Here is a 56,946-nt window from a genome sequence, read left to right on the forward strand (position 1 = left end):
AGAATGCGCGCCTCGCCCGCGCGGCGGCGCAGACCGGCAAGCGTGGTCTGGATCGCGGTCGGGTGATGGGCGAAGTCGTCGTAGACGGTTACGCCAGCGGCCACGCCGCGTACTTCCATCCGGCGCTTTACGTTCTCGAACTTAGCGAGCGACGCGGCACCTTGTTCGGGCGGCACGCCGACGTGACGCGCCGCTGCAATGGCCGCCAGTGCATTCATCCGGTTGTGTTCGCCTTGCAGTGCCCACTTCACTTCACCCGCCGCGGGTTGCCCGTGATGCACCCAGAACGCTTCCTGTCCGGGCGCGAGCGTCTCGGTCGCCTGCGCGACGTGCCAGCCGTCGGCCACGCCAAAGCGCTCGACTTCGCTCCAGCAGCCCCGTGCCAGCACACGTTCGAGCGCAGGCTCGCGACCGTTGACGATCAAGCGGCCCTGCCCCGGTACCGTGCGCACCAGATGATGGAATTGCGTCTCGATGGCGGTCAGATCCGGGAAGATGTCGGCGTGATCGAATTCGAGGTTGTTCAGAATGGCCGTGCGCGGGCGGTAGTGGACGAACTTCGAGCGCTTGTCGAAGAACGCCGTGTCGTACTCGTCGGCCTCGATCACGAAGAAGTCGCTTTCCGTCAGCCGCGCCGAAATGCCGAAATTCATCGGCACGCCGCCAACGAGGAAGCCCGGGTGATAGCCGGCATCTTCCAGAATCCACGCAAGCATCGACGTGGTGGTGGTCTTACCGTGCGTACCGGCCACCGCCAGCACCCACTTATTAGCAAGCACATGCTCGCCCAGCCATTGCGGCCCCGAGGTATAGGGAAGATTCCTGTTCAGGATCTCTTCCATCAGCGGGTTGCCACGCGAGACCACGTTGCCGATCACGAACAGGTCGGGCTTGAGCGACACCTGGTCCGCGTCGAATCCCTCGATCAGCTTGATACCTTGCGCTTCGAGCTGAGTGCTCATCGGCGGATAGACGTTGGCGTCGCAACCGGTGACGGTGTGTCCGGCCTGACGTGCCAGAACCGCCAGACCGCCCATGAACGTGCCGCAGATGCCAAGAATATGAATATGCATGGATGGGGAGCAGAGGAGCAGATGAGGACGGGCCAAGCCCGTGCGGGAAATGGGAGTGCGGATAACCGAGGGCTACATTGTACCTGCCGCGTGATGCGGGTGGCCCGCCCGTGGTTGTCCGGGCCTTGTGCGGCCCCCGCCCCGTCGGCGCGTCACACCACGCAGGCGGCCGGTCACGCCTTTCGGGTATCATCGGCCGCATGACACGTAAATCCTGGACCGATGCCCAACGCCTGCGCGAAGAAATCACGCTCGCGGCCGCTCGCCTCATCGCCGAGGAGGGGGCCGACTACGCCACCGCCAAGCGCAAGGCGGCCAAGCAGGTGACGGGCGAGACGCGCATTGCGGGCGAATTGCTGCCGGATAACGACCAAATCGAAGCGGAAGTGCGCGAGTACGTGCAGACGTTCATGTCCGACACGCAGCCCGCCGAACTGGCGCACCTACGCGGCGTCGCCCTGAACGTCATGGACGAGCTGGCGCGCTACCGCCCTTACATCACGGGCGCGGTCTATAACGGCACCGCCACGGCGCTATCCGACATCTATTTGCAGGCATTTTGCGATAACCCCAAGGAAGTCGCTATCGACCTCCTGAACCGGGGCATCGACTACGAGGTCTCCGAGTCGCGCCATTTCAATGGCCGCGGCATGGTCGAGACCCTAAGTTTCCTGTGGCGCGAGCGGGGTCAGCGAGGTGAACCCGCCGGCGTGCACCTCTCGCTCTATTCACTCGACGACATGCGCGGCGCGCTCAAGGCCAGCGACGGCAACGGCCGCCCGGCCCGCACGGACGCGAACGGTTTGCGCGCCGTAATGGCTGCAACGGCCGCATCGGCCGCATTGGCCGCAACGCAAGCGCCGTCTCAAGCTTGATTTCCCTTTTCCCGTCATGACAAAACGCATCGTCATTCTGGTGATCCTGGCGCTCGTGGGGCTGTCCGCCGGTTTCTGGCTCGGCCACCGCAACCAGCAAGCCGCCGATACCTCCGACGCCGCCGTCGCCCAACTGCTCGCGACTCGGCTGCCCGACCTCAAGGGCACGGAACAAGCCGTGTCTCAGTGGAAAGGCAAGACGCTCGTGATCAACTTCTGGGCGCCGTGGTGCGGCCCCTGCGTAGAAGAAATGCCCGAGTTGGCCGCCCTTTCCCATGAATATGCGGCGAAGAACGTGCAATTTGTCGGGATCGGCATCGATACCGCCCAGAACATGATTGCGTTCGAGCAGAAGGTGAAAGTCGATTACCCGCTGCTGGTGGCAGGCTACGCAGGCACCGATCTGGCCCGGGCGCTGGGCGACAAGGCAGGCGCCTTACCGTTTACCGTGGTGGTCGACGCCCAAGGACGCATGCACTATCAGAAGCTCGGCCGCATTACCACCGACGAAGTGCACGCGGCGCTCAAACCGCTTATCTGACCCCACTTGTACGGGGTGTTTCGGTGGGCGGCCCCCGCCTAATGTAGCCAGACACCCCGGAAACCCGCGTATTACGGTGCCGATTTTCGCCCTACTGGACAAAATCGACCAACTGGCGTTTAATTGCGCCCAATTTCGTGAAATTTGATTCGCCGATGCCTCACCGCATTCTCGTGCTACACGGCCCTAACCTGAACCTGCTCGGTACTCGCGAGCCGGAGGTGTACGGTCGCACGACCTTGGCCGACATCGACAATGCCCTGCTGGCTCAGGCCCAGGCAGCCGGTGCCGAACTGGCGACGTTTCAAAGCAATCACGAAGGCGCACTGGTTGACCGGATTCAGGCCGCGCGCGGTGAATCGATCGATTTCATCGTGATCAACCCTGCGGCCTATACCCATACGAGCGTGGCAATTCGCGACGCGCTGGCGGGTGTTGGCATCCCGTTCGTCGAAGTTCACCTCTCGAACGTGCATGCCCGCGAAGCCTTCCGGCATCACTCGTATTTTTCCGATATTGCGCAAGGTGTGATCTGCGGCCTGGGCTGGCGCGGGTATACCTACGCACTCGATTTTGCCCTGCACCGGCTCACCGGCGGGTAGTCCTCTCATCCCCAATTTCCCATCGCGGGACGCTGTTCCCGCGTCGATACCGAATCAAGGAGCTTCCTTCATGGATTTGCGCAAACTCAAGACGTTGATCGACCTCGTGGCCGAATCGGGTATTTCCGAGCTCGAAGTCACCGAAGGCGAAGGCAAGGTCCGCATCGTCAAGGCACCGCCGCAAGTGATCGCCGCCCCGATGCAAATGGCCATGCCGGCAGTCCCGCAAATGAGTGCGCAACCCGCTGCCGCTGCCCCCGCAGCCCCGACCCCCGTGGCACCGGCTGTGCCGCAAGGTCACATCGTGACCTCGCCGATGGTCGGCACGTTCTACCGTGCGCCGTCGCCGGGCGCCGACGCGTTCGCGCAAGTGGGCGACTCGGTCAAGGAAGGCCAGACGCTGTGCATCATCGAAGCGATGAAGCTGCTCAATGAGATCGAGTCGGACAAGGCCGGCGTGATCAAGGAAATCCTCGTCGAGAACGGTCAGGCCGTGGAATACGGTCAGCCGCTGTTCGTGATCGGCTAAAGCCAGTTGCCGGACATGCGCGCGTTGCTGCGGCTCTCGGCTTTGCCGTGCCGCACCGCCGGGTGCCCGGCCCCGCTCCTTACCCCTACGGGCAGGACTGCACATAATGTTTGAAAAAATCCTCATCGCCAATCGCGGCGAAATTGCCCTGCGCATCCAGCGTGCGTGCAAGGAAATGGGCATCAAGACGGTTGTCGTCTACTCCGAAGCCGACAAGGAAGCGAAGTACGTCAAGCTCGCCGACGAAGCCGTGTGTATCGGCCCGGCACCGTCGCAGCTCAGCTACTTGAATATGCCGGCGCTCATCAGCGCGGCAGAAGTCACCGATGCTCAGGCGATTCACCCGGGTTACGGCTTTCTCTCCGAGAACGCCGACTTCGCCGAGCGCGTCGAGCAATCGGGCTTCACGTTCATCGGTCCGCGCCCCGACACCATTCGTCTGATGGGCGATAAGGTCTCGGCCAAGCAGACCATGATCAAGACCGGCGTGCCCTGCGTGCCGGGTTCGGAAGGCGCGTTGCCCGACGATCCGAAGGAAATCGTGCGCATTGCACGCCAGATCGGGTATCCGGTGATCATCAAGGCCGCAGGTGGCGGCGGTGGTCGCGGCATGCGCGTGGTGCACACGGAAGCGGCGCTCGTGAACGCGGTCAACATGACGCGCGAAGAAGCCGGCCGGGCGTTCAACAACCCGGAAGTCTATATGGAGAAGTTCCTCGAGAACCCGCGCCATATCGAAATCCAGGTGCTCGCCGACAAGCACAAGAACGCCATCTGGCTGGGCGAGCGCGACTGCTCCATGCAGCGCCGTCACCAGAAGGTGATCGAAGAAGCGACCGCGCCGCTGATTCCGCGCCGTCTGATCGAGCGTATCGGCGATCGTTGCGCCGACGCTTGCAAGAAGATGGGCTACGTGGGTGCCGGTACGTTCGAATTCCTGTTCGAAAACGGTGAGTTCTACTTCATCGAAATGAACACGCGCGTGCAGGTCGAACACCCGGTGACCGAGATGATCACGGGCATCGACATCGTGCAGGAACAGATTCGCATTGCCGCCGGCGAGAAGCTCGCCCTGCGTCAGCGCGACATCCAGTTCCAAGGTCACGCGATCGAATGCCGTATCAACGCCGAAGATCCGTACAAGTTCACGCCGTCGCCTGGCCGTATCACCGCCTGGCATATGCCCGGCGGCCCGGGCATCCGTGTCGACTCGCACGCTTACAACGGTTACTTCGTGCCGTCGAACTACGACTCGATGATCGGCAAGCTGATCGCCTACGGCGCCACGCGCGACCAAGCGATCCGCCGCATGCGTGTGGCACTGTCGGAAATCGTGATCGAAGGTATCCAGACCAACATTCCGCTTCACCGCGAAATGATGCTCGACGCCAAGTTTGTCGAAGGCGGCACGAGCATTCACTATCTGGAACACAAGCTGGCGCAGAAGACTGCCGTCGGCGGCAATTAAGTCGTTTTATCTGTAAGGAAGTCGTCGCCATGTATCGCGAACTCGTCGTGGAAGTTGCCCGCGCCCAAGCTGAGGCCCTGTCGGACACCCTGATCGATCTGGGCGTCCTGTCGGTCTCCGTGGAAGACGCGGATGCCGACACCCCCGACGAGCAACCGATGTTTGGCGAGCCGGGTCTCACCCCGCCGGACACCGCGTGGCAGCGCTCGCGCGTGGTGGCCCTGGTGGGGGAGGATCAGGATGCCTCCGTGCTGCTCGCGGCGGCCGTCAACGAACTGAACTTGCCCGAGACGCCGGCCTTCACGCTGCGCGACGTCGAAGAGCAAGATTGGGTGCGTCTGACGCAATCGCAGTTCGAGCCGATGCAGATCGGTCAACGCATCTGGGTCGTGCCGTCGTGGCACGACGCCCCCGATGCCGACGCGCTCATCCTCGAACTCGATCCGGGCCTCGCGTTCGGCACCGGCAGTCACCCGACCACCCGCTTGTGCATGGAATGGCTCGAACAGCACGTGCAATCTGGGCAGTCGCTGCTCGATTACGGTTGCGGCTCGGGCATTCTGGCCATCCTCGCGCGCAAGTGCGGCGCCGATCCGGTCTTCGGTATCGACATCGATCCGCAAGCTGTCGAATCGGCACGCTATAACAGCGAGCGCAATCACGCGCCGGTCGAATACGGCCTGCCCGACGATCTGCGCGATGGTCAGTTCAATATCGTGGTCGCCAACATCTTGTCGAATCCGCTCAAGCTGCTCGCGTCGATGCTCACGTCGCGCGTGGCGCCCGGTGGCCGACTCGCGCTCTCGGGCGTGCTGGAACGTCAGGCCGATGAGGTGATCGCGGCTTACGCGCCCTATATGAAGATGTCGGTCTGGCGCGCACACGATGGCTGGGTCTGCCTGCACGGGCAGGCCGCCGGTTAAATCCACATAACGCGCCGAGTCCTATGACCCCATCCCCGCGCGTTCTGGCTACCCGCTGTCCCCACTGTCATACCGTCTTTCGCGTCGTCGCGGATCAGCTCAAGCTGCGCGACGGCCTGGTGCGCTGCGGCCACTGCCGCGAAGTGTTCGACGGACGCACCTATCTTTGCGAACCGCCGAAAGACGACGGCGAGCCGCACGTTGCTGCCGATACCGGTCTGGCGACGGACGGCATCACGGCAACTGATCGTTCGGCAACCGCCGACGCGGCACCTGCCCCGGCGCAGGCTCACGAAACGCATGCGGCAGATATTGCCTCGTCGTCCGCCGTGCCTTCGGTCCCGGCGCTCTTTAGCGACGCCCCGGCGCACCCCTCGCATACCGCGCATTCATCGCCCCCCTCGCATCTCTCAGATGCCGACGCGACGACATCACGCGCGCCGGTGCCTGAAATGCTCACGCCGACGGCCATCGCGGCACTGCTCGGCACGGCTGACGAGAGCCGCGCGCAGATGCAGCACGGCCCGGGCCGGTACATCGACGATGACGACGCCACGGTGTTGCCTGCACCGACGGCTACGCCGGTAAGCACCACGCGCACAGGCACCCCTGCCACTGCTTCGAACGGGAAACAACCGGGCGCTGCCCGCATTGTCTGGCGTGTGTTGATGATCTTCGCGATCGTCGGCCTGCTCGCGCAGTGGGCGTGGCTCGAACGTGCGGCGCTCGTCGATCGATTCCCTGTCCTGCGGCCTGCCTTGGCTGTGATCGGTCGCCCGCTGCACATTGCCGTAGCGCCGCCGCGTCAACCCGAGATGCTGCAACTCTCCAGCGTGACGTTGGTGACAGACGACGGCGCCTCGGCGAGTGCCGACACCGCAGCGCAAGCCGCACCGGCGAGCGATGCTTCGGCAGCTTCTGCCGCATCCGCCGACAGTGTGCCGATGACGCTGACCGTCTTCATGCGCAACGATGCCGGGCATGCGGTGGCATGGCCCTCGCTCGAACTCACGCTCTCGGATATCGACGGCAAGCCGGTGGTGCGTCGCGTTTTCGCCGCCGCCGATTACGTCGCCGAGGGGCCGTTGCGCGATGCTGGCCTTGCACCGCACAACGAACGCACGATTCGGTTACGATTGTCGGCGCAAGCAGCGCTTGCCAGTAACTATCGGGTGCTCGCGTTTTATCCCTGATAGCGCTGCCGCACTCAACACTAGGAGATATCGATGTCCCAAGTCACCCTCGGGGGCAACCCCATCGAAGTCGACGGCCAGTTCCCGCAGAAGGGGCAGACCGCACCGGCGCTCAAGCTGGTCAATGCCAAATTGCAGGACGTCACGCTCGATGACTTCGCTGGCAAACGCAAGGTTCTGAACATCGTGCCGAGCCTCGACACGCCGACCTGCGCCACCTCGACCCGCAAGTTCAACGAAGCCGCCGGTAAGCTCGAGAACACCGTTGTGCTCGTGATCTCGGCCGACCTGCCGTTCGCCATGAGCCGCTTCTGCGCAACCGAAGGCCTGAACAACGTCGTCACGCTCTCGACCATGCGTGGCCGTGAGTTCCTGAAGGACTACGGCGTGGCCATCACCACCGGCCCGCTCGCCGGCGTGAGCGCCCGCGCTGTGGTTGTGCTCGACGCGGACAACCGTGTCGTGCACGCCGAGCTCGTGCCTGAAATCAAGAACGAACCGAACTACGACGCCGCGCTGGCTGCACTGTCGTAATTCGCAAGTTCATCGGCCACGAAACGTTGTGGCCGATTGCATGACCTGTGCCGGCGCCCGCGCCGGCACATTGCCGTCCGGCAACTCGCCGCCGTGTACTGGCGAGAGCGCACGCTGCGCCGCTTTGTGCGGTCATCGACGCTGTCGCCAACGCATGACTGTTTTGCACGCCTCGCGTCGCCAACGCGCGCCGGGCGCATCCTCTGACTCTTCGCAAGGAATCATCTCGTGACTACCGTGATCTGCGGCTCGCTCGCCTACGACAACATCATGACGTTCGAAGGCCGCTTCGGCGAGCACATCCTGCCCGACCAGGTGCACATCCTGAACGTGAGCTTCCTCGTGCCGACCATGCGCCGCAACTTCGGCGGCTGCGCTGGCAACATCGGCTATAGCCTGCATCTGCTCGGCGGTTCGCCCACGGTGATGGCAACGGTGGGTGAAGACGGCGGCGCGTACCTCGAGCGCTTTGCGTCGCTCGGTATGTCCACCGAGTTCGTGCGCACGGTCCCCGACTCGATGACGGCCAACGCGATGATCACCACCGATCTGGATAACAACCAGATCACCGCCTTCCACCCGGGCGCGATGATGTTCTCGGCACAAAACCGCGTGAGCGATGTGAAGGGCGCGACGCTCGGCATCGTGGCCCCCGACGGCCCCGATGCGATGCTCGCGCACGCCGAAGGATTTGCCGCCGCCGGGGTGCCGTTCGTGTTCGATCCGGGTCAGGGCCTGCCGATTCTCTCGGCTGAGACACTGCGTCGCATCGTGGAACTCGCCACTTATCTCGCGGTCAACGACTACGAAGCCAAGCTCCTCGCCACCAAGACCGGCTGGTCGCTGGAAGATCTCCAGTCGCGTGTCGAGGCACTGATCGTCACGCGCGGAGAACACGGGGCCCTGATCTTCGCCGACGGGAAGCAGCACGACATTCCTGCCGTAAAAGCCAAGCGTGTCGTCGATCCGACCGGATGCGGCGACGCCTTCCGTGGCGGGTTGCTCTATGGCATCGAAAAGGGTCTGGACTGGCCGACCACTGGCCGACTGGCCAGCCTCATGGGTTCGCTCAAGATTGCCGAGCAGGGCCCGCAGACCTATGCACCGACGCGCGCCGACATCGACGCGCAATATGAAGAAGCGTTCGGCCACCGCTTCGAATGATTCCAGGATATTAACGATGGCACGACTGACCACACCGCTCATTCTTACCACTGTCACGGCATCGCTCATGCTGTCCGCCTGCACGGCGTTCGGCCCGAGCAATTCCGCCAGCGTCTACGACAGCCGTCAGGCACAACGCGAACAGGTTGTCCGTATGGGCACTGTCGAATCGGTGCGTCCGGTGACGATCGATAGCAGCAACGGCGACCCGGGCGTGCTCGGCGTCGTCGGCGGCGGCGCACTCGGCGCGATCGGCGGCAGCGCCATCGGTGGCGGTCGTGGCTCGATCGCGACGGGCATCATCGGCGGCCTGCTCGGCGCCGTGGCCGGGCAAGCGGTCGAGAATCGAATGAGCAAGAAGGCCGGTCTGGAAATTACCGTGCGACTCGACAACGGCGAACTGCGTGCGATCACGCAAGATGCCGACGACGCATTCCAGCCGGGCCAGCGCGTGCGCCTGCTCTCGAGCGGCGGCGTGACGCGTGTGACGCACTAAGTCTGACGCTTCGGGTGCCGCTGAGGCACTCGGCGAAGTACGCAAACGGGCGGCCATCGGTCGCCCGTTTTTACGTTTGCGTTCGGTACTTTCAAAGGCAGATGACGATCATCGTTCGCTCATGAAAAAACCCGCTGTGACGACTCGCATCACAGCGGGTTTCTGATCGGGTAGGACTACTCGATCAAAAGACACCTAAGTGTCTAGGTTCCTGCGTCAGCACTCGAATTACGGACGGCTGCCGGTCGGGAACGGCCATGCCGCCGCCGGATTCAGAGCCGTCTTCGGTGCTGCTGCCGGCGCAGCTGCGGGAGCCGCAGCAGGCTTGGCAACCTTCTTCACTGCGGCCTTCTTAACAGCAGGCTTCTTCGCAGCGGCAGGCTTTTTGGCAGCGGGCTTCTTCGCCGCAGCCTTCTTCGCAGCAGGCTTGGCAGCCGGCTTCTTAGCAGCAACCTTCTTCACTGCTGCTTTCTTGGCGGCCGGCTTCTTGGCTGCAACTTTCTTGACGGCGGCCTTCTTGGCAACCGGCTTCTTCGCTGCAACCTTCTTCACTGCGGCTTTCTTAGCCACCGGCTTCTTGGCTGCAACCTTCTTCACCGCTGCCTTCTTGGCAACCGGCTTCTTAGCAGCAACCTTCTTCACTGCGACTTTCTTGGCGACCGGCTTCTTAGCGGCAACCTTCTTTGCTGCCGGCTTCTTGGCGGCAACAGCCTTCTTCGCGACCGGCTTCTTAGCAACAGCCTTCTTCGCGACCGGCTTCTTGGCAGCAACTGCCTTCTTCGCAACCGGTTTCTTGGCAGCAGCTTTCTTCGCTGCCGGCTTCTTGGCAACAGCCTTCTTAATCGTAGCCATCACATTGCTCCTTAACGTAAGAGATCACTCAAACGAAACTACCTGAGAAGGAAACCCGACCACCGCACGGCGAACCGCCGGCGAGCGGGCTATTCATCGGCGTACGCATCGGACATCGACGGCTTACGCTAATGAATTCGGCGCTGCGCGCATGACGCTGACCATGAGTGGTCACGCGCGCAAAAAAATTGCCGACGACATCGCCGTCAGCAATTCGATTGTCTTGAGAGGGGAGATTCGCCAGATTCTTCGGGGGGTAGCTTGCCTGTCCCGTCATCGGGATGGAGGAGATTGCGATAGCGGATAAGCGATACTGCTTGCTATGCACCAAGGTTTTTACGCTCCGTAACTACCAGCTCTCTGTCGCGGGAGGAAAGCAATGTGCTTTCGTGTGTTCATCGAGACTGCAATTTATTTGAGCGAATAATAATTCTTTTGTGATGCGATGTTAATACTTTGTGCATAAAAAAGCGCACATCAATCGCAGCGAAGAAGTCAATCTGTTGTATTTGATGCACATCGCACTCGCGCTTCGATGTCTTCGACGCACTCACGAGACTGCGATGATGAGGATGATGTGCGTGACGAGCGCCTTCTCTTCTGCTTCTCTTCACACTCGTCACGCGTGCTTCGCACGCACACACCACCCTCTCGAAAACCGCATGGATGCTTGCTTTGCAGCCAGCACCCATTTTTACTTCAAGCTTAGTCCCAGCTCAACGCGCCACCGGTTTGGTACTCGATCACTCGCGTCTCGAAGAAGTTGCGCTCCTTCTTCAAGTCGATCATCTCGCTCATCCACGGGAACGGATTCTCTTCGTTCGGATAGAGCGCTTCGAGACCGATTTGTGCGCAGCGACGGTTCGCGATGAAGCGCAAATAGCTCTTGAACATGGCAGCGTTCAGACCCAACACACCGCGCGGCATCGTGTCTTCGGCGTAGCGATACTCCAACTCGACCGCCTTCTTGAACAGCTCGCGAATCTCTTCGCGGAATTCCGGCGTCCACAGGTTAGGGTTTTCCAGCTTCACCTGATTGATCAGGTCGATGCCGAAGTTGCAGTGCATCGACTCGTCGCGAAGGATGTACTGATACTGCTCGGCAGCGCCGGTCATCTTGTTCTGACGGCCCAGTGCGAGGATCTGCGTGAAGCCGACGTAGAAGAACAGACCTTCCATGATGCAGGCGAACACGATCAGCGAGCGCAGCAGCTTCTGGTCGTTCTCTTGCGTGCCGGTCTGGAACGACGGGTCGGCAACGACTTCGATGAACGGCAGCAGGAACTCGTCCTTGTCGCGAATCGACGGCACTTCGTGATACGCGTTGAAGATCTCGCCTTCGTCCAGACCCAAGCTCTCGACGATGTACTGATAAGCGTGCGTGTGGATCGCTTCTTCAAACGCCTGACGCAGCAGGAACTGACGGCACTCCGGCGCGGTGATGTGGCGATACGTGCCCAGCACGATGTTGTTCGCCGCGAGCGAGTCGGCCGTCACGAAGAAGCCGAGGTTGCGCTTGATGATGCGGCGCTCGTCTTCGGTCAGACCGTTCGGGTCTTTCCACAGGGCGATGTCGCGCGACATGTTGATTTCCTGCGGCATCCAGTGGTTCGCGCAACCGGCCAGATACTTTTCCCACGCCCACTTGTACTTGAACGGCACCAGTTGGTTCACGTCCGTCGTGCCGTTGATCACGCGCTTGTCGGAGGCGCTCACGCGGCGCGTCGACTGCGAGGCGATCACGCTCGGTGCGTCCGATTGCGTGCCGAGAATGTTCGGCTCAGGCGAGAACGTGGCGGCCGGTGCGGCGGGTTTGGCGGTGGAGGTCTCTTCTTCCCAGTTCAGCATAGGGTCTCAGTCCGTTCAGGTTGATGCGGTGCACACAAACGCGTGCATCGCCGAAGTGGCAGATCTAGCGGATCAGTCGATCACTCGCATACCGCAACAGCGGTCAGCGGCGAAAAATCCGCAAGGATGAATACGGTGTTTCGGGGGCTTATCAGAAGCGCTTTCGCACTGTCTTGAAATACTTCGCGAGCGGGGGAGATGGCTTGCTTCACTTGCAACATCACGACCTCCCGACGTCGAATTGAATGACTCCAATTTAGCACAATTACGTCACGCATTCCAGCACTCTCACACTATATATAGTGCTGAAGTCTGCGCCGACCACTATACCTAGTGTTCAGCCACATCCCACGCGAGACGCCCGCCAAGCCCCGCGGGACCGGCATGTTGCCACGATTCGGGTGCCAAAGGTAGGGCCAGTTCGCCCGAAGCGCGGCGTCTGTCGGCGCGACGGCATCGGGCGTATGCTATGCGTCACGCGTCACCCGCGCAGCGAACCCAAACACCAGATTTGGGCGCGCGCCAGCCACGACGCGCAGGAGAAGAAGGAGATACCGACAATGACTTCCCAAGGTGCCGACAACGCAACTTCAGCACGCCCCCTGCCGACACATCCCCACGGCGCCACGCCCCTCACGCTCACCCCGGGCAAGCCGGTCCGGCTCTCGGCCGGCTCGCTCATCGCTGAAGTACAACCGGGCTGCGGCGGGCGGCTCGCGCGACTGGCGCGGCGCGACACGCGCGGCGATCTGTTCGACTATCTGGTGCCGCTCGGCAACGAGCCGTTTGCCTCGGATGAATGGCCGAAGGCGGGTGCGTTTCCGATGCTGCCGTATACCAATCAGTTACGCGACGACACGCTGCACTGGCAAGGACGCGACATCGTGGCACGCGAAGCGCCTGCCGCATCGAGTTCGTTGCACGGTTGGGGGCTGCGCCGCACGTGGGAGGTGGTAGACGAGAGCGCCCACTGCTGCGTGCTGCAACTCGACAGCCCGGCGCAACCCGAATGGCCCTGGCACTATCAAGCGTATCTGTCGATATCGCTCGACGCGCAAGGTGTCGACATGCAGCTCTCGCTCACTAACCTCTCGGCAGGCGAGATGCCCGCCGGGCTCGGTCTGCATCCGTACTTCCGCTGGCCTGCCGGTGCGCGTCTGACGTTCGAGGCGGAGTCCATCTGGCGATCGCCCTCGGAAGACGTGCGCTGGCCCAGCGAGCAACGCATCCATGTCGGCGCCATCGAAGTGGTGTCGGTCGGCGGCGGGCTCGACAGCGAAGGCCGCTCGACGTGGTTTGCCGAAGTGCCCGAAGCCGGCCGGTTCGACGCACGCATCGACTACGCAGGCGGTCTGCGCTCGGCCACGGTGCGCAGCGACGACGCCTCGTGGCTCGTCGTGCACTCGCCCGCCGGACGCCCCTATCTGTGCCTGGAGCCGTCGACGCATCGTGTGGGCGACTTCGATCACGATCATGTCGCGGTGCCGCACGGCGAGACGCTCAACCTGTCGATGCGCATCGACCTGGCCTGAGCCCGGCTGCATAGAAAGACACCCAAGAAAAAACCCCGTCGTCCTCGCGGACCGACGGGGTTTTTTCTGAGCTACCGGCACCATCGCTGGCACCGGCATTCACTCAACTTACTGGCAAGCTTCGCACTCGTCGAAGCCAGGGTCGCCCGGACGCATCGTGCAGACCGCGCCTTCGGCTTCCGGCATCGGCTGCGCCAGCGGCGAGGTCGGTTCGGCCGAGAAGCTGCTGCTCGGCGTCACACCGCCCGAGCTCACGGCATTCAACGCGCCATGGCTCACGGTCGACTTCTCGACGTGCGTTGCCGCCATCGTACGGAGGTAGTACGTGGTCTTCAGACCGCGCGTCCACGCCAGCTTGTACGTCTCGTCGAGCTTCTTGCCCGAGGCGCCAGCCATGTAGATGTTCAGCGACTGCGCCTGATCGATCCACTTCTGACGACGCGACGCGGCTTCGACCAGCCACTTCGGCTCGACTTCGAACGCCGTGGCATAGATCTCGCGCAGGTCGGCCGGCACGCGGTCGATACGCGAGAGCGAGCCGTCGAAGTACTTCAGGTCGGCGACCATCACTTCGTCCCACAGGCCACGCGCCTTCAGGTCACGCACCAGATACTCGTTGACCACCGTGAATTCGCCCGACAGGTTCGACTTCACATACAAGTTCTGGAACGTCGGCTCGATACAGGCCGACACGCCGATGATGTTCGAGATGGTGGCCGTCGGTGCGATCGCCACGCAGTTCGAATTGCGCATACCGTGCGAAGCGATGTGCTTGCGCAGGCTGTCCCAATCCATCGTGGCCGACTGGTCGACTTCGAGGTAACCGCCGCGCTCTTCCGCCAGCAGCTTGAGCGAGTCTTGCGGCAGGATGCCACGATCCCACAGCGAGCCTTTGTACGACGAATATTGACCGCGTTCCTTGGCCAGCTCGGTCGACGCCCAGTAAGCGTAGTAGCACACGGCTTCCATCGAACGGTCGGCGAACTCGACGGCGTCGTTCGAGGCATACGGCGTGCGCAGCAGGTGCAGGCAGTCTTGGAAGCCCATGATGCCCATGCCCACCGGACGGTGATGCAAGTTCGAATTACGCGCCTTGGTCACGGCGTAGTAATTGATGTCGATCACGTTGTCGAGCATGCGCATCGCCACGCGAATGGTGCGCTGCAACTTCTCGTGGTCGAGCTCGTAGCCGTTGGCCGTCTGCTTCAGGTGCGCCACCAGGTTCACCGAGCCGAGGTTACACACGGCAATTTCGGTGTCGCTCGTGTTGAGCGTGATTTCCGTGCACAGGTTCGACGAGTGCACCACGCCCACGTGTTGCTGCGGCGAACGGATGTTGCACGGGTCCTTGAACGTGATCCACGGGTGACCGGTTTCGAACAGCATGCCCAGCATCTTGCGCCACAGGGCTTGTGCCGGCACCTTCTTGAACAGCTTGATCTCGCCGCGCGCGGCCTTGTCTTCGTAAGCCGTGTAAGCCTGTTCGAAGGCCTTGCCCACCTTGTCGTGCAGGTCCGGGCAGGTCGACGGCGAGAACAGCGTCCACTCCGCGCCTTCCATCACGCGCTTCATGAACAGGTCGGGAATCCAGTTCGCCGTGTTCATGTCGTGCGTACGGCGGCGGTCGTCGCCGGTGTTCTTACGCAGTTCGAGGAATTCTTCGATGTCCAGGTGCCACGTTTCCAGGTACGCACAGACAGCGCCCTTGCGCTTGCCGCCCTGGTTCACGGCCACGGCCGTGTCGTTGACCACCTTCAGGAACGGCACCACACCTTGGCTCTTACCGTTCGTGCCCTTGATGTGCGAGCCGAGCGCGCGAACCTGCGTCCAGTCGTTGCCCAGACCGCCGGCAAACTTCGAGAGCAGTGCGTTTTCCTTGAGCGCTTCGTAAATGCCTTCCAGATCGTCGGAGACGGTCGTCAGGTAGCACGACGAAAGCTGCGAGCGGCGCGTGCCCGAGTTGAACAGCGTCGGGGTCGAGCTCATGAAGTCGAAGCTCGACAGAATTTGGTAGAACTCGATCGCGCGCGCTTCGCGCTCGACTTCGTTCAGGGCCAGACCCATGGCCACACGCATGTAGAACGCCTGCGGCATTTCGATGCGATGGCTGTCGATGTGCAGGAAGTAGCGGTCGTACAGCGTTTGCAGACCCAGGTAGTTGAACTGGAGGTCGCGCGAGGCGTCCAGCGCAGCACCCAGCTTGGCCAGGTCGTACGTCAGCAGTTGCTCGTCGAGCAGTTCGGCTTCCACGCCTTGCTTGATGAAACGCGGGAAGTATTCGACGTAACGGGCTGCCATCTCGCCCTGCGGCACTTCTTCGCCGAGAATTTCGCGGCGGATCGTGTGCATCAGAATGCGAGCGGTCACCAGGCTGTACGCCGGTTCCTTTTCGATGAGAGTACGCGAGGCGAGAATCGCCGAGTCGTACACCTGCGACAGCGGCACGCCGTCGTACAGGTTCTTGATGGTCTCGGTCAGGATCGGCTCGGCGCTCACTTCGTTACCGAGGTTTTCGCACGCGGCCTGCACCACGCCACGCAGCACGCCCATGTCCAGGGCACGCGTCACGCCGTTATCGGTGACATGCAACACCGGGGCGTCGGGCGTGGCGGCTTCTTGCGTGGTCTCCACCGCGTGAGCGCGCTCTTGCGAACGCTTCTCGCGATACAGCACGTAGGCGCGGGCCACGTTGTGCTCGCCCTCACGCATGAGCGCGAGTTCGACCTGATCTTGAATGTCTTCGATGTGGAACGTACCGCCGTTCGGGCGGCTGCGCACCAGCGCGCGCACGACGGCTTGCGTCAGTTGCTCCACGAGTTCGCGAACACGCGCCGAAGCCGCACCTTGACCGCCGTTCACGGCGAGGAACGCCTTGGTCACAGCGATGGCGATCTTCGACGGCTCGAAACCCACCACCGCGCCGTTACGTCGAATCACTTTGAAGTCGGCGTTGGTCGCCGGTTCGAATGCGCCCGTCGTTTGGGGCGCCGACGCACCCGTGCCATTGCCGGCATTCGCGGCGGGCGTCGGGTTCGGGCGGGTGAGGTTTTCGTTAGTCTGCATGTAAAAACTCCCGTTCCAATGAGATGGTGCTGTTAGCGCGTCTCTACCAGTTTTACGGCCGGCAAAAATGCGCCCTGGGGGCGCCGATGGAGCGAAGTGCTGAACACCGCACGACCGACGGACGGCCAAGGGTTCGAGGTGTCCGCTGCACGGCTTTGCTGCTGTGCCGCCCCACAAAACGCCGCAGGACAAGCACGGTATTGATGGATATTGCTTCCTGTGCCGACCACGTCATCAACCACTACATATAGTGGTCAGCACCCGAATTGGCACTAAGTATAGTGGAGATGACGCACTCCGCAAACTCAAAAATTTCTCTCTCCGGGAAGGCCCGTGGCATCGCCCTGTCAAGCAAAACCTACCCCGTCATGGGGGTTAATCGGCCGCCTGAAACGGCAACATCGCGGGGGTCAGCTCCGCCATTCGGCGCAACCGCGGCCATTCGAAATACGGCCCCGGATCCGTCTTGCGACCCGGTGCTATATCGGCATGTCCGGCCACAGCTTGAATGGGGTAACGCCCACGCAACGTCTTCGTGAGCGCCGCCAGCGTCGCGTACTGCGCCGCAGTGAACGGCGTGTCGTCGGTGCCTTCTAGCTCCACCCCGATCGAGTAGTCGTTGCAGCGTGCCCGCCCTTCGAACGACGACGCCCCGGCATGCCACGCACGGGCATCGCACGACACGAACTGCTGCAACGCACCATCACGGCGCACGAGAAAGTGCGACGACACGTGCACGCCGCGAATCTCGTCGAAGAACGGATGCGCGTCGTGATCGAGCCGGTTCTGAAAGAACGCTGGAATCTCGTCGCCACCGAACTGCCCGGGCGGCAACGAAATGTTGTGTACCACGAGCAAGTCGGTCGGCATGCCTGCCGGGCGCGCATCGAAATTCGGCGACGGCAACCGCTGCGCTTCGAGCACCCAGCCTTCGGTATCGAGCGTGAAAGCGGGCAGTCGGCCCGGCGCGTCGGGGGCGTTCATGCGGCACCTCGCGACGGCGTGCGCGTGAGCTCAACGCAAGCGGCAGCGCAAGCACTAGCGCGGCATTCCGGCCGGTGGACAACGATAGGGGACACCCATGACTGGAGCATGACGGGCACAGCGATCTCCCGTAGAGCGAGGGGCGCCATTGTAGCCCACTTGGCGTGACGCCGTCGGCGGGGGTCCCAACGGCGGCAGTGGCGCCCGCTACGGTCAATGTGCCCGAGGGGCCGCGCAAAACAAATCGGCAGATTCCCCAAAGAAGAAGCCTCCCGCCGTACCAGGCCGAGAGGCTTCCATGGGCGTTGCCACGCCCGGGGGTGGTAATGCATTCGTGTCGTGCAACACGCGTACCACCCCGCACCGCTCACAGGGGCGGCGCCGTTGGCCGATGCTACCGGCCGGATGAACCCATCGATCACGGAAATGCCGGAATCGCCGCCTCCACCCCTTCCATATGCGCTTCGGGGTGGTGCGCCTTCAACATCTCGCGAACTTCGTCGACGCGGCTTTCGCGCACATCGACCATCAGCAGAATCTGACCTTGCTCGAGCGGCGCTCGGAACATCTTGAGCCGCGAGTTCGGCACCGACACGCCGATCATGCTCGACACCCACGCACCGAACAGCGAACCGAGCGGCGCGGTGATGATCATCAATTCCCACTGGGGACGCGTGCCCACGATGGGGAAAAACGCCGCGACTGCACCGACTGCCAGCCCACAGAAGCCGCCGATCACGAGCCCGGCTTCGGCGCCGTGCACGATATCGGAAGTCTGTAGGAGGTTAGCCTCGTGCAGTCCCTCCAGGTCCATTTCGTCACGTGCCATAAAGTGGATGTGACGTTCCTCGATCCGCGCGAGCAACAGATCGCTCATGGTGCGCTGGGCACTGGCCAGATCGGGAAGCAGGAAATACATCCGTCTGCGCATTAACATGTTGCGCCCTCCTGTCGACGTTTCCGACAAATCCCCTTCGTTGGTCTTGGTTTGTGCGGGGTTGGTTACTGTGTTTTAGTGCATGCGACAGGCATGCGCAAGCCGCCCAACGGGGCAGGCTTGCTAATAGAGAGGGAAATGCGCGCGGAAGATGCGCGGATGTGCCGCGCTGGCAGACTCAGGCGCGGTGTTCGCGCGCGAGATAGGCGTCGCGATGCGCGCCGCTGCAAAAGTGCGTACCCCCGGCGCCATGCACCGCATCGCTCTCCGGCAGATAGGTATCGCACTCTTGGCAGCGCACCATGCGCTCGGCAGGCGGCAGCGATTGTTGCACGGTGGTCTTCGCGCCATTCGACGGCGGCGGACGCATGCGATCGGCGTCGCGCTTGCGTTCGTTATGACGCATCCACCAGGTGCCCAGCACCAACAACACCAGTAACAGCAAGATATTGCGCATCGCGCTTCAAGTCTCCGTCATGCGATGCAGCACCACCTCTAGCACGAAGCGAGAACCGACATACGCCAGCAGTAGCGCCACGAACGACGCCAGAACCCAACGCAGCGCGACCTTACCGCGCCACCCATAAAAGTGTCGGCCCAGCAGCACCGCGCCGAACATCAGCCACGACACCACCGCGAACACGGTCTTGTGATCGATGCGCACCGCACGCCCGAAGAGCGCCTCGGAGAACATCACACCGGAAATCAGCGTCAGCGTGAGCAGCACGAAGCCCGCACCAATCAGCCGGAACAGCAGCTTCTCCATCGTGAGCAACGGCGGCAGTGTCTCTAACCAGCGTGCCAGCCAGCCGGTCGGCTCGTTGCCGCGCGACGGATGCAATTGTCGTTCCGCATAAATCATCAACAGCGCGTGCAAGGCCGCGAGTGCGAACAGACCGTACGCCATGTTCGCGATGATGAAGTGGGCCTTGAAGATCGGATCGGCGGCAAAGCCGAGAATGCGCACGTCCGGGAAAATTAGCGGCAACAGACAAGCCACGGCGGCAATCGGTGTGACCATTAGCCGCAGGCTGTCGAGCGGGAAGAAGAAACTCTCGATCCAATAGATACCGACCGAGAGCCAGAGCATGGCCGAGAGCATGTACGCGAAACCGAAGTGCATGCTGTCGGCACGGAAGATCGTCTGATGCAGCAACACCCCATGCAGCGCGAGCACGACGAACAGCGAAAGCTGCATCGGCCAACGCGACGGCGTGCCCGTGACGGGCACAGGCGCGAGCTGTCCACCCGCCATCGCGAGCGCGGCATCGCGCCGGTAACCTTGCCACGAACAAACCGCCAACCCGGCGTAAAGGATGGCGGTCAGCGCATACAGTAAAATAGTCATGTTTGAAGTTTACACCAGCCCATGACGGGCGCGCTGCCAGGCTGTTCACCCGCCCGGCCGTGCCCGCCCACCGGGCCACTGCGGGTCTTACAGGATACGTTTCATGCTCGACAATCTCACTACGCGCCTTGCCAAGGTCGTCAAGACACTGCGCGGCGAAGCCCGTCTGACCGAGGCCAACACGCAGGAAATGCTGCGCGAAGTGCGCCTTGCCCTGCTCGAGGCCGACGTGGCCCTGCCGGTGGTTCGCGATTTCATCGCCAAGGTGCGCGAAAAGGCGCTCGGCGAAGAAGTCGTCGGCAGCCTCTCGCCGGGTCAGGCGCTCGTGGGTGTCGTTCAGCGCGAACTGACCGCGCTCATGGGCGGCGACTACGAAGGCCGTGCCGCCGAACTCAATCTCGCCACCACCCCGCCCGCCATTATCTTGATGGCCGGTCTGCAAGGGGCGGGTAAAACCACCACCGTCGGTAAGCTCGCCAAGCTGCTGCGCTCGCAGAAGAAGAAAGTCCTCACGGTTTCCGTCGACGTCTACCGCCCCGCCGCTATCGCGCAGTTGCAGACGGTGACCGAACAGGTCGACGCCGATTTCTTCCCCTCGCAACCCGATCAGAAGCCGGTCGACATCGCCCGCGCGGCAGTCGACTGGGCGCGCCGCCATCACCACGATGTGCTGCTCGTCGACACGGCCGGCCGTCTGGGTATCGACGAAGCGATGATGCAGGAAATCAGCGCCCTGCACGCTGAGTTGAAACCGATCGAAACGCTGTTCGTCGTCGATGCCATGCTCGGTCAAGACGCCGTGAACACCGCCCGCGCGTTCAACGACGCGCTGCCGCTCACCGGCGTGGTGCTCACCAAGCTCGACGGCGACTCGCGCGGCGGTGCGGCGCTGTCGGTGCGTCATATCACCGGCAAGCCGATCAAGTTCGTCGGTGTGGCCGAAAAGCTCGATGGCCTCGAAGTCTTCCACCCGGACCGCATGGCGAACCGGATTCTCGGCATGGGCGACATTCTCGCGCTCGTCGAAGAAGCCCAGCGCGGCGTGGACGTGCAAGCGGCGCAGAAGCTCGCCGAGAAGGTAAAGAAAGGCGGCGACTTCGATCTGAACGACTTCAAAGCGCAGATCGGTCAGATGAAGAACATGGGCGGTCTCTCTTCGCTGATGGACAAGCTGCCGGCACAGTTTCAAGCCGCGGCTAGCCAAACCAATATGGATCAGGCCGAGAAGCAAGTGCGCCGCATGGAAGGCATCATCAACTCGATGACGCCCGCCGAGCGCGCCAAGCCCGAACTGATCAAAGCCAGCCGCAAGCGCCGTATTGCCGCCGGTGCGGGCGTGCAGGTGCAGGAAGTCAACCGCATGCTCAATCAGTACGATCAGATGCGCACGATGATGAAGAAGTTGAAGGGCGGCGGCATGATGAAGATGATGCGCAGCATGAAGGGCATGATGCCGGGTATGCGCTAAGCGCTTGCGTTGTGCATGACATCCCGGTCGCAGGGTTGCGGTTCGGCTGATATCGGACATTTCCGGCTAACCCCGGGCTTTCCGTATATACTCCGGGCCGCAAATAGCGACATCCCCCCGCAACAAGTGATACAGGGTCGCCCCATATGAACCGCGAAGAAGCCCTCGAAGTATTCCGTAATTCCGAAGAAATCGTCTCGGCCGACCAGGTCAACGCCTCGGTCGACCAGATGGCCGGTGCCATCAAGGCCGCCATCGGCGACGAATTCCCGATGGTGCTGTCGGTCATGGGCGGCGCCGCCGTCTTCACCGGCATGCTGCTGCCGCGCCTCGACTTCCCGCTCGAGTTCGACTACATCCACCTCTCGCGTTACAACAACACCACCACGGGCGGTGCGATGCAGTGGCGCGTGGCGCCGCGCGATTCGGTGCGCGACCGCGTGGTGCTGGTGCTCGACGACATTCTCGACGAAGGCGCCACGATGGCCGCGATTCGCGATCGCATTCTCGAGATGGGCGCGTCGAAGTTCTACAGCGCCGTGCTGTGCGAAAAGATTCTCGCCAAGGAAAAGCCGTCGCATCCCGACTTCTGCGGCTTCACGGTGCCCGATCGCTATGTGTTCGGCTGCGGTATGGATGCCAAGGGTTACTGGCGCAATCTGCCGACGATCCGCGCGCTGACTACGCCGCGCTGATCCGCGCCAGCATCACCATGAAGAAAGGGCCCCACGGGGCCCTTTTCTTTTTGTGTCTCGACGGTGCATCAGAACTGATGCACGAAGACCTTCACGCCTTTGAGGATCATCTCGACTGAGATCGCCACGAGAATCAGGCCCATCAGCCGCTCGAACGCCGCCACCACACGCGAGCCCAGCAAGCGCTCGATGCGATCGGCCAGCAGCAGCACGACGGCGCACACGGCCATCGTCACGCTGAGCGCCATGATCCATTCGAGCATCCGCCCCGGCTGTTGCGACACCAGCAGCATGACCGTCGCCAAGGCCGACGGCCCGGCCAGCGCCGGAATCGCCAGCGGCACGATCAGCGGCTCGCCCGCCGTCGGCAGCGACCCTTGATCGGGGTGCGGGAAGATCATGCGCAGCGCGATCAGAAACAGCACGATGCCGCCTGCCAACTGCAACGACAGATCCGTCAGGCTCATCATCCGCAGGAACCGATCTCCCACGAGCATGAACAGCAGCAGAATCGCGAACGCGATCAGCACTTCCCGCACGATGACCCGTGGCCGTCGCGACGCGGGCACATTGCGCAGGGCATTCACAAAGATGGGGATGTTGCCGAACGGGTCGGTGATGAGCAGCAGGAGAATCGTGGCCGAAGCGAACGTGTATTCCATACGGAGAGTGCTCTAGATATGACAACGGCAGCCGCCGAAGCGACTGCCGTCAGGTACTGCTGGAACGGATAACTAGCTAGCTCAGACGGCCTTCGCAGCACGCACCTTGCCGGTGACAACGTCGGCCACGGCGGCGGCATCGAGCAACTGGGCTTCGGTGTCGCGTCGGCCCTGATACTCGATCTTGCCTTCCTTCAGGCCACGATCGCCGATCACCACGCGGTGCGGCACGCCGATCAGTTCCCAGTCGGCGAACATCACGCCCGGGCGCTCGCCACGGTCGTCGAGAATCACGTCGACACCGGCGGCCAGCAGGTCCTCGTAGAGCTTGTCGGCGGCGGCGCGCACGGCGTCGCTGCGGTCGTAGCCCATCGGGCACAGCACCACTTCGAACGGGGCGATCGATTCCGGCCAGATGATGCCGCGATCGTCGAAATTCTGCTCGATCGCAGCGCCCAGCACGCGCGTGATACCGATGCCGTAGCAACCCATTTCCATCGGCGCCGGCTTGCCGTTCTCATCGAGGAACTTGGCATCCATCGCGTCGGAGTACTTGGTCCCCAGTTGGAAGACGTGCCCCACTTCGATGCCGCGGCACAGCGCGATTTCGCCCTTGCCGTCCGGCGAGGCGTCGCCCGGCACGACATTGCGCAAGTCGGCCACCACTTCCGGCTCGGGCAGATCGCGGCCCCAGTTCACGCCGGTGGTGTGGAAGTCCACCTCGTTGGCGCCGACCACGAAGTCGCTCATCTTGGCGACGGTGCGATCGACCACCAGCTTGACCGGCTTCTTGGTCCCGATCGGGCCCAGATACCCCGGCGGCGTGCCGAACCACTCGACGATTTCGGCTTCGGAGGCGAAGCGGAAGTCCGTCAGCCCCGGCACCTTGCTCGCCTTGATTTCGTTGAGTTCGTGATCGCCGCGCAGCAGCAACAGCCAGACGGTCGTACCGGCGTCTTCGCTATCGGTGGCCAGCACAATCGACTTGACGGTGCGCTGGAGCGGAATCGACAGCAATTCGGCGACGGCTTCGCACTTGGCCTTACCCGGCGTGGCGGTCTTGGTCAGCGCCTCGGCGGCAGCGGCGCGCTCGCCTTGCGGAGCGACGGCTTCGGCCATTTCGACGTTGGCCGCGTAATCCGACGTCGGGCAGTAGGCGATGGCGTCTTCACCGGTGTCGGCAATCACGTGGAATTCGTGCGAGCCCGAGCCGCCGATCGAGCCGTTGTCGGCCACCACCGCGCGGAAGTCCAGCCCCAGACGCGTGAAGATGCGCACATAGGCGTCGAACATCTTCTGATACGAGACCTGCATGCCGGCGCGGTCCTTATCGAAGGAGTAGGCGTCCTTCATCATGAATTCGCGCCCGCGCATCACGCCGAAGCGCGGACGGATCTCGTCGCGGAACTTGTTCTGCACCTGATAGAAGTTGACCGGCAACTGGCGGTAGCTCTTGATCTCGCGGCGCGCGATGTCCGTCACCACTTCTTCGTGGGTCGGGCCGACGACGAAATCGCGGTCGTTGCGATCCTTCAGACGAAGCAGCTCCGGGCCGTACTTTTGCCAGCGGCCCGATTCCTGCCAGAGTTCGGCCGGTTGCACGGCTGGCATGAGCAGTTCCAGCGCGCCGGCGCGGTTCATTTCTTCACGCACGATGGCTTCGACCTTGCGAATCGAGCGCAGGCCGATCGGCAGGTAATCGTAGATACCGCCGGCAACGCGGCGGATCATGCCGGCACGCACCATCAGCTTGTGGCTGACGATCTCGGCGTCCGCGGGAGCTTCCTTGAGGGTGCCGATGAAGAAACGAGAGGCTTTCATGCAGATTTCCGGAAAAATTAAGGGTCAACGGCCGGGTTGCTTCGGTCGGGTGCCCGAGCCCCGCCAGCCGCCGCGCCGGTGATTATCTGTTTATAATCGAAGCAATTTTAAAGGATTCAAGGGTGGTTGTATGCTTGACCGTGAAGGCTTTCGCCCGAACGTCGGCATCATCCTCTTAAACGCACGCAATGAAGTGTTCTGGGGCAAGCGGCTGGGCGAACACTCCTGGCAGTTCCCGCAAGGCGGCATCAAGTACGGCGAAACGCCCGAACAGGCCATGTTCCGAGAATTGCACGAGGAAACCGGGCTAAAGCCAGAACACGTCAAAATCATCGGTCGCACGCGCGACTGGCTGCGTTATGAGGTGCCGGACAAGTTCATCAAGCGCGAAGTGCGCGGACATTACCGGGGCCAGAAACAAATCTGGTTCCTGCTGCGCATGGTCGGTCGCGACTGCGATATCTGCCTGCGCGCAACCGATCATCCGGAGTTCGACGCCTGGCGCTGGAACGAGTACTGGGTGCCGCTGGATGCCGTAATCGAGTTCAAACGCGAAGTGTACCAACTCGCGCTCAACGAGCTCTCGCGCTATCTGCGCCGTACGGCTGCGCGTGCCCAGCACGAACGGCGGCGGTTTCCGCGCGCGGGTGCCCATATCGGCGAGTTGCCGCCGGGTGCCACGGACGGCGCGTACGGTGACGACTTGGGCCACGAGCCGCACCACGGCTCGCACGGTCCGGACGATCATTCGGACCATTCGGACGATTCGGCACATTCGGGCCCCTGCACCGAGGACTGTGCCGGTGCCGCTGTCGGCGCCCCCGCCAGTATCGGCGAGGCCAACGGCACCGAGAGTGCTGGCGCCTCGGGCGGCACGGCGACCTCCGGTAGCCACCGTAAGGATTCGTCGGGCGGAGGGCATTGAACGGGGCCGCTGCTGGCCTGTCCATCATCGGGCGCGGGCGTCATGCCCGCGCCGCACCGATCTCACCGTGTTGACCGGCCTCGCCGTCATCACCACCGATCACCCGGAACCACCCGAAACATTTCGCGCGGATTTCCCCGCTTTCGCTCATCAGCCGTCTTACTGACCGTCATCTCATGCGACTTTCTTTCCCCCGCCGCGCACCGCGCCTCGCTGTCTTGGCCCCGCTGACCGCGCTGGCATTCCTGGCCGCTTGCAGCAGCACGTCGCAGCCCGTCCAGGACTTCGACGAATATCTCGCTCAGCAAGAAGCTGCAAAGGGCAAATGGAAGGAAGCCGAATTCACGATGCCGACGACGGCACCGCAAGACGCCGACCTCGTTGCGTTCCCCACGCTGCCGAACTCCTCGCTCACTTACTCGATCGACACCAAGTCCGTGCAAGTGACCGACGACGGCGTGGTGCGCTACGTGGCCGTCATTACGAGCAAGGAAGGCGCGCGTAACGTCTCGTTCGAAGGCATGCACTGCTCGTCGTTCGAAACCCGCCTGTACGCCACCGGCCGCCCCGACGGCACCTGGGCCGCGGCCCGTAACAGCGAATGGCGGCCGATTCGCCCGTATGGCACGACGGCCTATCAGGGCATTCTGTACCGCGACTTCCTCTGCCGCGACAAGACGCCGCTGGGCAAGCCGAAGGAAATTGTGCAGAACCTGCGCTACCCGGCGACAAACCCCGAGTACAAGTAAGCACAGCGCGGGCAGTTCTCGCCCGCATGGCAGCGTCGATGCCATAAAAAAACGCCGGTCACGATTATCGTGCCGGCGTTTTTGTTTCGACTGCGTGGTTCGGCGGCCGATATCGGCGATCAGCGCAGAATCAGGTTGTCGCGATGAATCAGCTCGGGCTCGTTGGCAAAGCCCAGCACTTGCTCGATATCGCTGCTCGGGTGACGGCGAATGAGCCTCGCTTCCGACGCGCTGTAGTTCGACAGGCCGCGCGCAATCTCGTGACCGGCCTCGTCCACGCAGGCGATGACTTCCCCTCGCGCGAACGTGCCCTCGACGTCGATCACACCGATCGGCAGCAGGCTCTTGCCCTCTTCGATCAGCTTCTTGCACGCGCCCGCGTCGATCACGACACGCCCGCGCACCTGCAAATGATCGGCCATCCACTGCTTGCGTGCCGTTAGCACCGCCGTGCGCGCCACCAGTTGCGTACCAATGGCTTCCCCACCCGCCAGCCGCACGAGGACATCCGCCTCACGGCCCGAGGCAATCACGGTATGCGCACCGCTCGTCGCCGCACGCTTGGCCGCGAGAATCTTGGTCAGCATGCCGCCGCGGCCGATACTCGAGCCCGCGCCGCCAGCCATCGCCTCGAGGCGGTCGTCGCCCGCTTCGGCTTCGTGCACGAATTCGGCGTTCGGGTCCTTGCGCGGGTCGGCCGTATAGAGCCCCGACTGATCCGTGAGAATGACGAGCGCATCACCGTCGATCAGATTGGTGACGAGCGCACCCAACGTGTCGTTGTCACCGAACTTGATTTCGTCGGTGACGACCGTGTCGTTCTCGTTGATGATCGGCACCACGCCAAGACGCAGCAAAGTCAGCAGCGTCGTACGCGCATTCAGATAGCGTTCGCGATCGGCCAAGTCGGCGTGCGTGAGCAGAATCTGCGCCGTGCGCACGCCATGTTCGGCGAAGCGCGTCTCGTAGACCTGCGCGAGCCCCATCTGCCCCACGGCGGCGGCGGCCTGAAGTTCGTCGATGGCTTTCGGTCGACGTGTCCAGCCCAAACGCTGCATGCCTTCGGCAATGGCGCCGGAACTCACCAGCACCACCTGCTTTGGCGCACGCCCGTCACCACCGTGCCGCAGCGCGGCAATCTGCTGCGCCCAACGCGCAATTGCAACGTCGTCCAACCCGCGACCGTCGTTGGTCACAAGGCTGGAACCCACTTTCACCACGAGCCGCCTGGCATCGGCAATGACCGAACGCATGGGACTGGTTTCTCCTGCGGATGTATTGGGAAGGCTGGTTCGCTGGCACCGTCGGGCGACTGTGGCAGGTGCGTCGCATACAGCGACGGATCTGCCTTCACACCGATCACGGCCAGCGCGGCCGGATCATCGGCGGCGACGTCATGACGACGACACCGCCCATGTCTTGAGTGATGTGGAGTTTACGCCTTTGGCGTATCGTCCGGGGGCGTTTGTGGCGCTGGGTCGGCCGCGGGAGCGGCTTCCGGCGATGCACTGCCCGTCGTGCGGAAACGCGGATCGAGCGCGGCATCTTCAAGCGCTTCTTCCACGGCACCACGCTGCTGATACAGATACTCCTGCACCGACAGGCACAGATGTTCGCAGCCTTCGCCGGTCAACGCCGAGATTTGGAACGTCGGACCATCCCACTCGTAACGCTTGAGGAAGTCGGCGACGCGCTCGGCGCGCTCGTCTTCCGGGATCATGTCGACTTTGTTGAGCACCAGCCAGCGGGGCTTTTCGAACAGTTGCTGATCGTACTTCTGCAATTCGAGCACGATGGCTTTCGCGTCGACGACCGGATCGACGCCTTCGTCGAACGGTGCGATGTCCACGATATGCAGCAGCAAGCCCGTGCGCTGCAAGTGGCGCAGGAACTGGTGACCCAAGCCGGCGCCTTCTGCCGCACCCTCGATCAAACCCGGAATATCGGCGATCACGAAGCTCTTGCCGGGCGCGGTGCGCACGACCCCGAGGTTCGGGTGGAGCGTGGTGAACGGATAATCGGCGATCTTCGGACGGGCGTTCGACACCGACGCGATGAAGGTCGATTTGCCCGCATTGGGCATGCCGAGCAGGCCGACGTCCGCGAGCACTTTGAGCTCGAGCTGGAGCATGCGGCGCTCGCCGGGCTTGCCGTCGGTCTTCTGACGGGGCGCACGGTTCGTGCTCGACTTGAAGTGAAGGTTACCCAGACCGCCCGCGCCACCTTGCGCGAGCACGACTTCTTGACCGTGTTCGGTCAAGTCGGCGATGGTCTCGCCGGTGTCCATGTCGCTGATGATAGTGCCGACCGGCATGCGCAGGAAGACGTCGTCGCCGCCCTTGCCGTAGCAATCCGCGCCCCGACCCGACTCGCCGTTACGCGCCAGATGCTTCTTGGAGTAACGGTAATCGATCAGGGTATTGATGTTGCGATCTGCCACGGCATATACGCTGCCGCCGCGACCGCCGTCGCCGCCGTCCGGTCCGCCGAACGGCACGAACTTCTCACGGCGCATCGATGCCGAGCCATTGCCGCCGTCCCCGGCGATCACCTCGATACGCGCTGCGTCAATGAATTTCATGGTTCCGTTCCGCCTTATCGACCGTCCGTAGACGATGCTAATTCTGTACAACGCCCCGTGCAATCCGCGAAATGTCGCGCACTTTGCGCCGGGACAAACAAAAAAGGCTCCGCATGAGAGCGGAGCCTTTTGGTGGCAAAAGGCTTAGCTTACGCTGCCGGCACCACGCTAACCACTTGCTTCTTCGCTGCGCCCTTGACGGCGAATTGCACGTGGCCATCGGCCAATGCAAACAGCGTGTGGTCCTTACCAATACCGACGTTTTCGCCGGCATGCATACGAGTACCGCGTTGGCGAACGATGATGCCGCCAGCCAGGATTGCCTGACCGCCGTACACCTTCACGCCGAGGCGCTTCGACTCGGAATCGCGGCCGTTACGGGACGATCCGCCTGCTTTTTTGTGTGCCATGACTTAACTCCTTACCTAGCTCTATCGATTAGCCGTTGATGCTGTCGATGCGCAGCTCGGTGTAGTTTTGGCGATGGCCTTGACGCTTTTGGTAGTGCTTGCGACGGCGCATCTTGAAAATCTTCACCTTGGGGTGACGACCCTGGGCGATAACGGTAGCCTTGACGGAAGCCCCACTGACCAACGGTGCACCGAACTTAATCGATTCACCCTCGCCGACGGCGAGAACCTGGTCGATGGTGATTTCAGCGCCAATGTCAGCCGGTATCTGTTCTACTTTGAGTTTTTCGCCAGCAGCAACCTTATATTGCTTGCCGCCGGTTTTTATGACCGCGTACATTGTTGAACCTCACTCATAAACAAGAGATATTTCTCCGTGCAGGCCGAGGGTCCCGAAAGGACGCTTCTTACCGGCCGAACATTGCCCCGCAGCCCGTCATACTTAAGTATTTTCGGACTTGTCGCGAAGAATGCGCGCACGAAAACCGGGGATTATACAGACTTTATCCTTTTGCGTCAAAGACTTCCGTGAACGCAGTCATTCCGCGGGGCTGGTGCCCGAAAGTTGCCGCGTCCACTATATAATTTGGGGCGAATTTTTCCTCACCCGAGCCTTGTCTTGACTGCTTCGACTTCTCCCCAGAACGTACTGGCCGCCATCGCCGACGACATGCGTGCCGTCGACCAGCTTATCCGCCACCGGCTGGCCTCCGAGGTGGTCCTGATCAATCAGATCTCGGAGTACATCATCAATTCCGGCGGCAAACGCCTGCGTCCGGCCTTGCTGCTGCTCGTTGCGAACGCGCTTGGCGTGACCTCGCCGCATCGCTTCGAGCTGGCCGCTGTCATCGAATTCATCCACACCTCGACGCTGCTGCATGACGACGTGGTCGACGAATCCGACCTACGCCGCGGCCGCCAGACGGCCAATGCCCTCTTCGGCAATGCCGCGTCGGTGCTGGTCGGCGACTTCTTGTACTCACGCTCGTTCGAGATGATGGTGAGCGTGGACAACATGCGCGTGATGCAGATTCTTGCGCGCGCGACGAACGTCATCGCCGAAGGCGAAGTACTTCAGTTGCTGAACATGCACGACCCGGACGTGGACGAGGCGCGCTATCTCCAGGTCATCAAATACAAGACGGCGACGCTTTTCGAAGCGGCAACGCAACTCGCCGCTGTCTTGGCGAATGCGGATGCGCAAACGGAAGCGGCCGTGCTCGAATACGGCGGCCGCCTCGGCACCGCGTTCCAATTGATGGACGACTGGCTCGATTACGCGGGCGACACCGACGCGATGGGCAAGAACGCCGGCGACGATTTGCGCGAGGGCAAGCCGACGCTGCCGCTCATTCACGTGCTGCAACACGGCACGCCCGAAGAGCGCGCGCTCGTACGCGAAGCCATCGAGAACGGCGGCACCGACAAGTTCGAGCCGATCCTTGCCGCGATCACACGCACGGGCGCCCTCGACTACACACTGGCACGTGCGCAAGAAGAAGCCGATGCCGCCGCACAAATAATTTCTACACTTCCCTCTTCACAATACAAAAATAGCCTGCTAGAATTGTGTTCTTACTCGATAGCGCGACGCACTTAAGACGCGAAGCAGCAAAATCGAAAGCGGGGTGTAGCTTAGCCTGGTAGAGCGCTACGTTCGGGACGTAGAGGCCGGAGGTTCGAATCCTCTCACCCCGACCAAGATTTACTTTGCTCTCATGCAAAGCAAAAAAACCGCCGGATTCGTCCGGCGGTTTTTTTATTTCTACTGCTTATTTCTGCTGCCGTTTTCTTATCGGCATCGCGGGCAGTGCCAATGCCTTGCACTCCGTGACATGCGCGCACCTCGTGGCCGTTCACGCCCCCCCCTCGGTCGACGCCATTTCCCCTCTGCTATAGTGGCACCTCGTTGCCACCCCTCGCGCCATTTGCGCACCCATACGCTTGGAAGACCTGCCCTTATGGGCGCAAATTTGCGCCGTCGCCCTGCTGATCGTCTGCTCGGGCTTCTTCTCGATCTCTGAGACGAGCATGATGGCGCTCAACCGCCATCGCCTGAAACATCTCGTGCGCGTGAACGTGCGCGGCGCGAAGAACACACAGGGCCTGCTCTCGCGCACCGAAGACCTGCTCTCGACGATCCTCGTCGGCAACAACGTCATCAACACGGTCGTCCCGGTGCTCACCACGTCGATAGCCGTGCGTTACTTCGGCAACGATGCCGTCACGCTCACGGTGGCAACGGCGCTCATCGCCCTGCTCATCATCGTATTCGCGGAAATCGGCCCGAAAATCGTCGGCGCGACCTATCCTGAACGCATCGCACTGCCCGCCAGCTCGCTGCTCAAACCCATCGTCACGCTCGCGACACCCCTCGTGTGGGTGCTCAACGGTTTTGTGCGCGGCATATTGCGCGTGATCGGCATCGACACGCGTCGCGCTGCCGGTGAAGCCCGCCTGAGTACCGAGGAATTACGCACGATCGTGCTCGAAGCCGGCAACTACATGCCGACCAAACCGCGCAGCGTGCTGCTCAATCTGCTCGATCTGGAGAACATCGCCGTCGATGACGTGATGGTGCCGCGTGCGCGCATCGAAGCGCTCGATATCTCGGCGCCGCTCGACACGATCCTCTCGCAGCTCGAGACCTGTTATCACAACAAGCTGCCCGTCTACGATGGCGACATCGATCGTGTTGTCGGCATCCTGCCCGTGCGCCGCACACTTGCCGCGTTGCGCCATCCTGACGATCTCACCGTCGACACACTGCGGGCCCTGTTGGTCGAACCGTATTTCATCCCGAGCGATACGCCTGCGTTGCGGCAACTGCAATATTTCCAAGAGAACCATCGGCGCGTGGGTCTCGTCGTCAACGAGTACGGCGAGGTCGAAGGCCTTGTGACGACGGAAGACATCATCGAAGAGCTAATCGGTGAATTCACGACGAGCACGCCGGGCTCCGGCGGCAGCCGCTCGGGCTGGAACGCCGATAACGAATGCCTGGTCGGCGGCGGTGTCGGGTTGCGCGACCTGAATCGCCGGCTGGGCCTGCATCTCCCTACCGACGGCCCCAAAACACTGAACGGATTGATCCTCGAAGTGCTGCGCGAAATTCCGGAAGCTGCCGTGAGTTTGGAAGTGAGCGGCGTGCGCATGGAGATTGTGCAAATCGATAATCAAGCGATCAAGACCGTGCGGCTGTTTAAGCCGGAAGGCCATAAGTCCGGCACGTAGCCCGAGGCGCGAAACGCAAAAAACGCACAGGACGCACGCGGCGAATTCCTCTCGCTCACTGCGCGTCACACTGCCCCGTTTTTCGGGCAATTCCGATTGAGATCCCCTAGGGTTTTGACGAGACTGAAGCATCACAACGCTCTCGCCGAAACCCTGTCATGACATCGCCCCTTCAGTACCTCGAACAAGTGTTCGGTGAAGCGGTGCGCGCTGGCGCCTCCGACATTCATTTCGAACCGATGGCGCGACGCTTCCGTATTCGCCTACGTGTCGACGGCCTGCTCCACGAACACGCCGACGTGCCGATGCCGTGGCGCGATATGCTCGTCGCGCGGCTCAAGGTACTCGCCCATCTGGATATCTCCGAGAAGCGTTTGCCACAAGATGGCCGGATGCTATGGCGTGAAGCGAACGAGCCCGTCGAATGCCGCGTGAGCACTCTGCCGACACTGCATGGCGAGAAACTCGTCGTGCGTTTGCTCGATGCCGCGAAAGTCCCTCTCTCGCTCGAAGCGCTCGGCTATACCCCCGAGCAATATCAGGCGCTCACACGAGCGATTGCGCGTCCGCACGGCATGATTCTGCTCACCGGCCCCACAGGGAGCGGGAAGACCGTTTCGCTCTACAGTTGCCTGCGGCGGCTGAACGACGTCACACGCAATATCGTCACGATCGAAGACCCCGTCGAAATCCGACTGCCCGGGGTCACGCAAGTCAACCTTAACGAGCGGGCCGGACTCGACTTCGCGACTGCACTGCGCGCCTTTCTTCGACAAGATCCGGATGTCCTGGTCGTGGGGGAAATCCGTGATGCGCTGACGGCATCGATTGCCGTGCAGGCGGCGCAAACCGGTCACCTGGTCTTCGCCACCGTCCATGCGAACGATGCCTCCAGTACCGTCGCGCGACTGCTAGACCTCGGCGTCGCCCCGTTCAATCTATCGTCGGCACTTCTGCTGATCAGCGCGCAGCGGCTCGTTAGGCGACGTTGTCCGGCGGGGTGTGAAATCGCAAATGCTCGCGCCTATGCATCCACGGTTATCGCATCACCCACACATGGGACAAATGTCAGCGACATCGACAAACACGTCGCAGATGCCGTAAGCATCGACACATCGAATGACATGTCGGTGCAAACGTCTGTGCTCAATACGCGCACCAAGGGCCGTGAAGAACCCCAGCGCCGCCACACTTGCATGCGCTGTCACGACACCGGGTTTGCGGGGCGCATTGGCGTATTTCAGGTGATGCCGATCAGTGCGACACAAGCCGTGAATATTGCGCAGTCTCGCAGCCCTCACGATCTAGCGGCGCAGGCGGCAAGCGAAGGTGTAATGACGTTGCGCGACGCAGGTCTGTGGCATGCCGCTGCGGGTACCGTCTGCCAGGAGGACATCGATGCAACAACACCTGCCTGAGGCAGCGCCGGATTCGCGCGCAGACGCGCGCTCGGACTCGAGTTCGGATTCGCAATCGAAACGCACTGCTGTCAGCGAGCTTCGCGAACCGACGCACTCTGCTCAATCTTGTCGCTGGCACTGGCAGGGGCGTGATGAACAGGGTCAAGAGCGGCACGGCGAATTGACTGCGCGCGGCGAGGCAACCGCGCGTTTGCTGCTGCGGCGGCAACGCGTGACCGTAACGCGCTTGAGCGCCGGACGCCGTCATGCCCCAACTATTCGCGTGAGCGCCGCCGACGCCGCCAACCTCCTGCGGCGCTTGGCTACCCTGCTAGGTGCCGGTGTGCCGTTGACCGCTGCGCTCGACGTTCTCGCACGTGGCGCGCACACGCGTGGGCTCAAACGTCTCGCACGCGAAATTGCACAGGACGTCAGGCAAGGCTTGGCGCTGGCACAGGCCATGTCACGGGCGACGCGTCATTTCAGCGCCATCGATTGCCAGTTAGTCGCAGCGGGCGAACTAGGCGCGCAACTCCCCGCCACGCTCGTGCGCCTGAGCGCACAGCGTGACCACACCCGCGCCCTACGCGACAAGCTTCAGCGCGCGCTCGCTTATCCCCTGACCGTACTCGGCATCGCCATCGCGGTGGTGATCGCGCTATTACAGTGGGTCATCCCCGAATTCGAACGGCTTTTCGCGAATGCGGCGGGCGGGGGTGTCCCGTTGCCACCGCTCACACGCGGGCTGATCGATTTATCGCGCGCGACCCTCGTCGACGGGCCATGGCTGCTGGCCGCCATGGGTGCGGTGGGGGTTGCCCTCAGCGTGGCCCTCAGGCACAGCACACGCGCCCGGCGCATGCGCGATCGCCTGATGCTCGGCCTCCCCGGCATCGGGCCGGTCCTGCGCATGACATGTGCCGCCCGCTGGGCGCGCACGCTCGGCACACTGCTCGATGCGGGCATTCCACTGGCCGACGCCATGGACGCTGCGGCTAGCGCTTGCGGCAATCTGGTCATCCGCGAAGCCGCCCACGCCGTACACATCTCGGTCGCCCGCGGCGCACCGCTGGCGGGCGCACTGGAGGCCAATGCGCACTGGCCGCCGGTCATTGCGCAACTCGCCGTGGTGGGCGAGGAATCGGGTACACTCGGGCGCATGCTCAACCAGGCGGCCGGTCTGCTCGACGAAGAAGCCGCGCATACGCTGGTGAGTGCCTGCGCGACGCTCGAACCCATGATGATTACGTTTCTCGGCCTGCTGATCGGTGGCATGGTGCTTGCCATGTATCTGCCGATGTTCCAACTCGGATACGGTGTCGCATGAACGGCTACGCGGAGCCCCTTCTCATCGACTTTCTCGCGCAACTGGCGCCGCATTGGCGCTTTGCCCTCTTTGCTGCGGCGGGTATCGTTGCGGGCCTCTTTCTCGACCTTGCCGTACGCCGCGTGCCCGTCGCCGTCGAGCGCGCGTGGCTGGCCGAAATGGAAGCTATGGGGCCCGGCGATGCCATCACCCCGCAGGCATCCATCAGCGCCCTGTCCGCCGAACGTTTCCAAGCCGTGCCAATGCCCGACGCCGCGCCGACACGGCGCTGGCAGTTGTCGCTGCTCAGTGCACTGCTAAGCGTGGGCGTAGCGTGGCGTTTCGGCCCAACGTGGCAAAGCGTTGGCGCGCTCGGCCTCGTGTGGACGCTCCTCACCCTCGCTTACATCGATCACGACACCCAGCTACTGCCCGACATCCTCACGTTGCCGCTGCTATGGGCCGGCTTGTTGTGCAATCTGGGGCACTGGTATGCCGCGCTTCCCGATGCCGTCATCGGTGCGGCCGCCGGATACGCGAGCCTCTGGGCGCTTTATTGGGTCTACTGGCTGTTGCGCCGCCGCGAGGGCATGGGCTTCGGCGACTTCAAACTCTACGCGGCACTCGGCGCTTGGCTCGGATGGACGGCGTTACTGCAAATCATGACGATCGCGTGTCTGCTGGCCGTGGTTGTGGCGGGAAGCGCATGGCTCACCGGACGCTTGCGCAGCGACCAAATGTTTCCGTTCGGTGCGTTTCTCGCGACGGCGGGTATCACCACGCTGTTCGGCGGTAACGAATTGATGATGTGGATTGGAGGCACCCTATGACTTACGCCATCGGTCTGACCGGCGGCATCGGCAGCGGCAAGACCACTGTCGCTAACCTGTTCGCCGCGCACGGCATCGCCATCATCGACACCGATGCCATCGCCCACGGCATCACGGCGCCGGGCGGGGCCGCCATGCCCGCCATCCGCCGTACGTTCGGCGACGCCTTCGTTGCCCCCGACGGCTCGCTCGACAGGGCCCGCATGCGCGAACTGGTTTTCGCCGACAACGATGCAAAAGCGCGTTTGGAAGCCATTACCCATCCGTTGATCCGCACCGAATGCGAGCGCGCTGCCGCCGATGCCTCGGGCCCTTATCTGATTTTCGTCGTGCCGCTGCTGGTCGAGTCGGGCACGTGGCGAGAACGCGTACAACGCATCCTCGTCGTCGATTGTCCTGAAGAGACGCAGATCGCACGCGTCATGGCCCGCAATCAGTTCTCGCGTGAGCAGGTGCTGGCGATCATGGCGCGGCAAGCCACCCGCGCGCAGCGGCTGGCCGTGGCCGACGACGTCGTCGACAACGATACGCAGCACGCCGCGCTCACCTCACGCGTCGATCACTTGCACGCGCACTACCTCAAGCTGTCCGAAAACGCGGGGGGACAGTGAGCCATTGCGCTGCGTCATGACATCGTTGCGTGAGCCGGTGGCCGGCGTGTATCGCGTTTGCACCGCATGGAACGCCGACTCGCGTTGCACCTCGACAGATTCCCGCATTAGAATGTCGCCATTACGCTGAAAAGCGCCAACTTCTAGGCCAACGCGCTTTGATCCTGTACGAATATCCGCTCAACGAACGCATTCGCACGCTGCTTCGGCTAGAAGAGCTGTTCGGGCGCTTTGCCTTTTTCGTCGGACAGGATCAGCCGCTCGATCATCACGCGGCGCTGATCACGATGTTCGAAATCGCGGACATCGCGGGCCGCTCCGATCTGAAGAACGATCTGGTCAAAGAACTGGATCGGCAGCGTCTGACGCTTCAGACCTATCGCGGCAATCCCGACATTGCATCCGACGCGCTTGAACAGTTCATCGACGAAGTCGAGCGCGCGATCGCGAATCTCAACCAAATTCCCGGTAAACCCGGCCAGCATCTGAACGACAACGAATGGCTTTCGAGCATTCGCAGCCGCTCGGTGATTCCGGGCGGTACGTGCCGCTTCGACCTGCCGTCGTATTACGCCTGGCGTCATAACGACGCCGAGCAGCGCCGCCAGGACATCGATAAGTGGATTGGTCCGCTCATGCCGCTGCGCGACGCCATTGGCATCGTGCTCGGTCTGGCGCGCGAATCGGGCCACGCCAGCAAGGCGATGGCGCAGCAAGGCAGCTATCAGCAGATGCTGACCGGCCGCGTCTACCAACTCATGCAGGTGCGGGTTGCCGCCGATCTGCGCGTGATCCCGGAAGCCAGCGCCAACAAGTACATGCTTTGGGTGCGTTTCACCACGCAGGACGGCGATCTGAAACCCCGTCCGGTCGACAGCGACGTACCTTTCCTGCTGACCCTCTGCAATCTGTAACGTCATGACAACCGTCGTCAATTGTCCGACCTGCGGCAAGAAAGTCGTTTGGGGGCCCGAAGCCAAGTTTCGTCCGTTTTGCTCGGATCGCTGCAAACAGATCGATATCGGCGCGTGGGCCGCTGAGAAATACACCATCCCCGCGGAAGCCGCCGACGATCCGTCGCAAGATTCGCCGCTGGACCCGACGCAGCGCTAAGGACGGCACTCACCGCGTGCCATCGACGCGCGGCACTGAAACAACAAAGGCACCCTAGGGTGCCTTTGTGTTTTCGGGCGTAGCAAGTCGTGCGAGACGCCGGCCAACGTCCGACGACAGGTGGACGCAGCGAAGGCTTGCGCCCTTATCTCACGCCTTACCCGCCATTTCCTCAGCCAGCCATTTGAGCGGCGGCTCAGCGGCCGGCAGCAGTGGTGTGACGCCCACGGGCGGCCGCTCCCAAGCCAATGCCTGCCCTTCCTTACCGTGCGGCTCGCCGTCCCACGCCGTGACCTTGCAGAAATGCAGACGCACATAAGCGTGCGGATAGTCGTGCTCCAGCACACGCCATGGGGCGCAGCGCACGACCGTCACACCGAGTTCTTCGTGCAACTCGCGCGCGAGCGCCGCCGCCACCGACTCACCGGCTTCGAGCTTGCCGCCCGGAAACTCCCAGTAACCGGCATAAGGCTTGCCCGCCGGGCGTTGCCCGAGCAGCACCGTGCCGTCGGGGCGCACCATGACGCCAACCGCCACTTCCGTGATGGCCCGCCCATCGGGCGCATATCGCTTCGATTCAGTCATATTTCTGCGGTTGTTTTACCGGGCACGCCGTCACCGCGTGCCCGATGCCTTTCAACGTATCGAAAGGCGGTCAAGAAGCCTTTGTTGCACCCGCCGCACTGCTGAGCTTGCCCGCCCAGTCACGCGCAAACTGGAACGCCACACGGCCCGAGCGCGAACCGCGCTCCAGCGCCCAAATCAGCGCTTCGTGCCGTGCGTTCTCAAGCTGATCGGCCGGCACACCGAAGTGTTGCAGCCAGTGCCCGACGATCGTCAGATAGTCGTCCTGCTTGAACGGATAGAAGCTCACCCACAAGCCGAAACGCTCGGACAGCGAGATCTTCTCCTCGATCACTTCGCCCGGATGAATCTCACCGTCTTCGGTATGGCGATAGCTCTCGTTGTCCTTCATGTATTCAGGCAACAGATGGCGGCGGTTCGACGTAGCGTAGATCAGCACGTTGTCCGATTGCGCTGCGATCGAGCCATCGAGTGCGACCTTCAACGCCTTATAGCCCGACTCGCCATCTTCGAACGACAGGTCGTCGCAGAACACCACGAACCTCTCCGGACGCGCCGAAATCAGGTCGACGATATCGCCCAGATCGACCAGATCGTCCTTGTCCACTTCGATCAGACGCAGACCTTCGCTCGCGTACTGGTTCAAGCAAGCCTTGATCAGCGACGACTTGCCCGTGCCGCGTGCGCCGGTGAGCAGCACGTTGTTGGCCGGCTCGCCACGCACGAACTGACGCGTGTTCTGCTCGATCAAGCCCTTCTGACGCTCGATGTTTTGCAGATCGCCCAGCGTGATTTCCGAGACGTGCGCGACCGGTTGCAGGAAACCGCGTCCCTGCTTCTTGCGCCAGCGAAACGCCACTGCCGCGCGCCAATCGATCTCGGGGACGGCCGGGGGCAACATCGCCTCCAGTCGGGCCAGCACGCCTTCGGCGCGCGTGAGGAACTGCTCCAGCTTGTCCATGCTTCGAATCCTTGCGCTGGCGAGGAACGCCAGTCGATGTCTCGTCGTTCGGTGTTGTCGTTTCCCTTCGCTATCGGCCCCGATGCTCGTGCCATCGGCGACCTGCCTGCCAGCTCCATGCGTCTCATGGGCCGGCGCCTCGAACGGCACCCCGTGCGCGCCGGTCGGGCACGCAGCGAGCGGCCGACAACCGCCGCCTCCGGTGGGAGGGGACGGCTGTCGCGTCAGGGCTTAGGAGCGGTAGTCCGCGTTGATGCTCACGTAGTCGTGCGACAGATCGCAGGTCCACAGCGTGGCTGCCGCGTCGCCGCGACCGAGCACCACGCGCACCGTGATCTCGCTTTGCTTCATGACGCGCTGACCGTCTTCTTCGCGATAGTCGGCATTACGGCCGCCAGCGCGGGCGACCAGCACGTCGTCCAGATACAGGTCGATCTTGCTGACATCCAGATCGTTCACACCGGCATAGCCGATCGCCGCCAGGATGCGGCCCAGATTCGGGTCCGACGCAAAGAACGCCGTCTTCACGAGCGGCGAATGACCGATGGCATAAGCGATCTGACGGCACTCCGCCACATCGCGGCCGCCCTCGACGGTCACGGTGATGAACTTGGTGGCGCCTTCGCCGTCGCGCACGATCAGCTGTGCCAGTTCCTGCGAAATCGACAACAGCGCATCGCGCAACGCGGCAAATGCCGGGGTGTCAGTGCTGGCAATTTCCGGCAGCTCGGTCTGGCCCGTGGCGGCCACGATGAACGAGTCGTTCGTGGACGTATCGCCGTCGATGGTGATCGCGTTGAACGAGCGGTCGGCCACGTACTTCACCAGGGCGTCGAGCACCGGCTGTGCCACGCGGGCGTTGGTGCCGACGAAGCCGAGCATGGTCGCCATGTTCGGCTTGATCATGCCGGCCCCCTTGCTGATGCCGGTCATGACGATGGGCTTGCCATCGATCACGACTTCGCGCGAGGCGGCCTTCGGCAGCGTATCGGTCGTCATGATCGATTGGGCGGCCTCGTACCAGTGCGCGGGGGCGAGATTGGCAATCGCCTGCGGCAACCCGGCGACCAGACGGTCGACCGGCAGCGGCTCGAGAATCACGCCCGTGGAGAACGGCAGAATCTGGTTGGGGGTCACCGACAGCAGCTTGGCCAATGCGTCGCACGTGGCGCGCGTGGCGGCCATGCCCGGCTCACCGGTGCCAGCGTTGGCGTTGCCGGTGTTCACCACCAGCGCGCGAATGCCGGCGTGTGCGGCCAGATGCTCCTTGCAGACGGTGACCGGCGCCGCGCAGAAGCGGTTCGTCGTGAACACGCCCGACACAGTGCTGCCAGCGGCCAGTCGCATGACCAGCACGTCTTTGCGGTTCGGCTTACGGATATTGGCTTCGGCCCAGCCCAGTTCGACGCCAGGCACGGCGCGCAGTTGGGAGGCTTCGATCGAGGGGAAATTGACGGCCATGAGGGTTCGCCCGCGAGAGGTAAAGGTTGCATCTCCCGCCCTGGCAATGTCGGCACGACAGCCCGCCCGGGCGGCGGTTGATCGGTGCGGCCGGGGACTGAGACCCGCTGACGAGCAACATTCCCGGCGCCACAAACGACTCGGCGCCGATTTTTGGTCGGCGCCGCGTCGCTTGGTTCACATCTTAAGACAGTTTGCCGTGGCAGTGCTTGAATTTCTTGCCGCTGCCGCACGGGCACGGATCGTTGCGGCCAACCTTCGGCAGCAGATCGTCGCCACCGGCCACCGCGGCCGCAGCCGAGGCAATCGCCGCGACCACCGGACGCCCGGCATCCTCGTCGACTTCGCCCTCACCGCCCACGGTTTCGAGCTCGTCATGCTTGAACTCGATGTTGACCAGCCCACCCGCGTTGTCATCGAGCGATTCGGTCGCTTGCTCCAACTCTTCTTGCGACTGAATGCGCACGTTCATGATCACGCGCGTGACTTCCAGCTTGATGGTTTCGAGCAACTGGGCGAACAGTTCGAACGCCTCGCGCTTGTACTCTTGCTTCGGGTTCTTCTGCGCATAACCGCGCAGATGGATACCTTGGCGCAGATGGTCGAGGGCGGCCAGATGCTCGCGCCAGTTCGAATCGACGCTTTGCAGCATGACCGAGCGCTCGAAGCCCGAGAACGACTCGCGGCCCACCAGTTCGATCTTGGCAGCGTAAGCGGCCTCGGCAGCGTCGAGCACTTCCTTGAGGATGTCCTCGTCGTCGATCTCGTCGGCACCTTCGATACGCGATTGCAGCGGCAGATCCAGTTGCCACTCTTCGCGCAGCGTCGTCTCGAGACCCTTCAGATCCCACTGCTCTTCCACCGTACCGGCCGGCACGTAGGTACGCACGATATCTTCGAACACGCTCTGGCGCATGCCGGCGATGGTCTCGGATACGTCTTGCGTCTCGAGGAGTTCGTTACGTTGCTGATAGATCACCTTACGCTGATCGTTGGCAACGTCGTCATACTCGAGCAATTGCTTACGCACGTCGAAGTTACGGGCTTCGACCTTACGCTGTGCCGATTCGATCGAGCGCGACACGATGCCCGCTTCGATGGCTTCGCCTTCCGGCATCTTCAGGCGATCCATGATCGCGCGCACGCGGTCGCCCGCAAAAATGCGCAGCAGCGGATCTTCCAGCGACAGATAGAAACGCGACGAACCCGGGTCGCCCTGACGGCCCGAACGGCCGCGCAACTGGTTGTCGATACGGCGCGACTCGTGACGCTCGGTGCCGATGATGTGCAGACCGCCAGCGGTCTTCACTTGCTCGTGCAGACCTTGCCACTCGTCCTGCAATTGCTTGATACGGCTTTGCTTGTCGGCTTCCGACACGCTTTCGTCGGCTTCGATGAACGCCGATTGCTTCTCGACGTTGCCACCCAGCACGATGTCGGTACCGCGACCGGCCATGTTGGTCGCGATGGTAATCACGCCCGGACGGCCTGCCTGCGCCACGATCTCGGCTTCGCGCTGGTGCTGCTTGGCGTTAAGCACCTGATGCGGCAGCTTTTCACGCGTGAGCAGTTGCGAGAGGTATTCCGACGTTTCGATCGAAGTCGTGCCCACCAGCACCGGCTGGCCACGCTCGACGCAATCGCGAATGTCCTTGATGACCGCGTCGTACTTCTCTTTCGCCGTCTTGTAGATCTGATCCTGACGGTCGATCCGCTTGGGCGGACGGTTGGTCGGAATCACCACCGTCTCGAGACGGTAGATTTCGTTGAATTCGAACGCTTCGGTATCCGCCGTACCCGTCATGCCCGAGAGCTTGGCGTACATGCGGAAGTAGTTCTGGAACGTGATCGAAGCGAGCGTCTGATTCTCGTGCTGAATCGTGACGTGTTCCTTGGCTTCCACGGCCTGATGCAGACCTTCGGACCAGCGACGGCCGGCCATCAGACGGCCCGTGAACTCGTCGACGATGACGATCTCGTCGTTCTGCACCACGTAATGCTGGTCCTTGTGGAACAGCGTGTGCGCGCGCAGGGCGGCGTACACGTGGTGCATCAGCGTGATGTTTTGCGGCGCGTAGAGGCTGTCGCCCTCGGCGATCATGCCCCACTCGGCGAGCAGTTGCTCGGCCTTCTCGTGGCCGCGCTCGGTCAGGAACACCTGACGCGCCTTCTCGTCGAGCGTGTAGTCGCCCGGCACTTCAACGCCCGTGCCGTCGGCCTTCTCTTCACCGATCTGACGCTCGAGCATCGCCGGCAGGCGATCCATCTTCACGTACAGCTCGGTGTGATCTTCGGCTTGGCCAGAGATGATGAGCGGCGTGCGCGCCTCGTCGATCAGGATCGAGTCCACTTCGTCGACGATTGCGTAGTTCAGGGCTCGCTGCACGCGCTGCTCGGTCTCGTAGACCATGTTGTCGCGCAGGTAGTCGAAACCGAACTCGTTGTTCGTGCCGTACGTGATGTCAGAAGCGTAGGCGGCCTGCTTCTGATCGTGCGGCATCTGCGACAGGTTGATGCCCACCGACAGACCCAGGAAGTTGTACAGACGCGCCATCCATTCGGCGTCGCGCTGGGCCAGGTAATCGTTGACGGTAACGACGTGCACGCCCTTGCCAGTGAGGGCATTCAGATAGGCCGGCAGCGTGGCGACGAGCGTCTTGCCCTCACCCGTGCGCATTTCGCCGATCTTGCCGAAGTGCAGCACCATACCGCCGATCAGCTGCACATCGAAGTGACGCATCTTCAGCACGCGCTTGCCGGCTTCACGGCAGACGGCGAAGGCTTCGACGAGCAGCGAGTCGACGCTCGCCCCCTGGGCGATACGTTGCTTGAATTCCTCAGTCTTGCCGCGCAGCTGCTCGTCGCTCAGTTGGGCGATCTGCGGCTCGAGCGCGTTGATCGCCGCGACGGTTTTCTGGTACTGCTTGATGAGCCGCTGGTTGCGGCTGCCAAATACTTTTTTGAGAAGACCGGGAATCATCGGATCACTGGTTAGGGCGGCAAATGTCGTTCGCAAGCTTGCGGACGGTCAAAGGAACAAGGTCCGAGCGCCACGAAATTCCCCCCGTGACATCCGGACCGCCCGACGCGCCTGCGCACTGCGGGTCACCAGCATTTGGCAGACTTGCCACACGCTGGTTCGATACCTGTTCTAAAAAATGGATTCTAGCATGCTGCGGTGATACGCCCGGGCGGCTTGGCGTCTTGTAGCGCCGTGGTTTCTCGCGCTCGGCAGGGGGCGACGCTCGATCGCGGGGTAGAATATGCGGCAACCGCTGTCTCATCATATGAAACGACCCAAAGCACCTCGCGTAGCCCGCTCGTTGGATGCCCTGTTATCCGCCTCTGACGGGGCCGGGTCGCTGCTGGCTGCCGCCGAGCAACTCGGTCGGCTTGAGCGCGACGTGCACGCGTTGCTCCCCGCACCGCTCGCCGTGAGCGTGCGTGTTGCACCGCCACGCGATGGAGCGCTCGTTTTCCTCGTCGCCAACAATGCGCTGGCCGCGCGCCTGCGTCAGCAAACGCCGTCACTCATCGACGGCCTGGCAGCACGCGGATGGCTCATTCGCACGATTCGTATTCGCGTGAGCATCACCGCACCCGAGCCGCCCAAGCCCCCCAAGGAAGCCCGCCTCTCGCGGCAAGGTCTGGTGAGTCTGCGCGATCTGCGTGACACGCTGGAGCCCTCCCCTCTTCGCGATGCGCTGGCCCGCTTGGTCGCACGGCACTCCTACGGCGGCACACGCAAGCCGTGAGATCGAGATAACGCGCCGCCGAAACTTATCGCGCGTCAAATAAAAAAGCGCCGGATCACCGGCGCTTTCGTTTTGTTACATCCGCACCGTCACGCGGCGCGTCGCACAATTTGCGTGAATTATGCGAATTGCGTTTGCGGCTCGAACTGGAAGCCGCGCGGGGCGTCTTCTGCACGCTCGAACGTCACCACTTCGAACGCTTCCTGTGCGAGAAGCTCGCGCAGCAATTGGTTGTTCAGACCATGGCCCGACTTGTAAGCGGTGTACGACGCCAACAACGGATGACCGATCACATACAGGTCGCCGATCGCGTCAAGCATCTTGTGCTTCACGAACTCGTCGTCGTAGCGCAGGCCGTCGTTGTTCAGGATGCGGTACTCGTCGAGCACGATCGCGTTGTCCATGCTGCCGCCACGCGCCAAGCCCAGTTCGCGCAACATTTCGACCTCATGCGCGAAACCGAACGTGCGGGCACGAGCGATTTCCTTTGCATACGACGTATCGGCGAAATCGACCTCGAGCGCCTGCCCCGTGCGGTCCACTGCCGGGTGACGGAAATCGATCGTGAACTTGAGCTTGAAGCCTTCAAACGGATCGAGGCGGGCGAACTTGTCGCCTTCGCGAATCTCGACCGGCTTGGTAACGCGGATGAATTTCTTGGCAGCCGGCTGCTCTTCGATGCCTGCCGACTGAATCAGAAAGACGAACGTCGCAGCGCTGCCGTCCATGATCGGAATTTCTTCGGCGGTCACATCGACATACAGGTTGTCGATGCCCAGCCCTGCGCATGCCGACATCAAGTGTTCCACGGTGGAAACACGCGCACCATCCTTCTGCAACACCGACGCGAGACGCGTGTCGCCAATCGCCATCGCCGACGCCGGAATCTCCACGGGAGGATTCAGATCGGTACGGCAGAAGACGATGCCGGTATTCGGCGGCGCCGGACGCAGCGACAATTCGACCTTGCGACCGGAGTGCAAGCCGATGCCGACTGTCTTGGCGATGGATTTGAGAGTGCGCTGCTTGAGCATGCTATTTATTAAAACTATCGGACGCTAATGACCATAGATCGAATTATATCAGATCGGCGCCTTCATCGTTGTGCCACAAACACAACGAATCGTTACTAAACATTTTGGATTCTGCCTCACCGGTATGCCTTTGAAACATCCCGTCATAGGAAATAAGCCATTTCGCCTTCTGGCGACAGCCACGGCCTCATGGTGTTTCGTTGCCCGTCGATCGATCCAACGTCCATCGTAGAACAATTGGCGATCCGGTTCAGGGCACCCCGTCCACCGCGACGGAGGCATGCCGCGGCGGTCGGGGGACAGACCCGCGAGACCGGGTCAGGGATGACAGACGCTTACCCGTAACGTCCACCATCTGTTACGCGTTGACACTTCATGCGACTCTGGTTGTCGCAACGCCGAAACATCAACCCACATAACAACCTTGCCGTATCGCCGTTCGGACTCGTACTGCGGCGCGCCTTCCCCACACCAACGGGCATGGTTCATAGGGCGGCGACGAATCCTCACGACGACCTGCGTAGGTCTCGCGATTCCCAAGGTGCGGCGGCGCCAGGCACTGGCACCCGGCCCGCGCGCAACCCTGTCAGTCGGCTTGCTTGCGCAGGAAGGCCGGGATGTCGTACGTGTCGACACCCTTTTCCTGCAACGCTGCGACGTGCGAGGCTGCGGTCTCGCGCGTGCTGCGCCACACGGCCGGCGTATCCAGCGCGCCGTAGTCCGTACCGGCTGCCTGACCCACGTTCGGCACATGGCCGGTCGCGATCGGCATATTGTCGGTACCGGTCTTGAGCAGCGTCATCGGTGCAGCGACCTTCTTCGCCGCGGCACGGCCCAGACCCGTTGCGACCACGGTCACGCGCAGTGCATCGCCCATCTTGTCGTCGTAGACGGTACCGAAAATCACGGTCGCGTCTTCGGCGGCGTAGCTCTTGATGGTGTTCATCACTTCACGCGTTTCCGACAGACGCAGCGAACGCGAAGCCGTGATGTTGACCAGCACACCACGCGCGCCCGACAGGTCCACGCCTTCGAGCAGCGGGCTTGCCACAGCTTGCTCGGCAGCCAGACGTGCACGATCGACACCGGCAACCGTCGCCGTGCCCATCATCGCCTTGCCCTGTTCGCCCATCACCGTCTTCACGTCTTCAAAGTCGACGTTCACCAAACCGTCGACATTGATGATTTCGGCGATACCGGCCACAGCGTTATGCAGCACGTCGTCGGCGCATTGGAAGCACTTGTCCATCTCGGCATCGTCGCCCATGACTTCGAACAGCTTGTCATTGAGCACAACGATCAGCGAGTCGACGTTGTCTTCCAGCTCTTGCGCGCCCGTCTCGGCCACGCGCATACGCTTGCCGCCTTCGAACTCGAACGGCTTCGACACCACGCCAACGGTCAGAATGCCCATTTCCTTGGCGATCTGTGCCACCACCGGTGCTGCGCCCGTGCCCGTACCGCCGCCCATACCGGCGGTGATGAACACCATGTGCGCGCCACGCAGCGCGTCGGCAACGCGCTCACGCGCTTCGTCCGCTGCCGCACGGCCCATCTCCGGCTTCGCGCCAGCACCCAGACCGGTCTTGCCGAGCTGAATGTTCACGCTAGCCTGCGAGCGGCCCAGTGCCTGCGCGTCCGTGTTCATGGCGATGAATTCCACGCCTTGCACACCGCGGTTGATCATGTGCTGGACGGCATTGCCGCCAGCGCCACCAACACCCACCACCTTGATGATGGTGCCGTTGGTTTCCGTTTCCAACATTTCGAAGTTCATAGCGCCTCCAGTGAATTAAAAACAGATTCGGCACTGCCTGAACACGAGCCGCTCGGGTAAGCCGCCCATGGGTTCAACACCGAATCCACACCCCTCAAACAACCTAAAAAACAACTTAAAAATTGCTGAAGAACCAGTCGCGCATGCGCGTCCACACCTGGTTCGCTTGTCCCGATTGCACGGCGACCTTGCGGCCACGCATGCGTTGCGAGCGCCCTTCGAGCAACAGGCCCATCGCCGTTGCGTAGCGCGGGCTGCGCACCACGTCGGCCAAGCCGCCTGCGTACTCGGGCACGCCGATACGCACGGGTTTGAGGAAGATGTCCTCGCCCAGTTCGACCATGCCCGGCATCATCGCCGCGCCGCCCGTGAGCACGATGCCCGAGGACAGCAGTTCTTCGTAACCCGACTCGCGCACCACTTGCTGCACCAGCGAGAACAGTTCTTCCACACGCGGCTCGATCACCGCCGCGAGTGCCTGACGCGAGAGCGTGCGCGGACCGCGCTCGCCCAGGCCCGGCACTTCGATCATTTCGTCCGGATCGGCCAGCGACTGCTTGGCGATGCCGTGTTGAATCTTGATGTCTTCCGCGTCCGGCGTCGGCGTGCGCACGGCCATCGCGATATCGCTGGTGATCTGATCGCCCGCGATCGGAATCACGGCCGTATGACGGATCGCGCCTTCGCTGAAAATCGCGATATCGGTCGTGCCGCCACCGATATCGATGAGCACCACGCCCAGTTCCTTCTCGTCTTCGGTGAGCACCGAAATGCTCGACGCGAGCGGTTGCAGAATCAGGTCGTTCACTTCGAGACCGCAGCGGCGCACGCACTTCACGATGTTCTGTGCGGCCGACACGGCACCGGTCACGATATGCACCTTCACCTCGAGGCGGATGCCGCTCATGCCGATCGGCTCGCGCACGTCTTCCTGACCGTCGATGATGAATTCCTGGGTCAGGATGTGCAGCACCTGCTGATCGGTCGGGATGTTGATCGCCTTGGCGGTCTCGATCACGCGCGCCACATCGGCCTGCGTCACTTCCTTGTCTTTGATCGCCACCATCCCGCTCGAATTGAAGCTGCGGATGTGGCTGCCGGCGATGCCCGTGAACACGTTGGTGATCTTGCAATCGGCCATCAACTCGGCTTCTTCGAGCGCACGCTGAATGGACTGCACGGTGGCCTCGATGTTGACCACGACGCCCTTTTTCAGACCTCGCGATTCACTCTGACCGAGACCGATCACCTCATAACGGCCTTCAGGGCGCAGCTCGGCCACCACCGCCACGACTTTCGACGTGCCGATATCGAGGGCGACCAACAGATCCTTGTAATCTTTGCTCATAGCGTGTGTAAGTCCTGAAGTCTCACTGGCTTCGCTTGACCGGGGCGGCAGGCTTCTTCGCTACCGGCTTTTGCGAATCCCGCTTTTGCACCGGCGTCGCGGCCAGTTTCTTGGCCTGCTCTTCGCTCAAGAAACGCATGCCCGCGGCCCGTACTGCAAAACCGTTCGGGTAACGCAGATCGGCGTACTCGATCTGATTGCCCCAGCGTGCCGCTACCTGCGGATACGCCTGCACAAAACGGCGACTGCGTGTGACGAGCGTCTCGGGCGTACGCTCGCGACCCAGCGCCAATTGCAATCCGCCGACCAATCGCACGCCCCAGGCGTAACGGTTCGACAGCGTGACCGCTTCGGGTTTCATATTCAAAGGCGCGAACCACTTCACGAAGTCGTAGTAACGCGCCGTCACATCTTTCTCGCTGCCCGGCGGGCCAGCGAATTCCGGCAACTTGCCGTCGTCCTCCGCTTCGGCCAGATTCGCCGCAAACAGTTCGCCGTCCACACTCACCAGACGGCCGTCGTTCCACGTCGCGAGCGGCTTGTATTCCTCGATCGTTACCGCAAGCTGGTTCGGCCAAACGCGGCGAACGCTCGCATGACGCACCCAAGGCACCGCTTCGAACGCCGCACGCGTGGCATCCAGATCGATCGTGAAGAAGTTGCCCTTCAACCGCGACACCGCATTCGCACGCAAGGTCGGTCCGTTGATATGCGACACGTCCCCATCGATCTGAATCGCCTTGAGCGTGAAGATCGGCCGCTGAATCAGCCAATGGCCGCCCGCCGCGAGCGCCGCCAGCACGACAAGTGCGACGAGCGCACTCGCGATGGCGTTGAGCAGGCGTACGTTTTGCCACATGGCGATTCGCTTTCCGTATCAGGGCGTTCTTCAACGCGTTGTTCAAGATGTCACTCAGGTTTCCACTGCGCGTTCGGGTGCAAATCGAGCGTCGCAGTTGCCAGAATTTCAACCACCAGGTCTTCATACGACAGGCCCGCCGCCCGCGCCGAAATCGGCACCAGCGAATGGCCGGTCATTCCCGGCGACGTATTGATCTCCAACAGATACGGCTTGTTGTCGCGCTTGCGCAGCATCACGTCCGCACGCGCCCAGCCACGGCAACCCAGCACGAGGTACGCGCGCAACACGATGCGCTGCACTTCTTCCTGCAACGAGACCGACAACGGCGGCGGGCACTCGTAGCGGGTGTCGTCCTTGAAATACTTGTTCTGGTAGTCGTAGTTCGCGTCCGGCGCGACGATACGAATCACCGGCAGCGCGCGTGCAGCCGCCGCCCCCTTCGTGCCCACGCCCAGCACCGGCACCGTCAGCTCGTCGCCGTCGATGAACTCTTCGGCAAGCACATCCGGGTCGAGCACGGCGGCCTTCTCGTACGCGGCCTTCATTTGCGACGCATCGGAGACCTTCGTCAGACCGATGGTCGAGCCCTCGCGCGACGGCTTGACGATCAGCGGCAGCCCCAGATCGCGCGCCACGGCCTCGAAGTCGCTATCGGCGTTGAGCATCGTGAAGCGCGGCGTCGGCAGCCCTTCGTTGATCCACACACGCTTGGTCATTTCCTTGTCCATCGCCAGCGCGGAAGCCAACACGCCGCTGCCGGTGTAGGGAATGCCCAGATGCTCCAGCGCGCCTTGCAGCGTGCCGTCTTCGCCGTAGCGGCCATGCAGTGCGATGAACACGCGGTCGAACTTCTGCGCCGCCAGCGCGGCGAGATCGTTCATGCCGGTATCGAAACCATGCGCGTCCACACCCCGCGAGCGCAGCGCTTCGAGCACACCATTGCCCGAGATCAGCGAGATCTGACGCTCGGCCGAGCGCCCGCCCATCAGGACGCCAACCTTGCCGAAACGTTTCGGATCGAAAGCACTCACGTCAAACTCCTTGCTGAACTTGCAACTTCGCGGGCACCGCGCCAATCGAGCCGGCACCCATGGTGATGACAACGTCGCCCGCGCGGGCGACCTGCAAAATGGTGTCGGCCAGTTGCGCGACGTCTTCCACGAAAACCGGTTCGACCTTGCCCGTCACACGCAGTGCGCGTGCAAGCGCCCGGCCATCCGCCGCCACGATGGGCGCTTCGCCAGCCGAATAAACCTCTCCGAGCACCAGCGCATCCGCTTCGGACAACACCTTCACGAAGTCTTCGAAGCAATCGCGCGTGCGCGTGTACCGATGCGGCTGGAATGCCAGCACGATGCGACGGCCCGGGAAGGCACCGCGTGCCGCTGCGAGCGTGGCTGCCATCTCGACCGGGTGATGACCATAGTCGTCAATCAGCGTGAACGTGCCACCGCCGTTCGCTTCCGGCAGCGCGATTTCGCCATAGCGCTGGAAACGACGTCCCACGCCATTGAATTCGGCCAGCGCCTGCTGAATGGCCGCGTCGGGTACTTCGAGTTCGGTCGCAATCGCAATCGCTGCCAGCGCGTTTCGCACGTTGTGCTCACCCGGCAGGTTTAGCGTGATATCGATCGGCGGTGCGCCGTCGCCAAACGTGCGATGCACCGTGAAGCACATGCGCCCAGCATCGGCACGCACGTTGACCGCGCGCACCTGTGCGTCTTCCGACAGGCCATAACGCACGATTGGCTTCGAGACGAACGGCAGAATTTCGCGCACGTTCGGGTCGTCCACGCACAGCACGGCAATGCCGTAGAACGGCAGGCGCTGCGTGAAGGCCACGAACGACTGCTTGAGCCGCGCGAAGTCGTGCCCGTAGGTATCCATGTGATCCGCATCGATGTTCGTGATGACTTCGATGACCGGATTCAAATTCAGGAACGAGGCGTCCGATTCGTCTGCCTCGACCACGATGAAGTCGCCCGTGCCGAGCTTGGCATTGGCACCTGCGCTGTTCAGACGGCCGCCGATCACGAAGGTCGGATCAAGCCCGCCCTGTGCGAGCACGCTCGCCACCAGACTCGTCGTCGTGGTCTTGCCGTGCGTGCCGGCAATGGCGATGCCCTGCTTCAGGCGCATGAGCTCCGCGAGCATCAGCGCGCGCGGCACGATAGGAATCTGACGGGCGCGGCCCGCGAGGACTTCGGGGTTATCTGCCGTAATCGCGGTGGACACCACGATGGCATCCGCGCCTTCGATATGCTCGGCCGCATGGCCGCGAGCGACGCGCGCGCCCAGCGCCGCGAGGCGCTGCGTCACGGCGTTGTCGCCAAGATCGGAGCCGCTCACCTGATACCCCAGGTTGAGCAACACCTCGGCAATGCCGCTCATACCCGAGCCGCCGATGCCGACAAAGTGAATGTGTTTAACGATGTGTTTCATTTCAATCCTTGGCCAGAGCCGCGCACACGCGCGCCACTTGTTCGGTGGCGTCCGGCTTGGCGAGCGCCCTGGCTTTCTCTCCCATCGCGAGCAGCGATTCGCGCGTCTGACGGCGCAACCACTCGGCCAGGGTCTCGACCGACAGCTCGCGCTGATCGATCAGCGTTGCCGCGCCCTTGTCGGCGAGGAAACGCGCATTCGTTGTCTGATGGTCGTCGACCGCGTGCGGGAACGGCACGAACAGCGCCGCCACCCCGGCTGCGGCCACTTCGGCCACCGTCATCGCGCCCGCCCGGCAGATCACCAGATCCGCCGCCGCGTAGGCGTCGACCATGTTGTCGATGAACGGTACGGCTTCGACCGTCACCCCCGCTGCGGCATAGTTCGCCTGCAACGTCTGAATGTGTTTGACGCCCGCCTGATGCGTGACCTGCGGACGCGTCTCGCGCGGCAACTTCGCCAGCGCCTTCGGCACGATCTCGTTGAGCACCGTTGCGCCCAAGCTGCCACCGACCACCAAGATTCGAAGCGGACCGGTGCGCGCACCGTAGCGCTCTGCGGGCGGCGCCATGTCGTCGAAATCGGCGCGAATCGGGTTGCCCACCCATTCGCCGCGCTCGATGGTGTCGGGGAACGCCAGCAGCACCTTGTCTGCCACGCGTGCGAGCACTTTGTTCGCTAGCCCCGCCACCGAATTCTGTTCGTGCAACACCAGCGGACGCCCGAGCAGCGAGGCCATCATGCCCGCCGGGAACGTGATGTAACCGCCCATGCCCAGCACCACGCTCGGCTTGGCGCGACGCACCGCTGCGAGGCTTTGGCCGAACGCGCGCAGCAGGTTCAGCGGCAACAGCAGTTTGGTCATCAGCCCCTTACCGCGCAGCCCGCCGAACTTCACGAACTCCATCGGAATGTCGTACTTCGGCACGAGCGTCGCTTCCATGCCGTTCGGATTGCCGAGCCACACCACGCGCCAGCCCTGCACGCGCAAGAAATTGGCAACCGCGAGGCCCGGAAAGACGTGACCGCCCGTGCCGCCGGCCATGACCAGCAGCGTGCGTGTCTTCGTCTCCGGTGCCGGCATCGCGGTAGCGCGCTCGGTCATACTTTTCCTCCCCGCATCAGCACGCGGTTTTCGTAATCCACCCGCAGCAAAATCGCCACGGCCACACAGTTGAGCAAGATGCCCGAGCCGCCGTAACTGACCAGCGGCAACGTCAGCCCCTTGGTCGGCAGCAGGCCCAGATTCACGCCCATGTTGATAAAGCATTGCGCACCGAGCCACACGCCCACGCCCTTGGCCAGCAGCCCGGCGAACGTGCGCTCCAGCGCCAGTGCCTGACGGCCGATCTCGAACGCGCGGCGCACCAGCCAATAAAAGAGCAGGATCACCACCAACACGCCGACGAAGCCGAATTCCTCACCGATCACGGCGAGGATGAAGTCGGTATGCGCCTCGGGCAGGTAGTGCAATTTTTCGATGCTGCCGCCCAGCCCCACGCCAGTCCATTCGCCGCGACCGAACGCGATGAGCGAGTGCGTCAGCTGGTAAGCCTTGCCCAGCGCGTAGTCTTCGCGCCACGGATCGAGATACGCGAAGATCCGCTCGCGACGCCATGGCGAGAGCCAAATCAGCATGGCGAACGTGCCGACCGCCGTGAGCGCCAGCCCGCCGAACAGGCGGCCGTTCACGCCGCCGAGGAACAAGATGCCCATGGCGATGGCGGCCACCACCATGAATGCGCCCATGTCCGGTTCGAGCAGCAGCAGCAAGCCGACGAACACCACGGCAATCCCCATCGGCAAGAAGCCCTTGCCGAAGCTCTGCATGAATTCCTGCTTACGCACGGTGTAGTTCGCGGCGTACAGCGTCACCGCGAGCTTCATGATTTCCGACGGCTGGAGGTTGAGCACGCCAAACGGAATCCAGCGCTTCGAGCCGTTCACGCCCTTACCCACGTGCGGGATCAGCACGATGATGAGGAGCAGCAGCGCGAGCAGAAAGAGCTTGGGGGCGAGCTTGTCGAGCGTCTTGACCGGAATGCGGAACGTAATGGCCGCCGCAGTCAGGCCCATCGTGAGCGACACGATGTGACGGCCGAGAAAGTGATACGTCGAGTAGCCGCTGTACTTCGGCGAATCGGGCAGCGCGACCGAGGCCGAGTACACCATCACCAAACCGAGCGAGAGCAGCGCGATCACCACCCACATGAGCGCGTGATCGTATTCGAGCATGCGCGAGCGCGTGGGCTTGATGCTGCCCAGCGTGCGGCTCGCGGCACTCGTCGCTGCGCCCGGTGCCGTATCGGCCCCCGCGCCAGCGAAACCGGCCTGACGCTTCTTGCTGAAGAACGACTTGAGACGATTCATAGCATCACCCCCGCGTCGGCGGCCAGATCAATCACGGTGTCGCGAAATACCTGCGCGCGATGCTCGTAATTGCGGAACATGTCGAAGCTGGCGCACGCAGGCGAGAGCACCACGGCGTCGCCCGGTTGGGCGAGCTTGGCGGCTTCGCGCGTGGCGTCTTCGAGCGTCGGCGCATCGATCAGATCGACGCCCGTGTCGGTCAGGGCTTCGCGCAGCAGACCCGCGTCGCGGCCGATGAGGAACACGGCACGCGCATGGTGAGCGACCGGATTCGCCAGCGGCGAGAAGTCCTGCCCCTTGCCGTCGCCGCCCAGAATCAGCACGAGCTTCTTTTCCAAACCAGTGATCGCCGCGACCGTGGCACCGACGTTCGTGCCCTTGCTGTCGTCGTAGAACTCGACTTCGTTGATGCTCGCGACGAGTTGCACGCGGTGCGGCTCGCCCGGGTATTCGCGCAGACCGTGCAGCAGCTTGGCCATCGGCAAATCGATGGCGCGCGCCAATGCCAACGCCGCCAAGGCGTTCGACGCGTTGTGCTGGCCGCGAATGCGCAACGCATCCGCCGGCATCAGACGCTTGGAAAACACTTCGACCGGCGCCTGCTCGGCACCCGCTTTGCGGCGCTTGGGGGCAGGCGGCGCGTCCTCGCGCGTGATGCCTTCCACCAGCCACCACATGCCGCCTTCCATCTCGAGACCGAAGTCACCGACGGCGTCGGGAGCCTGCGTGCCGAACGTCACCACGTTCGCCTCGGGCGACGCCATGGCGATGACGCGCGAATCGTCACGGTTGAGCACGCGTACCGTCTGCGGCCCAAAAATGCGGGCCTTGGCGGCGGCGTACGAATCCATATCGCCGTGCCAGTCCAGATGGTCTTGCGTGATGTTGAGGATGGTGGCCGCGTCCGGGGCGAGCGAGTGCGTGGTCTCAAGCTGGAAGCTGGAGAGTTCGAGCACCCAGACGTCGGGCAGCGTCGCGTCGGCGATGCACTCGGTCAGACGATCGAGCGCCGACGGGCTGATATTGCCCGCGACCGCCGTCCGCTTGCCCGCGCGGCGGCACAGCAAGCCAGCGAGACTCGTCGTCGTGGTCTTGCCATTCGTGCCGGTAATCGCGAGCAGCTTCGGCGCATAACCGCTCGTCGCCTGCATATGACGCAGCGCTTGCGCGAAGAACTCGATTTCGCCCCACACGGGAATGCCGCGCTCGGCGGCCTCGGCGAGCAGCGCGGCCACATCGGGCACGAGCGGCGAGAGGCCGGGGCTGATACCGATCAGTTCGATCTCGTCGAGCAACGGGTCGATGCGATCGGCAAACGCGCCGCCGATGAATTCGGCCTGCGGGGCTTCGGCGTGCAGGGTAGCGACGTTCGGCGCGCTCGGCGGCAACTCGCGCGTGTCTGCCGCACGTACGCGGCAGCCGTAACGCGCGCACCAACGTGCCATCGCCAGGCCGGACTCTCCCAGACCCAGGATCAGGACACGCGGTTGCCAGGATTCACCAAACTTCTCGCCAAACACGTCGCTCTTCCTTTTATCGATTCAAACAACCTACGAATGCATCGCTTCTTTGCCGCCGATCTCCCACTATCGGCGCGAGCGGCCCTACCTTTAGCGCTTTGTTACTTCTTGTTGCTTAATCCAACTTAACTAACGCCCAGCACGCGCTTAGCGCAGCTTCAGCGTCGACAGGCCGATCAGCACCAGCATCAGCGTGATGATCCAAAAGCGCACCACGACCTGCGTTTCCTTCCAACCCGACAATTCGAAGTGGTGATGCAGCGGCGCCATCTTGAAGATGCGCCGCCCTTCACCGAATCGGCGTTTCGTGTACTTGAACCACGTGACTTGCAGCATCACCGACAGCGTCTCGGCGACGAACACACCGCCCATCACGAAGAGCACGACTTCCTGACGCACGATGACCGCCACGGTGCCCAATGCGCCGCCGAGCGCCAGCGCGCCCACGTCGCCCATGAACACTTGCGCCGGGTGAGTGTTGAACCATAGGAACGCGAGCCCCGCCCCCGACATCGCTGAACAGAACACGAGCAACTCGCCCGCGCCCGGTATGTGCGGAAACAGCAGGTACTTCGAGTAGACGACGTTGCCCATCACGTAGGCGAACACGCCAAGCGCGGCGCCCACGAGCACCACCGGCATGATCACCAGGCCGTCGAGGCCGTCGGTGAGGTTAACGGCGTTGGACGAGCCGACGATGACAAAGTACGTGAGCGCAATAAAACCGAACACGCCGAGCGGGTAGCTCATCGTCTTGAAGAACGGCACGATGAAGTCGGCTTTCGGCGGCAAATCGAGCGGGAAGCCGTTACGCACCCAGCTGATAAACAACTCGAACACCTTCAGGTTGCTCGTCTCGGACACCGAGAACGCCAGATAAATGGCGGCGAACAAGCCGATGATCGATTGCCAGAAGTACTTCTCGCGCGACGACATGCCGCGCGGGTCTTTGAAGACCACCTTCCGGTAGTCGTCGATCCAGCCGATGATGCCGAAGCCCAGCGTGACCATCAGCACGATCCAGATGAAACGGTTGCTCAAATCCGCCCAGAGCAGCGTCGCGA

At 62.6% G+C, this 56,946-nt stretch carries 52 protein-coding genes and 1 tRNA gene (2 of these 53 running past the window's edge); 25 read left to right on the plus strand and 28 right to left on the minus strand.

Annotated features, from left to right (window positions below; translation table 11 throughout):
• Positions 1 to 1,073, minus strand: partial view of a UDP-N-acetylmuramate:L-alanyl-gamma-D-glutamyl-meso-diaminopimelate ligase gene (mpl, locus tag PPN31114_RS18935; RefSeq protein WP_150681016.1) — the 5' portion only. The gene continues 310 nt to the left of window position 1, outside the view; only the first 1,073 of its 1,383 coding nucleotides appear in the window; its start codon is at positions 1,071 to 1,073; the stop codon falls past the left edge of the window.
• A 200-nt stretch (positions 1,074 to 1,273) separates the two neighbouring features.
• Between mpl and PPN31114_RS18940 the strand changes: the two genes are divergently transcribed.
• The 10 genes from PPN31114_RS18940 to PPN31114_RS18985 all read left to right on the plus strand — a co-directional run bounded on the left by PPN31114_RS18940 (position 1,274) and on the right by PPN31114_RS18985 (position 9,398).
• Positions 1,274 to 1,948, plus strand: coding sequence for a UDP-N-acetylmuramate--alanine ligase (locus tag PPN31114_RS18940; protein ID WP_150681017.1), 675 nt, complete (start codon positions 1,274 to 1,276; stop codon positions 1,946 to 1,948).
• 16 nt (positions 1,949 to 1,964) lie between these two features.
• Positions 1,965 to 2,489: a TlpA family protein disulfide reductase gene (locus tag PPN31114_RS18945; protein ID WP_150681018.1), complete on the plus strand. Its 525-nt coding sequence runs from the start codon at positions 1,965 to 1,967 to the stop codon at positions 2,487 to 2,489.
• A gap of 155 nt (positions 2,490 to 2,644) precedes the next feature.
• Positions 2,645 to 3,091, plus strand: a complete 447-nt coding sequence (aroQ, locus tag PPN31114_RS18950; protein WP_150681019.1) for a type II 3-dehydroquinate dehydratase — start codon at positions 2,645 to 2,647, stop codon at positions 3,089 to 3,091.
• 70 nt (positions 3,092 to 3,161) lie between these two features.
• Positions 3,162 to 3,620 carry an acetyl-CoA carboxylase biotin carboxyl carrier protein gene (gene accB, locus PPN31114_RS18955; protein ID WP_150681020.1) on the plus strand — a complete coding sequence of 153 codons (459 nt, stop codon included), beginning with the start codon at positions 3,162 to 3,164 and terminating at the stop codon, positions 3,618 to 3,620.
• A gap of 106 nt (positions 3,621 to 3,726) precedes the next feature.
• Positions 3,727 to 5,088: an acetyl-CoA carboxylase biotin carboxylase subunit gene (gene accC / locus PPN31114_RS18960; RefSeq protein WP_150681021.1), complete on the plus strand. Its 1,362-nt coding sequence runs from the start codon at positions 3,727 to 3,729 to the stop codon at positions 5,086 to 5,088.
• Positions 5,089 to 5,117: 29 nt separating this feature from the next.
• Positions 5,118 to 6,011, plus strand: a complete 894-nt coding sequence (gene prmA / locus PPN31114_RS18965) for a 50S ribosomal protein L11 methyltransferase (protein ID WP_150681022.1) — start codon at positions 5,118 to 5,120, stop codon at positions 6,009 to 6,011.
• 23 nt (positions 6,012 to 6,034) lie between these two features.
• Positions 6,035 to 7,204 (plus strand): DUF3426 domain-containing protein, encoded by a 1,170-nt coding sequence (locus tag PPN31114_RS18970; protein ID WP_150681023.1) that lies wholly within the window; start codon positions 6,035 to 6,037, stop codon positions 7,202 to 7,204.
• Positions 7,205 to 7,237: 33 nt separating this feature from the next.
• On the plus strand, positions 7,238 to 7,738 hold the full coding sequence (tpx, locus tag PPN31114_RS18975) for a thiol peroxidase (RefSeq protein WP_150681024.1): 501 nt from the start codon (positions 7,238 to 7,240) through the stop codon (positions 7,736 to 7,738).
• 228 nt (positions 7,739 to 7,966) lie between these two features.
• Positions 7,967 to 8,902: a carbohydrate kinase family protein gene (locus PPN31114_RS18980; RefSeq protein ID WP_150681025.1), complete on the plus strand. Its 936-nt coding sequence runs from the start codon at positions 7,967 to 7,969 to the stop codon at positions 8,900 to 8,902.
• A gap of 16 nt (positions 8,903 to 8,918) precedes the next feature.
• Complete coding sequence (locus PPN31114_RS18985) at positions 8,919 to 9,398, plus strand: outer membrane lipoprotein (protein WP_150681026.1); 480 nt, start codon at positions 8,919 to 8,921, stop codon at positions 9,396 to 9,398.
• A gap of 228 nt (positions 9,399 to 9,626) precedes the next feature.
• Here the strand turns inward: PPN31114_RS18985 and PPN31114_RS18990 are convergent, their stop codons facing one another.
• Together PPN31114_RS18990 and PPN31114_RS18995 are read right to left on the minus strand one after the other, a co-directional pair.
• Complete coding sequence (locus tag PPN31114_RS18990) at positions 9,627 to 10,250, minus strand: histone H1-like DNA-binding protein (protein WP_150681027.1); 624 nt, start codon at positions 10,248 to 10,250, stop codon at positions 9,627 to 9,629.
• A 705-nt stretch (positions 10,251 to 10,955) separates the two neighbouring features.
• Positions 10,956 to 12,098 carry a ribonucleotide-diphosphate reductase subunit beta gene (locus tag PPN31114_RS18995; protein ID WP_150681028.1) on the minus strand — a complete coding sequence of 381 codons (1,143 nt, stop codon included), beginning with the start codon at positions 12,096 to 12,098 and terminating at the stop codon, positions 10,956 to 10,958.
• Positions 12,099 to 12,658: 560 nt separating this feature from the next.
• Between PPN31114_RS18995 and PPN31114_RS19000 the strand changes: the two genes are divergently transcribed.
• Entirely contained in the window at positions 12,659 to 13,630 is a 972-nt protein-coding gene (locus tag PPN31114_RS19000; protein WP_174988212.1) for an aldose epimerase family protein, read from the plus strand.
• Between the two features lie 108 nt (positions 13,631 to 13,738).
• Here the strand turns inward: PPN31114_RS19000 and PPN31114_RS19005 are convergent, their stop codons facing one another.
• The 5 genes from PPN31114_RS19005 to PPN31114_RS19025 form a co-directional block, all read right to left on the minus strand.
• On the minus strand, positions 13,739 to 16,693 hold the full coding sequence (locus PPN31114_RS19005) for a ribonucleoside-diphosphate reductase subunit alpha (protein WP_150681030.1): 2,955 nt from the start codon (positions 16,691 to 16,693) through the stop codon (positions 13,739 to 13,741).
• Between the two features lie 375 nt (positions 16,694 to 17,068).
• Positions 17,069 to 17,677, minus strand: a complete 609-nt coding sequence (gene ampD, locus PPN31114_RS19010; RefSeq protein WP_150681031.1) for a 1,6-anhydro-N-acetylmuramyl-L-alanine amidase AmpD — start codon at positions 17,675 to 17,677, stop codon at positions 17,069 to 17,071.
• A gap of 418 nt (positions 17,678 to 18,095) precedes the next feature.
• Entirely contained in the window at positions 18,096 to 18,608 is a 513-nt protein-coding gene (locus tag PPN31114_RS19015; protein WP_150681160.1) for a DUF1269 domain-containing protein, read from the minus strand.
• Positions 18,609 to 18,792: 184 nt separating this feature from the next.
• Positions 18,793 to 19,071 (minus strand): PP0621 family protein, encoded by a 279-nt coding sequence (locus tag PPN31114_RS19020; RefSeq protein ID WP_150681032.1) that lies wholly within the window; start codon positions 19,069 to 19,071, stop codon positions 18,793 to 18,795.
• 6 nt (positions 19,072 to 19,077) lie between these two features.
• Positions 19,078 to 19,962: a cytochrome C assembly family protein gene (locus PPN31114_RS19025; protein ID WP_150681033.1), complete on the minus strand. Its 885-nt coding sequence runs from the start codon at positions 19,960 to 19,962 to the stop codon at positions 19,078 to 19,080.
• Between the two features lie 103 nt (positions 19,963 to 20,065).
• Between PPN31114_RS19025 and ffh the strand changes: the two genes are divergently transcribed.
• Entirely contained in the window at positions 20,066 to 21,430 is a 1,365-nt protein-coding gene (ffh, locus tag PPN31114_RS19030; protein WP_150681034.1) for a signal recognition particle protein, read from the plus strand.
• 146 nt (positions 21,431 to 21,576) lie between these two features.
• On the plus strand, positions 21,577 to 22,125 hold the full coding sequence (locus PPN31114_RS19035; protein ID WP_150681035.1) for a hypoxanthine-guanine phosphoribosyltransferase: 549 nt from the start codon (positions 21,577 to 21,579) through the stop codon (positions 22,123 to 22,125).
• Between the two features lie 68 nt (positions 22,126 to 22,193).
• On the opposite strand, the gene PPN31114_RS19040 is transcribed toward PPN31114_RS19035, so the two are convergent.
• Together PPN31114_RS19040 and PPN31114_RS19045 are read right to left on the minus strand one after the other, a co-directional pair.
• On the minus strand, positions 22,194 to 22,787 hold the full coding sequence (locus PPN31114_RS19040) for a MarC family protein (RefSeq protein WP_150681036.1): 594 nt from the start codon (positions 22,785 to 22,787) through the stop codon (positions 22,194 to 22,196).
• A gap of 81 nt (positions 22,788 to 22,868) precedes the next feature.
• The gene (locus PPN31114_RS19045; protein WP_150681037.1) at positions 22,869 to 24,608 is read right to left on the minus strand and encodes a proline--tRNA ligase; all 1,740 of its coding nucleotides are present in this window, start codon (positions 24,606 to 24,608) and stop codon (positions 22,869 to 22,871) included.
• 130 nt (positions 24,609 to 24,738) lie between these two features.
• Here PPN31114_RS19045 and PPN31114_RS26580 point away from each other — a divergent pair, with 130 nt between their 5' ends.
• Both PPN31114_RS26580 and PPN31114_RS19055 read left to right on the plus strand, forming a co-directional pair.
• A complete protein-coding gene (locus tag PPN31114_RS26580) occupies positions 24,739 to 25,533 on the plus strand; it encodes an RNA pyrophosphohydrolase (protein ID WP_306439738.1) in 795 nt (264 codons plus the stop codon).
• A 176-nt stretch (positions 25,534 to 25,709) separates the two neighbouring features.
• Positions 25,710 to 26,282 carry a CNP1-like family protein gene (locus tag PPN31114_RS19055; protein ID WP_150681038.1) on the plus strand — a complete coding sequence of 191 codons (573 nt, stop codon included), beginning with the start codon at positions 25,710 to 25,712 and terminating at the stop codon, positions 26,280 to 26,282.
• 119 nt (positions 26,283 to 26,401) lie between these two features.
• Here PPN31114_RS19055 and proB read toward each other — a convergent pair whose 3' ends face one another.
• The 4 genes from proB to rplU all read right to left on the minus strand — a co-directional run bounded on the left by proB (position 26,402) and on the right by rplU (position 29,613).
• On the minus strand, positions 26,402 to 27,535 hold the full coding sequence (gene proB / locus PPN31114_RS19060; protein WP_150681039.1) for a glutamate 5-kinase: 1,134 nt from the start codon (positions 27,533 to 27,535) through the stop codon (positions 26,402 to 26,404).
• Between the two features lie 182 nt (positions 27,536 to 27,717).
• On the minus strand, positions 27,718 to 28,863 hold the full coding sequence (gene cgtA, locus PPN31114_RS19065; RefSeq protein WP_150681040.1) for an Obg family GTPase CgtA: 1,146 nt from the start codon (positions 28,861 to 28,863) through the stop codon (positions 27,718 to 27,720).
• Between the two features lie 149 nt (positions 28,864 to 29,012).
• A complete protein-coding gene (gene rpmA, locus PPN31114_RS19070) occupies positions 29,013 to 29,273 on the minus strand; it encodes a 50S ribosomal protein L27 (protein WP_010803931.1) in 261 nt (86 codons plus the stop codon).
• Positions 29,274 to 29,301: 28 nt separating this feature from the next.
• On the minus strand, positions 29,302 to 29,613 hold the full coding sequence (gene rplU, locus PPN31114_RS19075) for a 50S ribosomal protein L21 (protein ID WP_010803930.1): 312 nt from the start codon (positions 29,611 to 29,613) through the stop codon (positions 29,302 to 29,304).
• A gap of 330 nt (positions 29,614 to 29,943) precedes the next feature.
• On the opposite strand from rplU, the gene PPN31114_RS19080 reads away from it, so the two are divergent.
• The 9 genes from PPN31114_RS19080 (at position 29,944) to yacG (ending at position 37,767) form a co-directional block, all read left to right on the plus strand.
• Positions 29,944 to 30,873, plus strand: coding sequence for a polyprenyl synthetase family protein (locus PPN31114_RS19080; protein ID WP_246182647.1), 930 nt, complete (start codon positions 29,944 to 29,946; stop codon positions 30,871 to 30,873).
• Positions 30,874 to 30,897: 24 nt separating this feature from the next.
• A tRNA-Pro gene (locus tag PPN31114_RS19085) sits at positions 30,898 to 30,974 on the plus strand.
• Between the two features lie 243 nt (positions 30,975 to 31,217).
• Positions 31,218 to 32,507 (plus strand): HlyC/CorC family transporter, encoded by a 1,290-nt coding sequence (locus PPN31114_RS19090; RefSeq protein WP_150681042.1) that lies wholly within the window; start codon positions 31,218 to 31,220, stop codon positions 32,505 to 32,507.
• A gap of 158 nt (positions 32,508 to 32,665) precedes the next feature.
• Positions 32,666 to 33,925, plus strand: a complete 1,260-nt coding sequence (locus PPN31114_RS19095; RefSeq protein ID WP_246182636.1) for a GspE/PulE family protein — start codon at positions 32,666 to 32,668, stop codon at positions 33,923 to 33,925.
• 214 nt (positions 33,926 to 34,139) lie between these two features.
• Positions 34,140 to 35,234: a type II secretion system F family protein gene (locus tag PPN31114_RS19105; protein WP_174988215.1), complete on the plus strand. Its 1,095-nt coding sequence runs from the start codon at positions 34,140 to 34,142 to the stop codon at positions 35,232 to 35,234.
• Positions 35,231 to 36,043 (plus strand): prepilin peptidase, encoded by an 813-nt coding sequence (locus tag PPN31114_RS19110; RefSeq protein ID WP_150681044.1) that lies wholly within the window; start codon positions 35,231 to 35,233, stop codon positions 36,041 to 36,043. The genes PPN31114_RS19105 and PPN31114_RS19110 overlap by 4 nt, the downstream gene beginning before the upstream one ends.
• Positions 36,040 to 36,654 carry a dephospho-CoA kinase gene (gene coaE / locus PPN31114_RS19115; RefSeq protein ID WP_150681045.1) on the plus strand — a complete coding sequence of 205 codons (615 nt, stop codon included), beginning with the start codon at positions 36,040 to 36,042 and terminating at the stop codon, positions 36,652 to 36,654. Before PPN31114_RS19110 ends, coaE begins: the two co-directional genes overlap by 4 nt.
• A gap of 158 nt (positions 36,655 to 36,812) precedes the next feature.
• The gene (gene zapD, locus PPN31114_RS19120; RefSeq protein WP_150681046.1) at positions 36,813 to 37,568 is read left to right on the plus strand and encodes a cell division protein ZapD; all 756 of its coding nucleotides are present in this window, start codon (positions 36,813 to 36,815) and stop codon (positions 37,566 to 37,568) included.
• Positions 37,569 to 37,572: 4 nt separating this feature from the next.
• Positions 37,573 to 37,767 (plus strand): DNA gyrase inhibitor YacG, encoded by a 195-nt coding sequence (yacG, locus tag PPN31114_RS19125; protein ID WP_150681047.1) that lies wholly within the window; start codon positions 37,573 to 37,575, stop codon positions 37,765 to 37,767.
• Between the two features lie 150 nt (positions 37,768 to 37,917).
• Here yacG and PPN31114_RS19130 read toward each other — a convergent pair whose 3' ends face one another.
• From PPN31114_RS19130 to secA, 4 genes are all read right to left on the minus strand, one after another.
• Positions 37,918 to 38,352: an NUDIX domain-containing protein gene (locus PPN31114_RS19130; protein WP_150681048.1), complete on the minus strand. Its 435-nt coding sequence runs from the start codon at positions 38,350 to 38,352 to the stop codon at positions 37,918 to 37,920.
• A gap of 70 nt (positions 38,353 to 38,422) precedes the next feature.
• Positions 38,423 to 39,313, minus strand: coding sequence for an ATP-binding protein (locus PPN31114_RS19135; RefSeq protein WP_150681049.1), 891 nt, complete (start codon positions 39,311 to 39,313; stop codon positions 38,423 to 38,425).
• Positions 39,314 to 39,544: 231 nt separating this feature from the next.
• Positions 39,545 to 40,774: a bifunctional glutamate N-acetyltransferase/amino-acid acetyltransferase ArgJ gene (gene argJ, locus PPN31114_RS19140; RefSeq protein WP_150681050.1), complete on the minus strand. Its 1,230-nt coding sequence runs from the start codon at positions 40,772 to 40,774 to the stop codon at positions 39,545 to 39,547.
• 184 nt (positions 40,775 to 40,958) lie between these two features.
• Positions 40,959 to 43,754, minus strand: a complete 2,796-nt coding sequence (gene secA, locus PPN31114_RS19145; RefSeq protein ID WP_150681051.1) for a preprotein translocase subunit SecA — start codon at positions 43,752 to 43,754, stop codon at positions 40,959 to 40,961.
• 307 nt (positions 43,755 to 44,061) lie between these two features.
• On the opposite strand from secA, the gene PPN31114_RS19150 reads away from it, so the two are divergent.
• A complete protein-coding gene (locus PPN31114_RS19150) occupies positions 44,062 to 44,529 on the plus strand; it encodes a DciA family protein (protein WP_174988219.1) in 468 nt (155 codons plus the stop codon).
• 119 nt (positions 44,530 to 44,648) lie between these two features.
• Here PPN31114_RS19150 and lpxC read toward each other — a convergent pair whose 3' ends face one another.
• The 10 genes from lpxC to mraY all read right to left on the minus strand — a co-directional run.
• Positions 44,649 to 45,563, minus strand: a complete 915-nt coding sequence (lpxC, locus tag PPN31114_RS19155; protein WP_150681053.1) for a UDP-3-O-acyl-N-acetylglucosamine deacetylase — start codon at positions 45,561 to 45,563, stop codon at positions 44,649 to 44,651.
• A gap of 586 nt (positions 45,564 to 46,149) precedes the next feature.
• Entirely contained in the window at positions 46,150 to 47,340 is a 1,191-nt protein-coding gene (gene ftsZ, locus PPN31114_RS19160; protein ID WP_150681054.1) for a cell division protein FtsZ, read from the minus strand.
• Between the two features lie 115 nt (positions 47,341 to 47,455).
• The gene (ftsA, locus tag PPN31114_RS19165) at positions 47,456 to 48,688 is read right to left on the minus strand and encodes a cell division protein FtsA (RefSeq protein WP_010806905.1); all 1,233 of its coding nucleotides are present in this window, start codon (positions 48,686 to 48,688) and stop codon (positions 47,456 to 47,458) included.
• 22 nt (positions 48,689 to 48,710) lie between these two features.
• Positions 48,711 to 49,547, minus strand: coding sequence for a cell division protein FtsQ/DivIB (locus tag PPN31114_RS19170; protein ID WP_150681055.1), 837 nt, complete (start codon positions 49,545 to 49,547; stop codon positions 48,711 to 48,713).
• A 50-nt stretch (positions 49,548 to 49,597) separates the two neighbouring features.
• Complete coding sequence (locus PPN31114_RS19175) at positions 49,598 to 50,581, minus strand: D-alanine--D-alanine ligase (RefSeq protein ID WP_150681056.1); 984 nt, start codon at positions 50,579 to 50,581, stop codon at positions 49,598 to 49,600.
• A 1-nt stretch (position 50,582) separates the two neighbouring features.
• Entirely contained in the window at positions 50,583 to 51,992 is a 1,410-nt protein-coding gene (gene murC, locus PPN31114_RS19180) for a UDP-N-acetylmuramate--L-alanine ligase (protein ID WP_150681057.1), read from the minus strand.
• A gap of 1 nt (position 51,993) precedes the next feature.
• Positions 51,994 to 53,097, minus strand: coding sequence for an undecaprenyldiphospho-muramoylpentapeptide beta-N-acetylglucosaminyltransferase (murG, locus tag PPN31114_RS19185; protein WP_150681058.1), 1,104 nt, complete (start codon positions 53,095 to 53,097; stop codon positions 51,994 to 51,996).
• Positions 53,094 to 54,362 carry a putative lipid II flippase FtsW gene (gene ftsW / locus PPN31114_RS19190; protein ID WP_150681059.1) on the minus strand — a complete coding sequence of 423 codons (1,269 nt, stop codon included), beginning with the start codon at positions 54,360 to 54,362 and terminating at the stop codon, positions 53,094 to 53,096. Before ftsW ends, murG begins: the two co-directional genes overlap by 4 nt.
• Positions 54,359 to 55,882 carry a UDP-N-acetylmuramoyl-L-alanine--D-glutamate ligase gene (murD, locus tag PPN31114_RS19195; protein WP_150681060.1) on the minus strand — a complete coding sequence of 508 codons (1,524 nt, stop codon included), beginning with the start codon at positions 55,880 to 55,882 and terminating at the stop codon, positions 54,359 to 54,361. The genes ftsW and murD overlap by 4 nt, the downstream gene beginning before the upstream one ends.
• 147 nt (positions 55,883 to 56,029) lie before the next feature.
• Positions 56,030 to 56,946: the 3' portion of a phospho-N-acetylmuramoyl-pentapeptide-transferase gene (mraY, locus tag PPN31114_RS19200; RefSeq protein WP_150681061.1), read on the minus strand. Its footprint extends 253 nt past the window's final position; only the last 917 of its 1,170 coding nucleotides appear in the window; its start codon lies beyond the right edge, outside the window; the stop codon is at positions 56,030 to 56,032.

It is taken from the genome of Pandoraea pneumonica (genome assembly GCF_902459645.1).
GTDB lineage: Bacteria > Pseudomonadota > Gammaproteobacteria > Burkholderiales > Burkholderiaceae > Pandoraea > Pandoraea pneumonica.

What these genes read in the sequence shown, in the direction of transcription:
- PPN31114_RS18940 (WP_150681017.1), top strand. Translation starts at nt 1,274, where the DNA reads ATGACACGTAAATCCTGGACCGATGCCCAACGCCTGCGCGAAGAAATC.
- PPN31114_RS18945 (WP_150681018.1), top strand. Translation starts at nt 1,965, where the DNA reads ATGACAAAACGCATCGTCATTCTGGTGATCCTGGCGCTCGTGGGGCTG.
- aroQ (WP_150681019.1), top strand. Translation starts at nt 2,645, where the DNA reads ATGCCTCACCGCATTCTCGTGCTACACGGCCCTAACCTGAACCTGCTC.
- accB (WP_150681020.1), top strand. Translation starts at nt 3,162, where the DNA reads ATGGATTTGCGCAAACTCAAGACGTTGATCGACCTCGTGGCCGAATCG.
- accC (WP_150681021.1), top strand. Translation starts at nt 3,727, where the DNA reads ATGTTTGAAAAAATCCTCATCGCCAATCGCGGCGAAATTGCCCTGCGC.
- prmA (WP_150681022.1), top strand. Translation starts at nt 5,118, where the DNA reads ATGTATCGCGAACTCGTCGTGGAAGTTGCCCGCGCCCAAGCTGAGGCC.
- PPN31114_RS18970 (WP_150681023.1), top strand. Translation starts at nt 6,035, where the DNA reads ATGACCCCATCCCCGCGCGTTCTGGCTACCCGCTGTCCCCACTGTCAT.
- tpx (WP_150681024.1), top strand. Translation starts at nt 7,238, where the DNA reads ATGTCCCAAGTCACCCTCGGGGGCAACCCCATCGAAGTCGACGGCCAG.
- PPN31114_RS18985 (WP_150681026.1), top strand. Translation starts at nt 8,919, where the DNA reads ATGGCACGACTGACCACACCGCTCATTCTTACCACTGTCACGGCATCG.
- PPN31114_RS18990 (WP_150681027.1), bottom strand. Translation starts at nt 10,250, where the DNA reads ATGGCTACGATTAAGAAGGCTGTTGCCAAGAAGCCGGCAGCGAAGAAA.
- PPN31114_RS18995 (WP_150681028.1), bottom strand. Translation starts at nt 12,098, where the DNA reads ATGCTGAACTGGGAAGAAGAGACCTCCACCGCCAAACCCGCCGCACCG.
- PPN31114_RS19000 (WP_174988212.1), top strand. Translation starts at nt 12,659, where the DNA reads ATGACTTCCCAAGGTGCCGACAACGCAACTTCAGCACGCCCCCTGCCG.
- PPN31114_RS19005 (WP_150681030.1), bottom strand. Translation starts at nt 16,693, where the DNA reads ATGCAGACTAACGAAAACCTCACCCGCCCGAACCCGACGCCCGCCGCG.
- ampD (WP_150681031.1), bottom strand. Translation starts at nt 17,677, where the DNA reads ATGAACGCCCCCGACGCGCCGGGCCGACTGCCCGCTTTCACGCTCGAT.
- PPN31114_RS19015 (WP_150681160.1), bottom strand. Translation starts at nt 18,608, where the DNA reads ATGCGCAGACGGATGTATTTCCTGCTTCCCGATCTGGCCAGTGCCCAG.
- PPN31114_RS19020 (WP_150681032.1), bottom strand. Translation starts at nt 19,071, where the DNA reads ATGCGCAATATCTTGCTGTTACTGGTGTTGTTGGTGCTGGGCACCTGG.
- PPN31114_RS19025 (WP_150681033.1), bottom strand. Translation starts at nt 19,962, where the DNA reads ATGACTATTTTACTGTATGCGCTGACCGCCATCCTTTACGCCGGGTTG.
- ffh (WP_150681034.1), top strand. Translation starts at nt 20,066, where the DNA reads ATGCTCGACAATCTCACTACGCGCCTTGCCAAGGTCGTCAAGACACTG.
- PPN31114_RS19035 (WP_150681035.1), top strand. Translation starts at nt 21,577, where the DNA reads ATGAACCGCGAAGAAGCCCTCGAAGTATTCCGTAATTCCGAAGAAATC.
- PPN31114_RS19040 (WP_150681036.1), bottom strand. Translation starts at nt 22,787, where the DNA reads ATGGAATACACGTTCGCTTCGGCCACGATTCTCCTGCTGCTCATCACC.
- PPN31114_RS19045 (WP_150681037.1), bottom strand. Translation starts at nt 24,608, where the DNA reads ATGAAAGCCTCTCGTTTCTTCATCGGCACCCTCAAGGAAGCTCCCGCG.
- PPN31114_RS26580 (WP_306439738.1), top strand. Translation starts at nt 24,739, where the DNA reads ATGCTTGACCGTGAAGGCTTTCGCCCGAACGTCGGCATCATCCTCTTA.
- PPN31114_RS19055 (WP_150681038.1), top strand. Translation starts at nt 25,710, where the DNA reads ATGCGACTTTCTTTCCCCCGCCGCGCACCGCGCCTCGCTGTCTTGGCC.
- proB (WP_150681039.1), bottom strand. Translation starts at nt 27,535, where the DNA reads ATGCGTTCGGTCATTGCCGATGCCAGGCGGCTCGTGGTGAAAGTGGGT.
- cgtA (WP_150681040.1), bottom strand. Translation starts at nt 28,863, where the DNA reads ATGAAATTCATTGACGCAGCGCGTATCGAGGTGATCGCCGGGGACGGC.
- rpmA (WP_010803931.1), bottom strand. Translation starts at nt 29,273, where the DNA reads ATGGCACACAAAAAAGCAGGCGGATCGTCCCGTAACGGCCGCGATTCC.
- rplU (WP_010803930.1), bottom strand. Translation starts at nt 29,613, where the DNA reads ATGTACGCGGTCATAAAAACCGGCGGCAAGCAATATAAGGTTGCTGCT.
- PPN31114_RS19080 (WP_246182647.1), top strand. Translation starts at nt 29,944, where the DNA reads ATGCGTGCCGTCGACCAGCTTATCCGCCACCGGCTGGCCTCCGAGGTG.
- PPN31114_RS19095 (WP_246182636.1), top strand. Translation starts at nt 32,666, where the DNA reads ATGACATCGCCCCTTCAGTACCTCGAACAAGTGTTCGGTGAAGCGGTG.
- PPN31114_RS19110 (WP_150681044.1), top strand. Translation starts at nt 35,231, where the DNA reads ATGAACGGCTACGCGGAGCCCCTTCTCATCGACTTTCTCGCGCAACTG.
- coaE (WP_150681045.1), top strand. Translation starts at nt 36,040, where the DNA reads ATGACTTACGCCATCGGTCTGACCGGCGGCATCGGCAGCGGCAAGACC.
- yacG (WP_150681047.1), top strand. Translation starts at nt 37,573, where the DNA reads ATGACAACCGTCGTCAATTGTCCGACCTGCGGCAAGAAAGTCGTTTGG.
- PPN31114_RS19130 (WP_150681048.1), bottom strand. Translation starts at nt 38,352, where the DNA reads ATGACTGAATCGAAGCGATATGCGCCCGATGGGCGGGCCATCACGGAA.
- PPN31114_RS19135 (WP_150681049.1), bottom strand. Translation starts at nt 39,313, where the DNA reads ATGGACAAGCTGGAGCAGTTCCTCACGCGCGCCGAAGGCGTGCTGGCC.
- argJ (WP_150681050.1), bottom strand. Translation starts at nt 40,774, where the DNA reads ATGGCCGTCAATTTCCCCTCGATCGAAGCCTCCCAACTGCGCGCCGTG.
- secA (WP_150681051.1), bottom strand. Translation starts at nt 43,754, where the DNA reads ATGATTCCCGGTCTTCTCAAAAAAGTATTTGGCAGCCGCAACCAGCGG.
- PPN31114_RS19150 (WP_174988219.1), top strand. Translation starts at nt 44,062, where the DNA reads ATGAAACGACCCAAAGCACCTCGCGTAGCCCGCTCGTTGGATGCCCTG.
- lpxC (WP_150681053.1), bottom strand. Translation starts at nt 45,563, where the DNA reads ATGCTCAAGCAGCGCACTCTCAAATCCATCGCCAAGACAGTCGGCATC.
- ftsZ (WP_150681054.1), bottom strand. Translation starts at nt 47,340, where the DNA reads ATGAACTTCGAAATGTTGGAAACGGAAACCAACGGCACCATCATCAAG.
- ftsA (WP_010806905.1), bottom strand. Translation starts at nt 48,688, where the DNA reads ATGAGCAAAGATTACAAGGATCTGTTGGTCGCCCTCGATATCGGCACG.
- PPN31114_RS19170 (WP_150681055.1), bottom strand. Translation starts at nt 49,547, where the DNA reads ATGTGGCAAAACGTACGCCTGCTCAACGCCATCGCGAGTGCGCTCGTC.
- murC (WP_150681057.1), bottom strand. Translation starts at nt 51,992, where the DNA reads ATGAAACACATCGTTAAACACATTCACTTTGTCGGCATCGGCGGCTCG.
- murG (WP_150681058.1), bottom strand. Translation starts at nt 53,097, where the DNA reads ATGACCGAGCGCGCTACCGCGATGCCGGCACCGGAGACGAAGACACGC.
- ftsW (WP_150681059.1), bottom strand. Translation starts at nt 54,362, where the DNA reads ATGAATCGTCTCAAGTCGTTCTTCAGCAAGAAGCGTCAGGCCGGTTTC.